49 protein-coding genes, 2 tRNA genes and 1 pseudogene (2 of these 52 only partly in view) are annotated in these 57,671 nt (G+C 50.3%); 19 read left to right on the top strand and 33 right to left on the bottom strand.

The genetic code is table 11. The features are described from left to right. The 4 genes and pseudogenes from fliP to rcsA all read left to right on the top strand — a co-directional run. Positions 1-536 carry the 3' portion of a flagellar type III secretion system pore protein FliP gene (gene fliP, locus ACJ9N4_RS02955; RefSeq protein ID WP_182271895.1) on the top strand. 202 nt of this gene lie to the left of the window's left edge, so the window shows 536 of its 738 coding nt (coding positions 203-738); its start codon lies off the left edge, out of view; its stop codon occupies positions 534-536. A 10-nt stretch (positions 537-546) separates the two neighbouring features. Further along, the gene (gene fliQ / locus ACJ9N4_RS02960; RefSeq protein WP_003859587.1) at positions 547-816 is read left to right on the top strand and encodes a flagellar biosynthesis protein FliQ; all 270 of its coding nucleotides are present in this window, start codon (positions 547-549) and stop codon (positions 814-816) included. A 7-nt stretch (positions 817-823) separates the two neighbouring features. After that, positions 824-1,616, top strand: a pseudogene (gene fliR / locus ACJ9N4_RS02965) (flagellar biosynthetic protein FliR); the annotation flags it as partial. Positions 1,617-1,905: 289 nt separating this feature from the next. Further along, positions 1,906-2,529, top strand: coding sequence for a transcriptional regulator RcsA (gene rcsA / locus ACJ9N4_RS02970; protein WP_182271897.1), 624 nt, complete (start codon positions 1,906-1,908; stop codon positions 2,527-2,529). 102 nt (positions 2,530-2,631) lie between these two features. On the opposite strand, the gene dsrB is transcribed toward rcsA, so the two are convergent. Beyond that, positions 2,632-2,820, bottom strand: a complete 189-nt coding sequence (dsrB, locus tag ACJ9N4_RS02975) for a protein DsrB (RefSeq protein ID WP_182271898.1) — start codon at positions 2,818-2,820, stop codon at positions 2,632-2,634. Between the two features lie 128 nt (positions 2,821-2,948). Between dsrB and yodD the strand changes: the two genes are divergently transcribed. Continuing rightward, positions 2,949-3,170 (top strand): YodD family peroxide/acid resistance protein, encoded by a 222-nt coding sequence (gene yodD, locus ACJ9N4_RS02980; protein ID WP_182271899.1) that lies wholly within the window; start codon positions 2,949-2,951, stop codon positions 3,168-3,170. Positions 3,171-3,377: 207 nt separating this feature from the next. Here yodD and dgcQ read toward each other — a convergent pair whose 3' ends face one another. From dgcQ to ACJ9N4_RS02995, 3 genes are all read right to left on the bottom strand, one after another. After that, positions 3,378-5,081 carry a cellulose biosynthesis regulator diguanylate cyclase DgcQ gene (dgcQ, locus tag ACJ9N4_RS02985; RefSeq protein ID WP_411500226.1) on the bottom strand — a complete coding sequence of 568 codons (1,704 nt, stop codon included), beginning with the start codon at positions 5,079-5,081 and terminating at the stop codon, positions 3,378-3,380. An 80-nt stretch (positions 5,082-5,161) separates the two neighbouring features. Further along, positions 5,162-5,344: a YodC family protein gene (locus ACJ9N4_RS02990; RefSeq protein WP_182919848.1), complete on the bottom strand. Its 183-nt coding sequence runs from the start codon at positions 5,342-5,344 to the stop codon at positions 5,162-5,164. Positions 5,345-5,423: 79 nt separating this feature from the next. Beyond that, positions 5,424-6,335 carry a DUF808 domain-containing protein gene (locus ACJ9N4_RS02995; protein ID WP_182271902.1) on the bottom strand — a complete coding sequence of 304 codons (912 nt, stop codon included), beginning with the start codon at positions 6,333-6,335 and terminating at the stop codon, positions 5,424-5,426. A 178-nt stretch (positions 6,336-6,513) separates the two neighbouring features. On the opposite strand from ACJ9N4_RS02995, the gene yedA reads away from it, so the two are divergent. Next, entirely contained in the window at positions 6,514-7,428 is a 915-nt protein-coding gene (gene yedA, locus ACJ9N4_RS03000; protein WP_182271903.1) for a drug/metabolite exporter YedA, read from the top strand. On the opposite strand, the gene ACJ9N4_RS03005 is transcribed toward yedA, so the two are convergent. The 4 genes from ACJ9N4_RS03005 to drpB form a co-directional block, all read right to left on the bottom strand. Continuing rightward, the gene (locus ACJ9N4_RS03005; RefSeq protein ID WP_182919847.1) at positions 7,388-7,891 is read right to left on the bottom strand and encodes a very short patch repair endonuclease; all 504 of its coding nucleotides are present in this window, start codon (positions 7,889-7,891) and stop codon (positions 7,388-7,390) included. The two genes, yedA and ACJ9N4_RS03005, sit on opposite strands and share 41 nt — an antisense overlap. Next, a complete protein-coding gene (locus ACJ9N4_RS03010; RefSeq protein WP_182271905.1) occupies positions 7,872-9,287 on the bottom strand; it encodes a DNA cytosine methyltransferase in 1,416 nt (471 codons plus the stop codon). The genes ACJ9N4_RS03005 and ACJ9N4_RS03010 overlap by 20 nt, the downstream gene beginning before the upstream one ends. Positions 9,288-9,348: 61 nt before the next feature. Next, positions 9,349-10,050, bottom strand: coding sequence for a phosphohydrolase (locus tag ACJ9N4_RS03015; RefSeq protein WP_182920019.1), 702 nt, complete (start codon positions 10,048-10,050; stop codon positions 9,349-9,351). Between the two features lie 51 nt (positions 10,051-10,101). After that, positions 10,102-10,371 (bottom strand): cell division protein DrpB, encoded by a 270-nt coding sequence (drpB, locus tag ACJ9N4_RS03020; RefSeq protein WP_182271906.1) that lies wholly within the window; start codon positions 10,369-10,371, stop codon positions 10,102-10,104. Positions 10,372-10,840: 469 nt separating this feature from the next. Between drpB and ompC the strand changes: the two genes are divergently transcribed. After that, on the top strand, positions 10,841-11,947 hold the full coding sequence (ompC, locus tag ACJ9N4_RS03025; RefSeq protein WP_411500227.1) for a porin OmpC: 1,107 nt from the start codon (positions 10,841-10,843) through the stop codon (positions 11,945-11,947). Between the two features lie 58 nt (positions 11,948-12,005). On the opposite strand, the gene ACJ9N4_RS03030 is transcribed toward ompC, so the two are convergent. Beyond that, positions 12,006-12,869 (bottom strand): N-acetylmuramic acid 6-phosphate etherase, encoded by an 864-nt coding sequence (locus ACJ9N4_RS03030; RefSeq protein WP_182271908.1) that lies wholly within the window; start codon positions 12,867-12,869, stop codon positions 12,006-12,008. A 163-nt stretch (positions 12,870-13,032) separates the two neighbouring features. Between ACJ9N4_RS03030 and ACJ9N4_RS03035 the strand changes: the two genes are divergently transcribed. Both ACJ9N4_RS03035 and dcuR read left to right on the top strand, forming a co-directional pair. After that, positions 13,033-14,649, top strand: a complete 1,617-nt coding sequence (locus ACJ9N4_RS03035; RefSeq protein ID WP_182271909.1) for a sensor histidine kinase — start codon at positions 13,033-13,035, stop codon at positions 14,647-14,649. Further along, on the top strand, positions 14,646-15,365 hold the full coding sequence (gene dcuR, locus ACJ9N4_RS03040) for a two-component system response regulator DcuR (RefSeq protein WP_182271910.1): 720 nt from the start codon (positions 14,646-14,648) through the stop codon (positions 15,363-15,365). The genes ACJ9N4_RS03035 and dcuR overlap by 4 nt, the downstream gene beginning before the upstream one ends. Here dcuR and ACJ9N4_RS03045 read toward each other — a convergent pair. Together ACJ9N4_RS03045 and ACJ9N4_RS03050 are read right to left on the bottom strand one after the other, a co-directional pair. Beyond that, entirely contained in the window at positions 15,346-16,308 is a 963-nt protein-coding gene (locus ACJ9N4_RS03045) for an FAD:protein FMN transferase (protein WP_182271911.1), read from the bottom strand. The genes dcuR and ACJ9N4_RS03045 overlap by 20 nt on opposite strands. A 93-nt stretch (positions 16,309-16,401) precedes the next feature. Next, positions 16,402-19,182 (bottom strand): flavocytochrome c, encoded by a 2,781-nt coding sequence (locus ACJ9N4_RS03050; RefSeq protein ID WP_196390178.1) that lies wholly within the window; start codon positions 19,180-19,182, stop codon positions 16,402-16,404. Between the two features lie 619 nt (positions 19,183-19,801). Here ACJ9N4_RS03050 and ACJ9N4_RS03055 point away from each other — a divergent pair. From ACJ9N4_RS03055 to ACJ9N4_RS03070, 4 genes are all read left to right on the top strand, one after another. Next, complete coding sequence (locus ACJ9N4_RS03055; RefSeq protein ID WP_196390179.1) at positions 19,802-21,310, top strand: anion permease; 1,509 nt, start codon at positions 19,802-19,804, stop codon at positions 21,308-21,310. 55 nt (positions 21,311-21,365) lie between these two features. Beyond that, the gene (fumA, locus tag ACJ9N4_RS03060) at positions 21,366-23,015 is read left to right on the top strand and encodes a class I fumarate hydratase FumA (RefSeq protein WP_182919844.1); all 1,650 of its coding nucleotides are present in this window, start codon (positions 21,366-21,368) and stop codon (positions 23,013-23,015) included. A 359-nt stretch (positions 23,016-23,374) separates the two neighbouring features. Beyond that, complete coding sequence (gene mtfA / locus ACJ9N4_RS03065; RefSeq protein WP_182919843.1) at positions 23,375-24,172, top strand: DgsA anti-repressor MtfA; 798 nt, start codon at positions 23,375-23,377, stop codon at positions 24,170-24,172. Positions 24,173-24,272: 100 nt separating this feature from the next. Further along, positions 24,273-24,348: transfer RNA gene (locus ACJ9N4_RS03070), tRNA-Asn, on the top strand. 106 nt (positions 24,349-24,454) lie between these two features. Here the strand turns inward: ACJ9N4_RS03070 and cbl are convergent. Next, entirely contained in the window at positions 24,455-25,405 is a 951-nt protein-coding gene (gene cbl / locus ACJ9N4_RS03075) for an HTH-type transcriptional regulator Cbl (RefSeq protein WP_196390180.1), read from the bottom strand. A gap of 96 nt (positions 25,406-25,501) precedes the next feature. Further along, on the bottom strand, positions 25,502-26,419 hold the full coding sequence (nac, locus tag ACJ9N4_RS03080; RefSeq protein WP_411500228.1) for a nitrogen assimilation transcriptional regulator NAC: 918 nt from the start codon (positions 26,417-26,419) through the stop codon (positions 25,502-25,504). Positions 26,420-26,738: 319 nt separating this feature from the next. Between nac and ACJ9N4_RS03085 the strand changes: the two genes are divergently transcribed. After that, positions 26,739-26,814: transfer RNA gene (locus tag ACJ9N4_RS03085), tRNA-Asn, on the top strand. Positions 26,815-26,977: 163 nt separating this feature from the next. Here ACJ9N4_RS03085 and ACJ9N4_RS03090 read toward each other — a convergent pair. Genes ACJ9N4_RS03090 through ACJ9N4_RS03105 form a run of 4 tightly spaced genes read right to left on the bottom strand, consistent with a single transcriptional unit; the run spans position 26,978 to position 31,987 of the window. Further along, a complete protein-coding gene (locus ACJ9N4_RS03090; protein ID WP_196390181.1) occupies positions 26,978-28,363 on the bottom strand; it encodes a DHA2 family efflux MFS transporter permease subunit in 1,386 nt (461 codons plus the stop codon). Between the two features lie 27 nt (positions 28,364-28,390). Further along, entirely contained in the window at positions 28,391-29,371 is a 981-nt protein-coding gene (locus ACJ9N4_RS03095; protein WP_182919840.1) for a hypothetical protein, read from the bottom strand. Continuing rightward, complete coding sequence (locus ACJ9N4_RS03100) at positions 29,368-30,510, bottom strand: hypothetical protein (RefSeq protein WP_182919839.1); 1,143 nt, start codon at positions 30,508-30,510, stop codon at positions 29,368-29,370. The genes ACJ9N4_RS03095 and ACJ9N4_RS03100 overlap by 4 nt, the downstream gene beginning before the upstream one ends. A gap of 49 nt (positions 30,511-30,559) precedes the next feature. Continuing rightward, positions 30,560-31,987, bottom strand: a complete 1,428-nt coding sequence (locus tag ACJ9N4_RS03105) for a bifunctional 2-methylcitrate dehydratase/aconitate hydratase (protein ID WP_182271919.1) — start codon at positions 31,985-31,987, stop codon at positions 30,560-30,562. Positions 31,988-32,555: 568 nt separating this feature from the next. Here ACJ9N4_RS03105 and ACJ9N4_RS03110 point away from each other — a divergent pair. Next, complete coding sequence (locus ACJ9N4_RS03110; RefSeq protein ID WP_411500229.1) at positions 32,556-33,443, top strand: LysR family transcriptional regulator; 888 nt, start codon at positions 32,556-32,558, stop codon at positions 33,441-33,443. Between the two features lie 235 nt (positions 33,444-33,678). On the opposite strand, the gene ACJ9N4_RS03115 is transcribed toward ACJ9N4_RS03110, so the two are convergent. From ACJ9N4_RS03115 to ldtA, 6 genes are all read right to left on the bottom strand, one after another. Further along, entirely contained in the window at positions 33,679-34,893 is a 1,215-nt protein-coding gene (locus ACJ9N4_RS03115) for an acyltransferase family protein (protein WP_182271921.1), read from the bottom strand. 180 nt (positions 34,894-35,073) lie between these two features. Further along, positions 35,074-35,907 (bottom strand): MBL fold metallo-hydrolase, encoded by an 834-nt coding sequence (locus tag ACJ9N4_RS03120; RefSeq protein ID WP_411500230.1) that lies wholly within the window; start codon positions 35,905-35,907, stop codon positions 35,074-35,076. A 10-nt stretch (positions 35,908-35,917) separates the two neighbouring features. Further along, positions 35,918-36,244 (bottom strand): hypothetical protein, encoded by a 327-nt coding sequence (locus ACJ9N4_RS03125; RefSeq protein WP_182919834.1) that lies wholly within the window; start codon positions 36,242-36,244, stop codon positions 35,918-35,920. A 53-nt stretch (positions 36,245-36,297) separates the two neighbouring features. Continuing rightward, the gene (locus ACJ9N4_RS03130) at positions 36,298-36,846 is read right to left on the bottom strand and encodes a peptidylprolyl isomerase (RefSeq protein WP_182271924.1); all 549 of its coding nucleotides are present in this window, start codon (positions 36,844-36,846) and stop codon (positions 36,298-36,300) included. 94 nt (positions 36,847-36,940) lie between these two features. Beyond that, on the bottom strand, positions 36,941-37,723 hold the full coding sequence (locus ACJ9N4_RS03135; protein ID WP_182271925.1) for an alpha/beta fold hydrolase: 783 nt from the start codon (positions 37,721-37,723) through the stop codon (positions 36,941-36,943). Positions 37,724-38,050: 327 nt separating this feature from the next. Further along, the gene (gene ldtA, locus ACJ9N4_RS03140; RefSeq protein WP_196390183.1) at positions 38,051-38,947 is read right to left on the bottom strand and encodes a L,D-transpeptidase; all 897 of its coding nucleotides are present in this window, start codon (positions 38,945-38,947) and stop codon (positions 38,051-38,053) included. 211 nt (positions 38,948-39,158) lie between these two features. Here ldtA and ACJ9N4_RS03145 point away from each other — a divergent pair, with 211 nt between their 5' ends. Continuing rightward, a complete protein-coding gene (locus ACJ9N4_RS03145) occupies positions 39,159-40,052 on the top strand; it encodes a LysR family transcriptional regulator (RefSeq protein WP_182919831.1) in 894 nt (297 codons plus the stop codon). Here ACJ9N4_RS03145 and ACJ9N4_RS03150 read toward each other — a convergent pair. Genes ACJ9N4_RS03150 through ACJ9N4_RS03175 form a run of 6 tightly spaced genes read right to left on the bottom strand, consistent with a single transcriptional unit; the run spans position 40,018 to position 46,610 of the window. Beyond that, positions 40,018-40,911, bottom strand: a complete 894-nt coding sequence (locus tag ACJ9N4_RS03150; protein WP_411500231.1) for a DUF6282 family protein — start codon at positions 40,909-40,911, stop codon at positions 40,018-40,020. The genes ACJ9N4_RS03145 and ACJ9N4_RS03150 overlap by 35 nt on opposite strands. Next, on the bottom strand, positions 40,908-41,576 hold the full coding sequence (locus ACJ9N4_RS03155) for an RraA family protein (protein ID WP_196390186.1): 669 nt from the start codon (positions 41,574-41,576) through the stop codon (positions 40,908-40,910). Before ACJ9N4_RS03155 ends, ACJ9N4_RS03150 begins: the two co-directional genes overlap by 4 nt. A 7-nt stretch (positions 41,577-41,583) precedes the next feature. Then, the gene (locus tag ACJ9N4_RS03160; RefSeq protein ID WP_411500232.1) at positions 41,584-43,746 is read right to left on the bottom strand and encodes an isocitrate/isopropylmalate family dehydrogenase; all 2,163 of its coding nucleotides are present in this window, start codon (positions 43,744-43,746) and stop codon (positions 41,584-41,586) included. Beyond that, complete coding sequence (locus ACJ9N4_RS03165) at positions 43,743-44,459, bottom strand: alpha/beta fold hydrolase (protein ID WP_182271931.1); 717 nt, start codon at positions 44,457-44,459, stop codon at positions 43,743-43,745. The genes ACJ9N4_RS03160 and ACJ9N4_RS03165 overlap by 4 nt, the downstream gene beginning before the upstream one ends. Next, entirely contained in the window at positions 44,456-45,397 is a 942-nt protein-coding gene (locus tag ACJ9N4_RS03170; RefSeq protein WP_182271932.1) for a 3-hydroxy-3-methylglutaryl-CoA lyase, read from the bottom strand. Before ACJ9N4_RS03170 ends, ACJ9N4_RS03165 begins: the two co-directional genes overlap by 4 nt. Beyond that, positions 45,390-46,610 carry a multidrug effflux MFS transporter gene (locus ACJ9N4_RS03175; protein WP_230857805.1) on the bottom strand — a complete coding sequence of 407 codons (1,221 nt, stop codon included), beginning with the start codon at positions 46,608-46,610 and terminating at the stop codon, positions 45,390-45,392. Before ACJ9N4_RS03175 ends, ACJ9N4_RS03170 begins: the two co-directional genes overlap by 8 nt. Positions 46,611-47,323: 713 nt before the next feature. Here ACJ9N4_RS03175 and shiA point away from each other — a divergent pair. From shiA to ACJ9N4_RS03190, 3 genes are all read left to right on the top strand, one after another. Beyond that, positions 47,324-48,637, top strand: a complete 1,314-nt coding sequence (gene shiA, locus ACJ9N4_RS03180) for a shikimate transporter (protein WP_182919827.1) — start codon at positions 47,324-47,326, stop codon at positions 48,635-48,637. Positions 48,638-48,713: 76 nt separating this feature from the next. Then, the gene (locus ACJ9N4_RS03185) at positions 48,714-50,168 is read left to right on the top strand and encodes an AMP nucleosidase (protein WP_182271934.1); all 1,455 of its coding nucleotides are present in this window, start codon (positions 48,714-48,716) and stop codon (positions 50,166-50,168) included. A 17-nt stretch (positions 50,169-50,185) separates the two neighbouring features. Continuing rightward, positions 50,186-51,958, top strand: a complete 1,773-nt coding sequence (locus tag ACJ9N4_RS03190; RefSeq protein ID WP_182919826.1) for an aminopeptidase P family protein — start codon at positions 50,186-50,188, stop codon at positions 51,956-51,958. 179 nt (positions 51,959-52,137) lie between these two features. Here ACJ9N4_RS03190 and ACJ9N4_RS03195 read toward each other — a convergent pair whose 3' ends face one another. From ACJ9N4_RS03195 to ACJ9N4_RS03210, 4 genes are all read right to left on the bottom strand, one after another. Further along, entirely contained in the window at positions 52,138-53,283 is a 1,146-nt protein-coding gene (locus ACJ9N4_RS03195) for an anaerobic sulfatase maturase (RefSeq protein WP_395123032.1), read from the bottom strand. A gap of 274 nt (positions 53,284-53,557) precedes the next feature. Beyond that, the gene (locus tag ACJ9N4_RS03200; RefSeq protein WP_182919825.1) at positions 53,558-55,168 is read right to left on the bottom strand and encodes a bifunctional metallophosphatase/5'-nucleotidase; all 1,611 of its coding nucleotides are present in this window, start codon (positions 55,166-55,168) and stop codon (positions 53,558-53,560) included. A gap of 136 nt (positions 55,169-55,304) precedes the next feature. Then, on the bottom strand, positions 55,305-56,186 hold the full coding sequence (locus tag ACJ9N4_RS03205) for a nucleoside-specific channel-forming protein Tsx (RefSeq protein WP_182271937.1): 882 nt from the start codon (positions 56,184-56,186) through the stop codon (positions 55,305-55,307). A gap of 174 nt (positions 56,187-56,360) precedes the next feature. After that, a protein-coding gene (locus ACJ9N4_RS03210; protein WP_232105481.1) for a bifunctional metallophosphatase/5'-nucleotidase crosses the window boundary here: on the bottom strand, positions 56,361-57,671 show its 3' portion. It continues 243 nt past the right edge of the window; 1,311 of the gene's 1,554 nt are visible here — the last part of the coding sequence; its start codon lies beyond the right edge, outside the window — the gene reads right to left on this strand; the stop codon is at positions 56,361-56,363.

The following is a 57,671-nucleotide window of genomic DNA, read 5'->3' on the forward strand; positions in this document are numbered from 1 at the left end:
TCATCGTGTTTGGCCTGCTGCGTAACGCGCTGGGCACGCCATCTGCCCCGCCGAACCAGGTGTTGCTGGGGCTCGCGCTGTTTCTGACCTTTTTCATTATGTCGCCGGTCATCGATAAGATTTACACCGACGCTTATCAGCCGTTCAGCGAAGATAAGATTTCCATGCAGGTCGCGCTGGAAAAAGGGGCCCAGCCTCTGCGCGAGTTTATGCTGCGCCAGACGCGAGAAGCGGATTTAGCCCTTTTTGCCCGTCTGTCTCACACCGGTGAGATGCAAGGCCCGGAAGCCGTGCCGATGCGCATTCTGCTGCCCGCGTATGTCACCAGTGAACTGAAAACCGCGTTCCAGATTGGCTTTACCATCTTTATTCCGTTCCTGATTATCGACCTGGTGATCGCCAGCGTCCTGATGGCACTCGGTATGATGATGGTTCCCCCCGCCACCATTGCTCTGCCCTTTAAGATCATGCTCTTTGTGCTGGTCGATGGCTGGCAACTGCTTGTCAGTTCGCTGGCGCAAAGTTTCTACAGTTGAGGAGCGCGCAATGACGCCAGAATCGGTCATGATGATGGGAACGGAGGCGATGAAAGTCGCCATTGCTGTTGCCGCGCCCCTGCTGCTTGTTGCGCTCGTGACCGGCCTTATCATCAGTATTTTGCAGGCCGCCACGCAGATTAACGAAATGACGCTGTCATTCATCCCGAAAATCATCGCCGTGTTCGTGGCGATTATCGTTGCCGGGCCGTGGATGCTAAACCTGTTGCTGGACTATATGCGCAACCTGTTTACCAACCTGCCGTATATCATCGGCTAATACGACGATGCTGCACATCACCAGCGACCAGTGGGTTCAGTGGCTTGGCGTCTATTTCTGGCCGATGCTGCGCATCCTGGCACTCATTTCAACCGCCCCCATTCTCAGCGAGAAATCGATACCCAAGCGGATCAAAGTGGGGCTGGGCATCATTATCACCATTATCGTTGCCCCTTCTCTGCCACCGGTTGATATCCCCATCTTCTCGGCGAATGCGGTGTGGGTAGCGTTGCAGCAGGTGATGATTGGCGTGGCCGTCGGGTTTACCATGCAGCTCGCGTTTGCCGCCATTCGTACTGCTGGTGAGCTTATCGGTCTGCAGATGGGGCTATCCTTTGCGACCTTCGTCGATCCTGGTAGCCACCTCAACATGCCCGTGCTGGCACGAATTATCGATCTGCTGGCCATGCTGCTGTTTCTCTCGTTCAACGGTCATCTGTGGCTGATCTCCATGCTGGTGGATACATTCCATACGCTGCCGATTGGTGAAAATCCGGTGAACAGCAATGCATTTCTGGCCCTCGTCCGTGCCGCCGGGCTTATTTTCCTCAACGGACTGATGCTGGCACTGCCTATCATTACCCTGCTGCTGACCGTTAACCTTGCACTGGGTTTACTAAACAGAATGGCCCCGCAGCTCTCGGTATTTGTCATTGGTTTCCCGGTGACTCTGACGGTCGGACTTTTATTAATGTCATTGCTGATGCCACTTATCGCCCCCTTCTGTGAACATTTATTCAGCGAGATATTCAACCTGTTAGCGGATATTGTCAGCGAACTCCCTCGCAAATAATAACCCGCATTGTTCTCAGTGTCTTTCTGAGGATATTCCTAAAATAAATCGCGAAAAACATCTTCCAGGATATATCTGACGCGGTTTAATTGTTTCTAACCACCTCACAATACTTAATATTTACTTTACTTTGAGATGATTCCTGGCAAATTATACGTAACTTTACGGGATAGTGAGTCCGCCTGAAAGTCTTTGTCATGCTCACAGGTTTATTAATTTTTTTCCATCCCGTATGGCTGTTTATGAGCTCTCAGGCAGATGGTGAATTATCGTTACGCATTGAGTGAGGGTATGCCATGTCAACGATCATTATGGATTTATGCAGCTACACCCGGCTAGGGTTAACCGGGTACCTGGCAAGCAGAGGGGTAAGAAAGAGAGACATCAACGATGCACACACCGTTGACGAACTTGCAGCCGCTTGTGATGACCTCAAGCCAGGCGTGGTGTTTATTAATGAGGACTGTTTCATTCACGATCCAGCCAACAGTCAGAAAATTAAGCAAATCATTAATCAACATCCCAAAACTCTGTTTATTGTTTTTATGGCGATAGCCAACATTCACTTTGATGAATATTTGTTGGTTCGTAAAAATTTATTGATCAGTTCTAAATCGATTAAACCAGAGTCTTTGGATGACATCCTGGGCGATTATTTGAATAAAGAAGTAAAGAATGTAGGCGCAGTTAACTTACCCACTTTATCATTAAGCAGGACTGAATCAAGTATGCTGCGAATGTGGATGGCCGGGCAAGGGACTATTCAAATTTCGGATCAGATGAATATTAAAGCAAAAACCGTTTCATCACATAAAGGTAATATTAAAAGGAAAATAAAAACGCATAATAAGCAAGTGATCTACCACGTTGTTCGCCTGACGGATAATGTGACGAATGGAATTTTCGTCAACATGCGTTAGCCTGCTTAAAACCTTTAGTCTGCTCCTCCTGATCTCTGGCCTGGCCAGAGATTTTTGCTATGCAGCAGATGTCGGGCGCGCAGATTGCCACCCGACGCCACGCTACTCTGCTTTTTCCACAAAGATACCATCCGCATGCCCCAGTTCATTAAAGAACCAGATGCCGAGCGGGTAGTCTTCCAGTGATACCAGATACATTGTGCCTTCACTAAACTCTTCAATTGCCAGCACTATCCCCGGACGGCGAGCGCCACCGTCCGTTTTGACGGTTACCCGATCGTTGACCTTCATACGTTTCTCCTGCGGTTTTGAGCCAGTGTAGAACAAATCTCATTAACTGACATCGCCACAGGGCGCGAATGATGTTTTTGTGTGCAGTCTATACTTAAAGGTGGACACGGTTGAACGAGGTACCCGTAATGAAGACCGATAAAGCGTACAGCGACACCATCAGAAACGAGGTGGATGTCGATGCCCTACTGGCCGCCATCAATGAAATCAGTGAGTCCGAAGTTCGCCGCTCGGACGATCATTCCGACCGGGTCATTGTGAACGGGAGGGATTATCACACTTACCGTGAACTGGCCGAGGCCTTCGAGCTTGATATTCATGACTTTAGCGTGTCTGAAGCAAATCGTTAGGGCGAAAAAAATCCCGGTCATGGGGATGGCCGGGATGAAACTTGCTTATGCAAGAAGCACTTGAAATTCGTTACACCAGGAATCCTGATGTGCTGTAAACAGTATCCTCAACGATTTTGCATGACAAGAAAATATTTGCGTTATGAATACATTTTCTGATGTACGGCATCTTTTGTTATACCTTCACCACAGGAAACAGGAGTTGGATCACTCCTTGTCACGATCGCGCCAGACAACCCGGTTTCGTCCATACTGTTTTGCCTGATACAACCGGGTGTCAGCAATGGACTGCAGCTGTTCGAAGTTGTAATTCCCCTTTTCATGCGCACAGCTCACGCCAAAGGATGCGCTAATGCGTATGGTGGTATTTTTTTTCACCAGAATTTCTTTACTGTCGATCCTTGAGCGAATGCGCTCCGCGACTGCTGACGCTTCCGGCAGTGCAATCCCTGGCAGTACCACACAAAACTCCTCCCCACCAACACGCCCGGCAACATCGCTGGTACGTAACCCGGTGGCGATGAGCCCTGCAGCATGAGACAGTACCTTATCCCCCGCCTGATGCCCAAACAGGTCATTGATGTTTTTGAAGTGATCGAGATCGATCTGAATCACGGAGAACGGCAGTGACTGCTGTTGACATGTTTCCGCCAGTTGTTTTGCCCGCTCAAACAGTGCCCCACGGTTATTCAGACGGGTGAGCGGATCATGCCAGGCCTGCCACTGCAGTGAGTTCTGCAGCGTGTACATATTTCTCACCATCCGGCGGATAACCAGCCAGGAGATCAACAGCATGGCGGTAAAGAGTGCCCACAGGAGCGCCAGCACAATGCTGATACTGCCGAAATCACCGCGCACGCCTTCATCCAGGGTATGAACGCGCAACACCACGCCATTAAAATGATCCAGTCGCTCCCAACTGACAAAACGGCTCCCCAGACGGAGACCGCCTTCGGTATCACTTGCAATAGCCGAGGCAATTTGCGCCCTTTCAACGTCGTCAAAAAGGTTTATCTTGCTGGCAGAGGCTTCAGAGGACGCAATCAGGTTCAACCGGGTGTCGTAAAGCTGGTACTCACCTTCCGTATGGTCTGCCACCGCATCCTTTAGCAAGCGCTTCATGGTTGCGACAGAGAAATCCAGCGCGACAACGCCATACCAGTAATTATTGAAATAGACCGGGACACTGGCGGTGATCGTCGGAGCATCTGCTGGTGCTGTTGACGTCGTTGAGGAGAAAAACCAGCGTACCGCCCGTGCACGGTTGGCACGACCGGATTGCTGGGTAAACCAGGGACGCGTGACAAAATGATAATAGCGGGAAATGATCTCGTCATCATTCACGGGCGTATTGGTAGCGACCCAGAGCCCGGCACGCGAAATATACATCGCGCGCTCTTCTTTCTGAGTGGATGACGAGGCCAGACGCAGTAAATACCCGACTTCCAGCGCCGCGGAGATTTCATGGCTAATATGCTCATCATCGCGGTTTAGTAACGTGGTTTTACTGACAAATTCATCCGAGACGCCATTAACAGGCAGCGTGCGATCTTTATCGACAATCAGTTGCCAGGAGGGGGTGTTGCGCACCGTTTTAAAGCGCGCGACGGCCATTTGCAGGACATCAAACCCCAGGGGCGTCTGAAGCGCTTCGCCCATACTTTTACGGAAAAAAAGGAGTTTATCGACGCTAAATTGCAGCTGTCGGTCCAGCGCGCTGGCAACCGTTTCCAGGTGATTACGCTGACTTGAGACATACGCCCCTTCCAGCACCACGACTTCGCGCCAGGTCAGAAGAGTAGAAAAAATGAGCACAACAAGAAAGCAGATGTTAACAATCAGGCCGGGGTTGCTACGATTATGCAGCCATTGCAGAAAAGATCGTTTTACAAAATAGGTGTCGCGCTGCACACACACTCCCTGATGACTACTCTCATACCCGGTACGGTATTGTTCTGTAAAAACGCCCGACAAAGCCGGGCGTTACGTGATTAAGCCTTGTCGTGCTTTTGTCGCCCGTTACCCGGCCGAAGTTCTTCTTCACGAAAAGCTTCGCGCTTGATGCTGTAACCATCATGCCACCGACATTCCACCATTCCGCTGGAATACCCGGTGACAATCATGCGAGGGCCACCTTTCTTAGGCTCAACTTCATCACTGACCAAAAAGACCATACCTGCCTCCTGTATCAGGGTGAAACTGTTTCAATTTAGACGAGAAATGGCCTTTTTGCATCCTGTAACAAGTAACAAATTAGTGCGACGTCCCACGCATTTTTTCAACCAGCGTCACGACTGCAACCACGATACCACCAATGATAAAGCCCAGCACCAGATTCAACAGCGTTGGCAGGATAGCCGCCACCAGCGTCCCCTGAGACGCAGCGACATGTTCAATGGCATGGTGTAGCGGTGCGATACCGTGCACCACAATGCCGCCCCCAACCAGAAACATCGCCAGCGTGCCGACCACCGACAAACTCTTCATTAGCCAGGGAGCCAGCACCAGCAGGCTTTTGCCAATACCTTTTGCCACGGTGCTTGATTTTTCTTCCAGCCAGTAGCCGATATCATCCAGTTTGACGATCAACCCCACCAGGCCGTAGACGCCCACCGTGACCAGAAGGGCTATCCCCGAAAGGATAAGCACCTGGTTCAACAGCGGAGAATCCGCAACAATCCCGAGCGTTATCGCCACAATCTCCGCCGAAAGGATGAAATCGGTGCGGATGGCACCTTTGATCTTGTCGCGCTCAAACGTTTTGAGATCCTGTGTAGCCAGTGCTTCAAGGCGTTGCTGGCGCATCTCAGGGGTATCATGCTCTTTACGTGACGCGAGCGAATGAAGGATCTTCTCAGCCCCTTCAAAGCACAGAAACGCCCCACCCACCATCAACAAAGGCGTGATAGCCCAGGGGATAAAGGCGCTTATCAGCAGCGCCAGCGGTACCAGGATCACCTTATTAATGAATGACCCTTTTGCCACGCCCCAGACCACCGGCAGTTCACGGTTGGCCCGAACCCCACTCACCTGCTGGGCGTTCAGCGATAAATCATCTCCCAGTACACCGGCGGTCTTTTTTGCCGCCAGTTTGCCCATCACCGAAATGTCGTCCAGTAAGGTGGCGATATCATCCAGCAATGTTAACAAGCTACTTCCTGCCAAAATCTCTATCCTTCTTTTTTTAGTAATGAAGTGAATAGTATGGAGCAAAAGCGTAAAGCCTGAAACAGGCACCTTACGTCAACAAAAAATTCACACTTACCTCACAATTAAAGAACTCGCCAGCCTGGCCGTTTTGGCGTTTACTGTTAGCGACCTTTTCATTTCGTCGTGAGGGACTATGCGTTTCCGGCAACTATTACCGCTCATTGGTGCTCTTTTTTCGCTGTATATCATCTGGGGTTCCACCTATTTTGTCATTCGTATCGGCGTGGAAAGCTGGCCACCGCTGATGATGGCGGGCATTCGTTTTCTTTCGGCAGGCATACTGCTGATGTCCTTCTTACTGCTGCGGGGACATAAACTGCCTGCACTGCGCCCGCTGCTTAACGCAGCCCTGATTGGCCTGCTGCTGCTGGCCGTGGGGAATGGGGCGGTTACCGTCGCGGAGCACCAGAATGTTCCTTCAGGGATCGCCGCAGTGGTGGTCGCAACCGTGCCGCTGTTTACGCTTTGCTTCAGCCGTCTTTTCGGCATCCGCACCCGTAAGCTGGAGTGGCTAGGCATTGGGATTGGTCTTGCCGGGATTATCCTGCTCAACAGCGGCGGCAACCTGAGCGGAAATCCGTGGGGCGCGCTGTTGATCATGATTGGCTCCATGAGCTGGGCGTTTGGTTCCGTGTACGGTTCGCGCATTGAGTTACCGTCCGGCATGATGGCTGGCGCAATTGAGATGCTCGCCGCAGGAATTGTGTTGTCGATTGCCTCCATGCTGACGGGCGAAAAGCTGACGGCAGTGCCGGATCTGTCGGGCTTCCTGGCCGTAGGTTACCTGGCGCTGTTTGGCTCCATCATTGCCATTAGTGCCTATATGTTCCTGATCCGTAACGTCTCCCCTGCCGTCGCCACCAGCTACGCGTATGTCAACCCGGTAGTGGCCGTACTGCTGGGAAGCGGATTCGGTGGCGAAACGCTCTCTCCCATTGAATGGCTGGCATTAGGCGTGATTGTTTTTGCCGTGGTGTTGGTCACGCTGGGGAAATATTTGCTGCCGGCTAAACCGGTGGTGGTTCCGTGTGAGGTGGAGAAACCCTAAGCGGATGGATCCCCTGGGTGTCGATCTGCGCGGCCTGCCCGCCGCCGCAGATCCACTCTTCCAGCCGCTCAGTCAGTTCCACATCATTCAGCTTCAGCTTGCCGCGCAGCGCACACTCCCAGACAATCAGCACCCGCCAGCCTTGTGCAACAAGCGTTGCAATATCACGTTTGTCTCGCGCCACATTCTTACCTATTTTGTCCAGCCAGAAATCGGTGCGGGTCGCAGGGACTTTAAACAGGTAACAGTCATGATGATGCCAGAAGCAGCCGTGGGTAAAGATGATGCACTGATACGCATCGACCACGAAGTCGGGACGCCCGGCAAGCGCGGCATCCTGCACGCGAAAATCAAAACCAGCCAGCTCCAGTAACCCGGCTAGCCGTTTTTCTATTGCGGTATCACGCGTGCCGATGGCACGCATATTTTTACTGCGAGTCGCCTTATTGTGTACATCCGTCATTGACGGCCTCACTCTGGCGCAGCGCAACAGCCTGTTTGATGCGTGGGGCCAGTAGTTTTGCCACTGCGGCAAATGCGGGAACCACCACGGAATTACCAAACTGACGGTACGCCTGAGTGTCCGACACCGGTATACGGAAGCTGTAACCCTGCGGCGTTTCAAACCCCATCAGGCGCGCGCATTCACGTGGCGTTAAGCGACGCGGACGATGACGCTGGTTCTGCGGGTCGTCGAAGTCTTTCTCGCCCAGGGCTTTATCCCACCCTCTGTCGATAAGAATTTCCGCGCCGTCTTTATAGTAGCGGGCGGACAGTGTGCGGGTCACGCTGTGCGGATCGTTCGGGTTAACCATACCAAAACCAAAACCATTGCCCTTTGCCTGGTGTTTTTTGGCATAGCGATAGAGGTATTTCCACAGCACCGGGGTCAGGATAAATTTGGCATCGATGGCGGGCTCCAGCAGATCAGCCACGGTCGGACGACGCGCCGGATACAACGACGGGATATCCCGCAGGGTAAAATCCCCCTTCAGATTGAGATCGCGACGGAAGCCCACCAGCACAATACGTTCGCGGTGTTGAGGCAGGAAAAATTTGCCATCGATGATTTTCGGGTCATCTGCGCCCATATCCTGCGAGTCGGCCACGTCGTAGCCCAGCTCATCGAGCGTTTGCATGATAATACGGAAGGTTTTCCCACCGTCATGGCTCTTTAAATTCTTGACGTTTTCCAGCACAAAAATGGCCGGACGACGGGCATCAATAATACGGGCAACGTCAAAAAACAGCGTTCCCTGCGTATCGCAGGCAAAACCGTGGGCGCGTCCGAGGGCATTTTTTTTCGATACCCCGGCAAGCGAGAAAGGCTGGCACGGAAAACCAGCCAGAAGGACATCGTGTGCAGGAATAGTATCGCGAATATGGGCGGCAGCCTCTGCATCGGTCACACCGCTTTTGTGGCTCAGGGTCACATCGCGGATATCGGCATTGAAATGATGCGCGTCAGGGTCACAATACCAGTTGGCTTTATAGGTACGAACCGCATGTTTATTCCACTCGCTGGTAAATACGCACTGCCCACCAATGGCTTCAAACCCGTGCCGGATCCCGCCGATACCGGCAAAGAGATCGATAAAACGGAAGGCATAGTTCGGATGTGCCGCTGACGGGCGCGGAAGCAGGTTTTGCAGGTAACGGAACTCGCTCTCGCTCAGGCGATGCCCTGCCCGCTCGCTGGTAAGCAGTCTCTTGAGAATTGCCGGGCTCCAGTGGCTCTCACCGTGTGCTGCCAGCTGGTTTGCCAAAGATTTAGCATCATAGATATCCAGCAACTGGTGCAGTAGCGCCTGTACCGTTGCCGTTGATTTCTCAGCCTGCTCAGACGCGGGCTTAGTCACTGATCGATTTTCCTGCATTCTTTTAACCAGGCAATAAAGACGGGGAACAGATTACCACAGTTCAGTCACTCAAACTGCGGCGAAAGCGGTGCTGAACCTGGCTATCTAACCCCAGGCAGTCACCCTGTAATTCGGCACTCAGTTTTGCCATAAACTGGATCAGAAAATCGGCGTTATGCCGCGCGAGTTCGCGCCCCACTTCCGTTTTCATTGTCTCTGGCAAGCGCAGTAGCTTGGTCTGAAAATGGTCGAGCGCGAAGGTTCTGTCGTCCAGCGGGCGAGCATCAGCGAACGGATCTTCTGCATCAAAAAGCGCCACACCCAGCGCCCCCGATACGGCAAAAACACGTGCAAGACCGATAGCGCCTAATGCCTCCAGCCGGTCAGCATCCTGCACAATTTTGGCCTCAGGGCTTTGCGGCGTAATGCCTGCGCTAAAGCTGTGCGCCTCAATGGCATGCTCCACGGCAGCATAGTGCTCTGAGGGAAAATCAGGGAAATCGCGTCTTAAAATATTACGCGTCTCGCGCGCCGCCAGCTGTGATGACTGGCTACGATCGGGATGGTTTTTCGGCAGGCTGACAATGTCATGGAAATAACATGCCGTCAGCACGACCAGCGGCTCAGCCATCTGGTTAGCCATGATGTTCTGCGCCGTCATCCAGACACGGCGAAAGTGCGAAATATCATGCGCGGCGTCGTCGGTAGTGTGGTTTTCATCAAGCCAGCGCTCAAAGCGGTGTTGCCACTGTGCAATTTCCATCATCACGTCCTGTCGCTTAAACCACTACAATAGCAATTTTCCCTGCGGCTATCACGGGTTGTCCTGCCGTGGGCGCGTGTACCAGGCAATCCCGCCCAGAATCAGGCCTACGGTGCTCAGTACTAAAAAGCCAAACAGTGCCCCAAGCCACTTACCGCTGGTCGATCCCAGAGACCCGTCAACAATGGTATCGGACAGTGAAGGAATTTTACTCACTACCCATATATAGCGAACCATCGCCCAGACAAAGTATCCGCAAAAAGCGTAAAACACCCACAGAGCCAGTTTGCCTCCCAGGCTACGATCGTTTTTTCGTTCCATCTTCAATCCTTACTCCACGGCAACCACGTTACCGTTTTCACATATTCGTTCAAATTTTGTGATGATAGTCACATTTTGGCATTAAACGTCGGGCTCCGCGACGCTTTCTGCTCGCAAGTTTGCGTTAAGTTGATCTCTGGCAAATTTGCAGACTGGCACATTCCCGGCGTAATGCTGTTGAAAATGATGTTCTCTTCTGACTACACGTCACATGAAATATAATTCCTGCAAATTAAAACTACGGAATAATATTCAAAATAAATACTTAATAATAATTAACCCCTATATATTCGGGAAAGAAATTCACAAGAAAAATAAATAGACAAATAGAAACATTTTGTAATTATTTTACTATTTTAATTACATTTATTTTTGAACCTAAATAATATCCCATAGAATAGTATCTGGCCTGTAGTTACGGAGAGTCACTACATATATTCATATAAATTATCTTTAAAGGGAATATATAATGAAAAGAAAAGTTCTGGCAATTATTGTACCTGCTTTATTAATGGCTGGTGCTGCAAATGCGGCTGAAGTGTACAACAACAACGGCAATAAATTAGACCTGTACGGTAAAGTGGATGGTCTGCACTATTTCTCTGATGACACCGGTTCTGACGGCGACATGAGCTATGTACGTTTGGGCTTCAAAGGCGAAACCCAGATTAACGCTCAGCTGACCGGTTATGGTCAGTGGGAATATAATATTCAGGCAAATAATACTGAAGGCAGTGACAAACAATCGTGGACACGTCTTGGTTTTGCGGGTCTGAAATTTGGTGAATACGGTTCATTTGACTACGGTCGTAATTACGGTGTTGTATACGACGTAGAAGGCTGGACCGATATGCTGCCTGAGTTCGGCGGCGACTCCTATACCCATACCGATAACTTTATGACTGGCCGTGCAAACGGTGTTGCAACTTACCGTAACAATGGTTTCTTCGGTATGGCCGATGGCCTGAATTTTGCCCTTCAGTACCAGGGTAATAATGAAAGTGCATCAAACGATCAGGAAGGCACCAACAACGGCCGTGATATTCGTAAACAAAACGGTGACGGCTGGGGTATTTCAACCTCCTACGACTTCGGAATGGGCTTCACCGCTGGTGCAGCATATTCCTCTTCCGACCGTACCAACGATCAGGTCACTAAAACGACGGCTGGCGGTGACAAAGCGGATGCCTGGACCCTGGGCATGAAATATGATGCCAACAGCGTCTATCTGGCCGCAATGTATGCAGAAACCCGCAACATGACGCCATACGGTGACTTCGGTGTAGCAAACAAAACCCAGAACTTTGAAGTCACTGCACAGTACCAGTTCGACTTCGGTCTGCGTCCTGCCGTCTCTTTCCTGATGTCTAAAGGTAAAGACCTGAATTCCAGCTACGGTAACGACAAAGATTTAGTGAAATATGCAGACGTTGGCGCAACGTATTACTTCAATAAGAATATGTCCACCTATGTTGATTACAAAATCAACCTGCTGGATGAAGACGATAACTTCTACAGCGCAAACGGTATCAGCACTGATGATATCGTGGCGGTAGGTCTGGTTTATCAGTTCTAATCCCCATAAAGACTAAAGCCCGCATACAGCGGGCTTTTTCTGTCTCTGGCACACACCCTTACGGTGCTTCCTGCAATGCCACCCGAATAAATCCATTATTCTGCGCCAGCAACTCATGCGCTTTCCACGCATCCAGCCCGGTCAGTACCATCAGCACCGCTGTTTTACAGTTGTTGTTACAGCTTTCCAGCGCCGCTTTCGCAACGGCGCGGGTGCATCCCCCGGCTTCCATTACAATCGCAATTTGCCGTTCAACCCATTTGGTATTGCTTGCTTCCAGATCCACACGCAGGTTGCTGTAAACACGCCCGGTGCGAATTGCCAGCCCGGTAGCGACCATGCTGAGGATCATTTTTTGCGCAATCCCCGCTTTGGTATTGATATACCCGGCAACGGCATCAGCCCCCAGTTCAGGCGCAATGACCATGCTTGCCAGCTGCGCCGCCTCGCTTTGTGCATCATCGGTAATAACGGCGACAGTCGACCCCAGCGACCACGCATGCCGCATGGCTCCCCAGACCCAGGGGGTTTTTCCACTGACGGTGACCGCCAGCATCATGTCGTGCTCGCCAAACCCGATAGCCTGCAGGTCAGCGACACCACGCTCGTAGCTTCCGGCATCATCACCTGCCGTAATGGCAATCACCGGGGATTTTCCCGGCGCATATTCATCTGCCGCCTGTTTTGCCGCGCGGCCGGACGGGCCAGCGCCAACGATCACCAAACGCCCGCCATGACTCAGGGTTGCCGCTGCGTTATCGACCACGCGGGCAATCGTCGTTAAGCAGGGAGTCATGGCCGTAGAGATTTGTGCATCATCCTGGTGAATGACTTTCAGCATGTCCAGCGTGGACAATCTATCGATATTCATCGTGCTGGCGTGCCGTCTTTCCTTGACCGAACCGGTAAGCATAATGCTCATAAACAGCCTCCTTATTATGAGTACCCACACACTATAAAGTGTTTTATATGGATGACCTGCGAGGAGGGTCACGAAAAGTAGAGCAACCGCATGCTTTTACATAGCTTTAAGAAATGCGCGGCATCGGTGATAATTACCCTTTCTCCTTTATCACGGAGTGGTAATGAGCGATTTGCAGCCGTTTCCTGAGACGCGCAGACGTCCCATGAAACTAAACACCCTGGTCACACTCATGGTATGCGCCATTATCGGCTCTGTCCTGCTGGTGGTTTTTGCCCTTTATTCAGTGCAAATCACGCGGGCCACGCGAGATGATGTTAAAGATACCGCGCTGGGGATTGCCCGCACCTTTGCCGACAGCCCTGACGTGAAGCGTGGTCTGATGCAGGCCCCACAGGCCGATATTATCCAGCCCCTCGCTCAGGCCGTGACGCAACGTAACGACCTGCTGTTCACCGTGGTCACCGACATGCGCGGTATTCGTTACGCTCACCCGAACGAAGCGCTGTTAGGCCTGCATTTTATTGGCGACGATCTGACACCCGCTCTGGAAGGAAAGGAGAATGTCTCCGTTAACCGGGGCGCACTAGCCGAGGCCTTGCGCGTGTTCACACCGGTCTACGACGCCCAGCACGAGCAAATTGGCGTTGTCGTGGTGGGGATCTCCCTCAATAAAGTTGAAGATCAAATTACGCGCGGGCGGTTGAACGCCGTCTGGACCATTCTGTTCAGTATCCTGATGAGTTCGCTGGCGATCTGGGGTCTTGTCCGCGTACTGAAACGGATCCTGTTTGGTCTGGAGCCGTACGAAATCTCCGCGCTATTTGAGCAACGTCAGGCGATGCTACAGTCGCTCCGGGAAGGTGTCCTGGCGGTAGATATTCATGGCCGCGTCACGATGGTCAACCACGCTGGCAGAGAAATGTTACTCCTGTTACCGGGCCAACAAACCGAAAATACCAGCGAACCGCTGCTGACAAGCCTGCGGGAAGTGTCGAAAACCGGTATTGCCCGCCAGGACCAGGAGATCAGCTGCAACGGGCGGTTATTACTTTGTAATATGGTGCCGGTAAAAAGCCGGAATCGGGTGATTGGGGCCATCTGCACCTTCCGCGATAAAACGGAAATCAGCCAGCTGATGCAGCGTATTGATGGCATGGTCAACTACGTCGATGCCCTGCGCTCCCACACCCATGAGTTTATGAATAAGCTGCATGTGATCCTGGGGCTGCTGCATATGAAGCGCTATGACAAGCTGGAAGAGTACATTATCCAGACGGCGCATAATTACCAGACTGACATTGGAGCCATTCAGCATAAGATTAAATCTCCGGTGATTGCTGGCTTTTTGCTGGGTAAAATCAACCGGGCAAAAGAGGCCGGAATTACCCTCACGCTGTCCGACGAATGTCTGCTCCCCGACACGGCCAACGAAGAGCAGGTCGCGGTACTCATTACCGTGCTGGGGAATCTGATCGAAAATGCACTGGACGCTATGCAGGATCAAACGGAAGGTGAAATCAGCCTGCTGCTGCACTATCAAAGCGGCTGGCTCAGCTGTGAAGTCAGCGATGATGGCCCAGGCATCGATCCGGTAGCACTGGAGGATATTTTTACGAAGGGCTTCTCAACAAAAGGTGAAAACCGGGGCGTTGGGTTGTTCCTTGCCCGCCAGCAGATCCAGAATCTCGGTGGGGACATCAGCGTCGAGTCTGAACCGGGTGTATTTACTCAATTTTTTGTTCACATCCCCTGGGATAGCGAGAGGAATATCGCGTGATAAATGTTTTAATTGTCGATGATGACGCAATGGTAGCTGACCTCAACCGTCTGTACGTCAACCGTGTTGAAGGCTTTAGCTGCTGCGGTGTCGCCTCTACGCTCAACCAGGCCGAGGCAGTCATTAATAACCCGAGCCAGCCTGTCGATCTGGTGCTGCTGGATGTTTATATGCAACAGGATAACGGGCTGGATCTGTTGCCCATCATCCGTGCGTCAGGCCGCCCGATCGATGTGATTATGATCTCATCGGCATCCGATGCCGCAACGATCCAGACCTCCATGCATTACGGCGTGGTGGATTATCTGATTAAACCGTTCCAGTTCCCGCGTTTCGAAGAGGCATTGAGCGGCTGGAAGGCAAAACGTAACCTGATGGGTTCACACCAGTATTATGAGCAGGCAGATGTGGACAGACTGCTGCACGGCGGTGCGCCGGAGCTGGCGGACAGTAAAAAACTGCCGAAAGGGTTAACCCCGCAGACGCTGCGCACCATCTGTCAGTGGATTGACGCGCACCCGGAGATGGAGTTTTCCACGGATGACCTGGCGAGCGCGGTGAATATCTCGCGCGTTTCCTGTCGCAAGTATTTGATCTGGCTGGCTCAAATCAACATCCTGTTCACCAGCATTCACTATGGTGCCACCGGGCGTCCGGTATATCGTTACCGGCTCCAGCCCGAGCAGACAGGGCTGCTTAAACAGTACTGCCAGTAACCCGATAGCTGCTGTCCAGTAAGGTAAAACGGAAGTGGTGCGCTGAAGAGAACACCACTTCTTTCGTTTTGGTCACAAAGATAGCCTCAATATCAGGGCGCGCACGCAGGGCAGCACACCCTTTCTCCACGCCCATTCCGTACATCAGCGTGGTCCAGATATCGCCATCAATGGAATCTTTTGAAACGACGGTTACGCTGTCCAGTTCATTGTCCAGCGGGTAGCCAGTACGTGGGTTGAGAATGTGGTGATAGCGTTTGCCGTTTTGCTCAAAGTAGCGCTCATACGTTCCTGATGTCACAACGGACATGTTCTCAACCGTCATCGTGCCAATCAGTTCATCACCGGCGAACGGTTTTTTAAGCCCCACGCTCCAGCCCCCGTCCGGCGAACCTAACGTCTGGATATTACCGCCCAGGTTAATCAACCCCAGTTCAGCCCCCGCTTTACGCAGATAATCCCGCACCCGGTCGGCAATATAACCTTTGGCAATCGCCCCCAGATCAATCTCCATCCCTGGCCTGGTCAGAAAAACGCTGCTGTTTGCATCATCGAGCACAACATCACCCGGATGGGTAACTGCAAGCAGCGAGGCAATTTCATCGGCTGGCGGTACGCTATCTCCCCGAAAGCCGATTTTCCAGCGTTTCACCAGCGGACCAATGGCAAGGTTAAAGGCGCTGTCCTGGAGCAGGCTGGCGGCTTTTGCGCAGCGTATAAGTTCAAATACCGGGCGACTGACCGCGACCGGATGCTGCCCGGCTGCATGGTTGATATCCATCACCTGCGAATGCGCACGGTTGACGGTGAGCACATCTTCGTACTGTTTGATCAGGCGAAATACGCGAGAAGCGAGCGCTTCATCATGGGAAAAGAGTTTCAGAAGAATGGGCGAGCCCATCAGGACAGCGGAATAACTGTAAACGCGGTTGTCATCGGGCATGGCATGCTTCCTCAGATGTAGCCCCGGCAAGCAGCGAGCCGCCGGGGAAATTGCCGGATAACGCGCGTTAATCCGGCCTGAAAAACAGGTGCCTTATGCCATTTTTGCGCGCATCGCCGCCTGATGTCCGGCAAGCGTACCAAAAATAATGATATCTGCCACCGCATTACCACCGATACGGTTACCGCCGTGGATCCCGCCGACAACCTCACCCGCAGCAAACGCCCCCGGCAGCACGTTATGGCTGTTATCCAGCACGCAGGTTTCGGTGTTGATGGTCACGCCGCCCATTGTGTGGTGTACACCCGGTGCAATCTGAATGGCGTAGAACGGCCCTTCGTTGATTGGTGCACGCAGTGCAGTAGTACGGCCAAAGTCATCATCGTGCTGCTTTTCAACAAAACCGTTGTAACGTTCCAGCGTGGCCAGGAAAGCGTGGTAATCCATTCCCAGTTCTTCAGCCAACGCTTTAGGTGAGCTGGCGCTGGTGACAAACCCTTTCGCGATGTACTCATCCGCCGCTTTGTTTTTCGCACGAACATGCTCATCAAAGACGATATAGGCGTATTTTTCAGGCAGTGCGATGATCTGCGCTGAGACTTTATCGCGGGTTTCCATCTCGTTAAAGAAACGGTTCCCTTTCTGGTTAACCAGAATCGCCCCGCCGCCGCGAATGGATTCGGAAATCAGATACGAGGTTTTCTGTTCGACAGTTGGGTGGATCTGGATCTCGCCCATGTCGACCGTACCGGCCCCGATACGTTCCAGCAATGCGATACCGCCACCGGTCGCCCCTTTGTGGTTGGTGGTCACAAACCCTTCCAGGTCCGGACGGTATTTCACAACCATCTGACTATTGGCACTGAAGCCCCCCGTTGCCACCACCACGCTTTTGGTCGCCACGACGATCGTTTCGTTATCTTCGGTGGTCAGACGTACACCGGTTACTTCGCCGTTTTCGAAGATGATGTCGTTAACGGAGGTATCGAGCATCACGTCGATGTTACGCTTGTTGACGTTACGTACCAGGCCGCTAATCAGATAACCGCCGACGGCAGAACCATCTTTTGGACGGTGGGTACGGTCAATGCTCATTCCCCCGGTGGTGGTAATATCATTCAGCATGATGCCGCGTGTCGCCAGCCACTCGATAGCCTCTGGCGCGTTTTCTACGAAGCGGTGCAGCAGCGCCGGGTTGTTCTTGTTTCCACCGCCTTTCAGGCTCTCCTGGTAGAACAACTCTTTGCTGTCCTGAATGCCTTTCACCCGCTGGAAGCGGGTTTCTGCGGCGTTCATGCCCGCAGACGCTTTAATGGTGTTGCCGCCAATGGAGGGCATTTTCTCAACAATCAGCACGCTCGCGCCTTCGTCGTGTGCCTGGATTGCCGCCGCCAGACCAGCACCGCCGCTACCCACCACCACAACGTCAACGCTTTTGGTTTCGTTCGGGTCAGCCCCTTCTTCCGCCGCCAGCGCTTTGCTGGATTTCAGCATCGCTTTCGACACCGCTTTTTTCACCGCTTCGCTCTGGCTGGTTGCACCCGTGATGGCATCCACATGCGGGGTATTGGCATCCAGAATGCGGGTGCGGATCTCTTCAAAGCTGGTGACAAACTCCACGTCTTCACCCGGACCGGAGGCCAGTTCAATATCGGCGATGCGGTCGGTTTCCAGGCTGACGTTAATGACAAGCTCATTGGCGTCGTCCTGCACTTTCTCAACGAACATACCCGGTTTGAATCTGGATTCACCCATGCTCATGTCGCGGATCATCGCTTCCACCAGCGAGAAACGCCACAGCGGTTCTGGAATGCTTAACGCTTCGCGCTGGGTACTGTCCATGAACAGCTCAAGCGTTTCACCGGCAGCAATGCGGTCAGTCCAGTCCGGGTACGCGATGGTTGCGCGGCCAACGGCAATCAGGTCGTAGCCATGTTCCAGCGCGTCATTAACATCGGCGGCATTCACCACACCGCCCACGCCCATCACGGGGATCTGTGCCAGCGTTTCAGAGCGCATCGCGCAGTATTTTTCGATAAGCGAGGTGGGATCTTGCGTGTCGACGATAGATGGGCGCAGGGTCGCACCTACAGAAAAGTGCAGATAATCCACGCCACGCGCGGCCAGTTTTTCCAGCAGGTACATGGTGTCGTCAAAACGAATGCCAGGAACTTCCAGCTCTTCAGGGGAGAAGCGGTAGCCAATAATAAAAGCATCATCCGCGTACTGACGCACCATTTTGTGAGTGATATCCAGCACCGCCAGCGGGAATCTGGCGCGGTTGTCACGGCTGCCGCCCCACTCGTCGTCGCGCTGGTTAGAGTTCGGAGAGTAGAACTGCTGAATCAGGTATGTGTTTGCCCCGTGGATTTCAACACCGTCAAAACCAGCCTGGATGGCACGACGTACGGCTTCACCAAACTTGCCAACCATCCCTTCCACTTCTTCGGTGGTCAGCGCAACCGGCGTCGCGGCACCGTCACGCGGCGCAGCAACTGCGCTTGGGCCAACAGGTGTACGGCCACCGATCAGTTTCGGGTCGACCATGCGACCACCGTGGTAGATCTGCAGAAGGGCTTTAGAACCTTTGGACTTGATGGCATCGGCGATTTTCGCCAGCCCGGCGATTTTTTCGTCGTTATCAATACCAATCGCCCCCGGGAAAGCGAGACCCAGGTCGTCGACAAAACAGCACTCAACAATGATGGTACCAATGCTGCCTGAACGTGCCCGATAGTACTCCACCAGCTCGCTGGTGACCGTACCATCATAGTAACCCGTACAGGTTGTCATCGGTGCCATTAACAAACGGTTTTTCAGTTCCGTGCCATTCGGTAATGTGAAGGGGCTTAAAATACGTTCGTTAGTGCTCATAATAGAAACTCCAAACTTTAAAAAATTAAGAATTCGTTGTCGGACCAGTTTTATTTCGTTTTTTATGCCGATTTCATAATATTAATATAATGATTTTTTTAGTTTCTAAAGCTATTACGTTAGTTAATAAACTATTTAATCCCTTCGATAACATTAATAACACATTGGTGTTAGAGATATAAATTACTCCGTTCACAATAATTTAAACATTGTTAACTTTTTGCTTACGTTGCCGCTCTGTGTGAATTCTAATAAATATAAATAAAACAATAAGATAACCAAGCTCACTCTTATCAAATGTTATCAAAAATCAACAATTAAAAAATAAAAACACACAATACCCACATACACCTGAGTGGTTATTAATAAACGATTAAAAATACTTCTGCGATTCTATTTTTTTGATCGTAATCAAAAATCAAGGCATCCAAAAGCGCAATATATAAATATCATCATTTTTTAATTTACCGCAGACCTTAATGCGATAAATCACTATTAGCGAAATCACAAAAACGCACTTTAAATAACTAAAAAAACCAAAGAAACTAAAGAAACTAAAGAAAGCGAATTTGTATTTTCACGATATAACCGAATTCCTGACAACTTAAGACGCGAAACTATGAATACAAAAACTGCTGTAACGCCTCCTGTGGCGAGTAAAGCACCCGACGGAAAGGCAAAACGTCTGCTGATGATGGCGCTGCCGATTATCGTCGCCGTACTGCTGCTGTTTGTTCCCGTTCCGGAAGGGCTGCCTCCTTATGCATGGCACTACTTCGCTATCTTCGTCGGCGTGATCGTCGGCTTGATCTTCGAACCGCTGCCAGGCGCAGTGATTGGCCTGACCGGTGTGGTCGCGATTGCACTCTGTAGCCAGTGGGTGTTGTTCAGCCCGGACCAACTGGCCGACCCAAAATTCAAGCTGGCGGGTGCCTCCTTTAAATGGGCGGTAAGCGGTTTTGGTAACTCAACCGTGTGGCTGATTTTTGGTGCCTTTATGTTCGCCGCAGGCTATGACAAAACCCGCTTTGGTCGCCGTCTGGCGCTGATTCTGGTGAAGTATCTGGGCCGTCGCAGCCTGACGCTCGGTTATGCCATCACCTTCGCGGATCTGCTGCTGGCACCGTTTACGCCGTCTAACACCGCACGTAGCGGCGGTACTATCTACCCAATTATCGCTAACCTGCCACCGCTGTACGGTTCAAAACCTAACGACCCGAGCGCGCGTAAAATTGGTTCGTATCTGATGTGGGTAGCGATCACCGCAGCCTGTATCACCAGCTCAATGTTCCTCTCCGCGCTCGCACCAAACCTGCTGGCACTGGCGCTGGTGAAAAGCACCGTGGGGATTAACATCTCCTGGGGTACCTGGTTTATCGCCTTCCTGCCGCTGGGTGTGCTGTTGATTCTGGTCATGCCGCTGCTGGCCTACTGGTTCTACCCACCAGAAGTGAAAGTGAACGATGAAGTGCCGCTGTGGGCGAGCCGTGAGCTGGAAAAACTGGGCAAACTGTCCCGCAATGAAATCCTGCTGCTGGTGTTTGTATGCTGCGCGCTGCTGATGTGGATCTTCGCCGCAGCGTGGATTGAACCGGCAATGGCTGCGCTGTTAATCGTAGGTTTAATGCTCTGGACTGGCGTGCTGGAGTGGAATGATATCACTGGTAACAAAGCGGCCTGGAATACCTTCGTCTGGTTCGCCACTCTGGTTGCTCTGGCAGATGGTCTCTCTTCCACCGGCTTTATTAGCTGGCTGGGTAAAGAAGGTGGCCTGCTGATGAGCGGTATCTCTCCGGGCGTTGCGACTATCGTACTGCTGCTGGCGTTTTACCTGCTGCATTATCTGTTTGCCAGCACCACCGCGCACACTACGGCGCTGCTGCCAGCGATGCTGACCATCGCCTCCACCATTCCGGGCATGAATATGGAAGTGTTCGTCCTGCTGATGGTGACGTCTCTGGGTATCATGGGGATCATCACTCCGTACGGTACTGGTCCAAGCCCGATTTACTACGGTAGTGGCTACCTGCCAACCAAAGACTACTGGCGTCTGGGCACCATCTTCGGTGCCATCTTCCTGGCGGCCCTGCTGCTGATTGGTTACCCGTGGATGTCCATGATGTTCTGATTCCTGACCGCCGGATTAAACCTCCGGCGGTTTTATTTTTATGGAGCAATACGCTATGTCGAATAAACCGTTTGTTTACCAGAACCCCTTCCCGCTCGCGCACGACGATACCGAATACTATCTGCTGACCAAAGAGCACGTCTCAGTTGTCGGATTCGACGGTCAGGAAGTGCTGAAAGTGGAGCCAGAAGCACTGACCCTGCTGGCACAACAAGCCTTCCACGATGCTGCGTTTATGCTGCGCCCTTCACACCAGAAGCAGGTTGCAGCCATTCTTCATGACCCTGAAGCCAGTGAGAACGACAAATACGTGGCTCTGCAGTTCCTGCGTAATTCCGAAATTGCCGCCAAAGGCGTATTGCCGACCTGTCAGGACACCGGCACAGCCATCATCATGGGTAAAAAAGGCCAGCGCGTCTGGACCGGTGGCGGTGACGAGGCAGCCCTGAGTCAGGGCGTTTACAACACCTACACCGAAGACAACCTGCGCTACTCCCAGAATGCGGCGCTGGATATGTATAAAGAGGTCAACACCGGCACTAACCTGCCTGCGCAAATTGACCTCTACAGCGTTGATGGCGACGAATACAAATTCCTGTGCATGGCAAAAGGCGGCGGCTCTGCCAACAAAACCTATCTCTACCAGGAAACCAAAGCGCTGATCACCCCTGCGAAGCTGAAAAATTATCTGGTTGAGAAAATGCGCACCCTCGGTACTGCAGCGTGCCCGCCGTACCATATCGCCTTCGTGATTGGCGGTACGTCAGCAGAAAGCACCCTGAAAACCGTGAAGCTCGCCTCCACCCGTTACTACGACGGTCTGCCAACGGAAGGGAACGAGCACGGCCAGGCGTTCCGCGATGTTCAGCTCGAACAGGAACTGTTGCAGGAAGCGCAAAATCTGGGGCTTGGCGCGCAGTTTGGCGGCAAATACTTTGCCCACGATATCCGCGTTATTCGTCTGCCGCGTCACGGTGCATCTTGCCCGGTCGGAATGGGTGTATCCTGCTCCGCAGACCGCAACATCAAGGCTAAGATCAACCGCGACGGCATCTGGATTGAGAAGCTGGAGCACAACCCAGGCCAGTACATTCCTGAATCCCTGCGTCAACAGGGCGAAGGCGATGTGGTGAGCATTCATCTCGACAAACCGATGAATGAGATCCTGGCGCAGCTTTCTGCTCACCCGGTGTCTACGCGCCTGTCGCTGAACGGTACCATCATCGTGGCGCGCGATATCGCCCACGCGAAGCTGAAAGAGCTGCTCGATAACGGCGAAGAACTGCCGCAGTACGTAAAAGATCATCCAATCTACTACGCTGGCCCGGCCAAAACACCGGAAGGTTATGCCTCTGGCTCGTTAGGCCCAACCACCGCAGGCCGTATGGACTCGTATGTGGACTTACTGCAATCCCACGGTGCGAGCATGATCATGCTGGCAAAAGGTAACCGCAGCCAGCAGGTGACCGATGCCTGCCATAAACACGGCGGTTTCTACCTCGGTAGCATTGGCGGCCCGGCGGCGGTACTGGCGCAAAACAGCATCAAGCGCCTTGAGTGTGTGGCTTACCCTGAGCTGGGTATGGAGGCTATCTGGAAAATCGAGGTGGAGAACTTCCCGGCGTTTATCCTGGTGGATGATAAAGGTAACGACTTCTTCCAGCAGATCCAGAACAAACAGTGCGCAGGCTGTTCACAGCGCTAAAGACCCGAAGCCAGGCCATGCCTGGCTTTTATGCCTTCACCATAAAAACCCCCTGATTTTCAGAAAATTAATGTTTCCTGTTGACTGCAGGAATGACATAAATCTTTTTACTCGCCAGCCAGAAAGAGCATTCAGTAGCAGGTTGTGTTTCAGCGTCACGACTGAGTTCACAAAATGAATGACAGAGTTGCAAAGCGCTATTCACTCTGCGGCCTAAATGATAACTTACCTGAAGAAAAGATGCCTGGCTCGCCCAGGCATCGCGCCATTTTGATGGTTGCCATCATGATGAGGCGTTGGCATTTTAACAGACCCTGACCTTTCAATTTTGTTCTGGTAACGAGTTTGCGAGCAAAGCGATGATTAAGTGGCCCTGGAAATCGAATGAAGCTGGTCCGAGCATGGCGCTGCCGTGGGATGAAGCGCTGGCGATCCCTGTACTGGCTAATCTCCAGCCGGATGAGCAGTCAAAGCTGATTCAGCTGGCAGATCGTTTTTTGCAGCAAAAGCGCCTGGTCCCACTACAGGGTTTCGAACTGGATCCCCTTAAAAATACGCGTATCGCCCTGCTTTTCTGTTTACCTGTACTGGAACTGGGTATTGAGTGGCTGGATGGTTTCCACGAAGTGCTTATCTACCCTGCCCCGTTCGTGGTGGATGATGAATGGCAGGACGATATCGGCCTGGTGCATAACCAGCGGGTGGTGCAGTCCGGGCAAAGCTGGCAGCAAGGGCCGATTATCCTGAACTGGCTGGATATTCAGGATTCGTTCGATGCTTCGGGATTCAACCTGATTGTGCATGAAGTGGCGCATAAACTGGATACCCGCAACGGCGATCGTGCCAGTGGTGTACCGCTAATCCCACTTCGTGAAGTCGCGGGATGGGAGCACGATCTGCATGCTGCAATGGATAACATCCAGGATGAGATAGACCTGGTGGGTGAAAGTGCGGCCAGTATTGATGCTTACGCTGCAACCGATCCCGCAGAGTGTTTTGCCGTACTGTCAGAATATTTCTTCAGCGCTCCCGAGCTTTTTGCCCCACGCTTCCCGGCACTGTGGCAACGTTTTTGCCATTTCTATCAGCAAGATCCTCTGCAGCGTTTACGTAAAAATGGCGAACCCGGCGATAACGTATCCGTCCAGGTTCATTAAAACAGCAGTTTGCAGTTTAATTAATCAATTGAATCAGCGTGTTAATTTTAGTGTTGACACAAATTAGCGAGGCCATTAACATGCGCCTCGTTCACACGATTCCTCTGTAGTTCAGTCGGTAGAACGGCGGACTGTTAATCCGTATGTCACTGGTTCGAGTCCAGTCAGAGGAGCCAAATTTAAGAAGCCTGCTTAAGGAAACTTAAGCAGGCTTCTTGCTTTTCTGCGTTCTGAAAAATTGCCCGGCAGCGCTGAGCTTACCGGGCTGACAGAACCCCTCACCTAAATCTGGTAATCAATTGCGGCTTCTTCTGGCTCCATGACCTGGCGTTTAATCTCATCCACCGACAGCCCGGCATTGCACAACTCAATAAACCGCCACACGTAGTTGCGCTGCAACTGGCCCCGCTTGAGGCCCAGCCATACGGTATTAGCATCAAACAGGTGGCGGGTATCAAGACGCACCAGGTCCCCCACGTCATGCTCGCCACCGGACTGTTCCGCTACCAGGCCAATCCCCAGCCCTAACCCAACATATGTTTTGATGACGTCCGAATCCTGGGCGCTCAGCACCACATCCGGCGTTATCCCTTTGCGGTTGAAGGCCTCGTCAATGCGCGAACGTCCGGTAATACCCTGCCGGTAGGTAATCAGCGGCCATTTGCCGATCTCTTCCAGCGTCAGCGGTGAAACCTGATGAAGTGGATGATCGACGGGAAGTAATAAACTGTGGTGCCAGCGGAACCACGGGAATGCCACCAGCAGCGGATCGTTGCTCAGCCGCTCGCTGGCGATCCCGATATCTGCCCCACCGTTTTGCAACAGCACGTCAATTTCCTGCGGGGTGCCCTGAATCAACTCCAGACGCACATCCGGGAAGAGCTCACGAAACGCTTTAATCACTGGCGGCAGGCTGTAACGTGCCTGCGTGTGGGTCGTGGCGATGGTCAGTACGCCTGAAGCATCATTGGTAAAGAGATCCGCCAGGCGGCGCACATTACTGGCCTCGTTGAGGATCCTCTCCGCGATGGTCAGCAATGCCTTGCCAGGCTCCGTCATGCCAAGCAGGCGCTTACCACGGCGGATAAAAATCTCAATACCAAGCTCTTCTTCCAGCTCGCGGATATGGCGACTGACGCCCGACTGGGAGGTATAAAGCATATTGGCGACTTCAGTCAGGTTGTAATCCCGTCTGGCCGCCTCACGGATAATTTTAAGCTGCTGGAAATTCACGATTCACTCCGGCACATCTGACATAACACTATTGTTAAAGTCAGTTGAGCTGCAGAACAAATAATAAAAACCAGCATCTTATGCTTTTATGGAATATCAGCTCACGAGCTGCAGTTCACGATTTTCCAGCGATGGCTTGCTCACCAGAGACATCAAAATTTCTTTTACCGCCTGCGCCTGCGGTGACAACGAACCGCGGGCTGACATGTTCAGCGACAGCGGTAAGCTCATGGATGGTGTCGTGATCCGCGCCATCCAGCCATTTGCCGCACTGCACAGTGCACGCGCGGCAGATTCCGGCAGAACCGTGACGCCCATCCCGCTGGCAATAGCCGCGGTCAGCGTTGAGATAGAGTCAATTTCGCCAATGATTTTTGCCGTCAGACGTCGCAGCGAGAACGCTTCGTCCACGCGCACACGCACGGCGCTGTAATCACGCGGCAGGAAGAGATTCATCTCTGCAACGGCAGTTAAATCAACGTTCTGCCCCGGGCAGTCACGCGTCCCTACCAGGTAAAGATCTTCTTTCAGCAGCGGCTGGCTGGTGATCCCGGCAACCGGAGAACGGTCATAAAGCACGGCCATATCCAGCTGACCATTAAGCAGCTTGTCATTCAGTACAGACCCGCTGTTCTCGTGCAGATAAACCAGCACATCCGGCAGTTCGGCACGCACGGCCTGCAACAACGGCATGGTAATAGAGGAGGCCGCCGTTCCCGGAGCCAGCCCGATGGAAACATGTCCGCTCAGCGTATGACCCACACTGTTCACCGCCAGCTGAGCCTGTTCGCACTGGCGCAGAATGGTACGAGCATGGGTATAGAGAATTTTGCCTGCTTCTGTTGGGGTCACGCCGCGTTTTGTGCGGATAAGCAATTGCTGATCCATCTCACCTTCCAGAGTCGCCACTTGCTGGCTCAGCGCAGGCTGCGCGATATGCAGCACTTCCGCCGCTTGCGTCAGGCTGCCAATATCGACGATTTTTACGAAGTATTTCAGTCGTCTTAAGTTCATTTTGCCCCCTGTTCGAAATGCTGTGCCGGTACTGGCTGTCGTTGTTGAACAGGTTTTGCAATATGAATGCCAGTTTTTCGAAGAGGTCTGATTTGTTGCTAACAGCCTGAAAATAAGGAAACCTAATCATTGATGTTGGTTTTATTACTGAAACAGCAGTTTATGATCTGCCCCATAAGGGGTATACCCGCACCATAACGGTGCATTTCGTTGTCAAAAACGTCACTTTGCTGATTTTGTCAGCAAACGATCAAAAGGCATTGATCCACCCTTTGACAAGCACCGCTGACGTCGATAATATGCGCTCCGTTCACACGATTCCTCTGTAGTTCAGTCGGTAGAACGGCGGACTGTTAATCCGTATGTCACTGGTTCGAGTCCAGTCAGAGGAGCCAAATTTAGAAAAGCCTGCTTTTAAAGCAGGCTTTTTGCTTTTCTGCGTTTCATCTCCATCGCATCTGACATAGCAATCTGCCCGCACGCATATTGAGACCAACGTGTCAGCAGCCGAACGACATTGACCAGCTGTTGACATAAAGCACAGATCCCCTCAATCACTTACCGGTGCAGACGTAACGTACTGGCAAGAGACGATATAGCCGATATAGCACAGGCCACGCCAAACACATAGACGGCAAACTGAGCGCCCGCGTGCCCTGTTAATCCATTCAACAATGCAATTATCATCGCAACCAACGCAGCACCAATAGATTGCCCTGCAGTTCTGGCGGTTGACAGTACTCCCGAGGCCGTTACCGTTCGGTTTGCCGCGACATTTGAAAACATTTCCTTGTTGTTTGGCGGAAGGAAGAAACCATAACCAATGCCGCAAACCGCCACGCGCCACAGAAAATCCCCCACCGTCGCGGCTTCCGGCAACAAAGCCAGTGAGCCTAAGCCAAGGCAAAAGACCATCACACCAACCGTGGATATCTGGGTCGGATTGAAACGGTTTGATAGCCTGCCCGCAAGCGGGGCGCAGAACGCCACGGCAACTGGCCACGGTGTAAAGATGTATGCGGATTCCAGTACGGAGTAGTGATAAGTATGCTGCAACACAAAGGGTAAGCCGACCAGTGCCATCCCCTGCGCGACAAACATGGAAACAGAAGAGAGCACCGCAAAGCTGTATTGCCTGGAACGAAATATATCAAGCGGCAATAATGGGTTCCTGGAACTCCTCTGGGCTTTTAAAAAGATGGCAAACAGCACGACAGACGCAACAGCGCAAAATATCAGCGTGCTATTCTCCCAGCGTCCAATTTGATCAACAGCAATAACCATCAAGCCTAATGCTGCCGCTGAGCTAATCGCCCCTCCCCAATCGAAACCCTTCTCTTTTTCGGTATCTTCCCCCAGGGAGATAAGCGAGAACACAACAGCAAGTCCTCCCAACGGGATATTGATATAGAACAGCCAGGGCCAGGACAGGTAAGAGATGATCAAACCACCCAACGCAGGACCAATGGCCGTGCCTACCGCGAATACCAGTGCATTCAGTCCAAATATCGTTCCCAGCGCATTGGGTGGAAAGATCACCCGATACAGACCTAATCCAACGCTTATCATCACCGCATAACTCACCCCCTGGAGTACGCGCATGGCAACCAGTACGCCAAAGGTCGGCGAAAGGCTACAGCCCAGCGAAGACAGAGTGAACAACACCATCCCGGCCGTGTAGAAACGTCGCTCCCCTATCCTTGTTCCCAGCGATGCGCAAATCAGCATCGTCGCAGCGCTGGCAACCTGATAGCCGTTGGTAATCCAGATACTGGAGGCCGAATCTACCTGTAATGCACTGGCAATAGAGGGCAAAGCAATATTGACAATGGAACTGTCCAACGACGCCATCAGAACGCCTATCAAAATAGCCGCAGCAGCCAAATAGCGCCTTGGCGTCTCAAACCCTTGTTCTAAGGTACTGCTAACGCTTACCAACGACATATACTCAAATCCTGTACTGGAATGAAATTACGCGCAAAGACTTTCGCTCTCAACGCCAGCTCCTTCGAGGTAAGCCAGCATGCCCAACATAAGTACCTCTTCAGGTCGGGCGATCACGGGAGAACGTGGTGCTTTCCAGTCCTGTTTACTCCCGTTTATACGGATACTCCTGAGGAAACAGTAGGTCGTGAGAACATAAAACCGATTACGCATACTCTCGCCCATCAGCGGAATCAGGCCTGAAATCCCCCCTATTTCCGGGATTTCACTCAGAATATTGCCGTAGTCTTGTTTCGCCAGAACAAACATAAGTTCATCTGACATCGGTACTATTTTGACTGCATCTTCAACCTCGGCTGCCAGTTCATGCCAAAACGAAAATGCAAACCGGGAAAAACCGAAAAGCGGATCGAGACCACGGACAGAAAAATCAGGGTCAATAAAGCTGGTCTGAGAACGTTCTTCGTTGTAGAGCACGTTACCAAAATGAAAGTTGAAATGCGCCTTTTCAACCGAACGAAATGCTTCGCTCCTGGCCATTTCCAGCGATTTTTCAAAGACCTCTCTGGCAGAGATATTGAAGCGAGTGCCATTGAGCAAAACCGATTTATTAAAGAGATCGTGCGCAAAACGCGTACCTTCCCACTCCTCCATCAATCGGGCTGGCATATCGTTCGCCAACGCAGAATGGCTATCGATTTCAAGGCTGATGGCCTTTTGTATATTTTCCAGCGCAGACTGAACAATTCTCCGCCGCTCTGCCAGCGATCGCCGCTCATCAAACACGATGTTGGATAACGGGAGTGAGTTTTTCTTTTCAAGAACATAGAATTGCCGACCGGCGGCCAGCCCGTCGTGCAAAACCGGAACCATAAGTTCAGGATAGATTTCGTATAATGCTTGTATCTGCTCGACTTCAGCTTTTAGTTTTCCATTAAAAGCTTCAGACCTCGCGGTCTTCACGACAAAACCAGAGCTCAAAAAATCAACGGTATGTGAACTTGTCATTTCTCAATCCCCAAAAAAGTGGCAACGGGTAGTCCCTGCGCAATATTGCGTGCTACGTCCCGAACAACAGCCGTATAACCGACCGTATTGTTAACAAATGACTGGATGATGACTTCACTCAGATTTTGGTTTGCCAGATACGCAGGGCGGAGAATTAGCAAATGATTCGGGTCAGAGAGAATTGTTGAGCACCGGCGTTCATAGGCATAAGCCCGTCCCCCCAGAGGTGTCCTGGAGCCCATGACAATATGAGGATGCGCTTTGCTTACACGCTCAATAGCCTCTTCAATGAGACTGATGCTTAACGCGCCATTATCTTTAACGATAAAGCGGTTTATCTGATATCCTGGCGCATGAACTGGGGCACGTAGCGATACGGTATTTACCAGCGGTGCCCACGGCATTACTTTTTTCTGGCTCATCGCAATTTGGGAAAAACCAGGACGGAGATTGTCACGCGCATCCTGCATTCGTCCCTCAAACGATCGAGTACCAAGCACGCCATTGGGCGTGTCAGGATGCACAATATCGGTTTCAACCGCCACAATATGAGAAGTGTTGCAATTAATGGCGCTGAGTGCGCCGCTCACAACACGCAATGAAGCATGCATACCATTGGTCTGGCAGGATCCCAAACAGTACATGCCGGATTGAACGACCTGGCGTTGTATCGTGCTAATATCGTCGCGGGTCAGATCTCCCAGACAACCGTAGATACTTGGCAGGCTATCTGCCTCAGCAACACCCAACACAACGTCGGCCAGCTCCAGCATATTTCTGGCCACAGGGCTGTTCAGATCCATATCCTGTTTGCTGGTCGCGATAAACCCAATATCAAAACGCCCTTCGACCAGCGGTCCCCCTTTAGCTAAATCGCCAAAGAAGAAATGAATTTCACGACCGTCAACTAGCAGGGTTTCACTGTTGATAATGCTGACCCGGGATTGTATACCGGGATGTGCCATAGCCAGACGAGCCACAATGCCGTCAATCGGACGCAGCTCTGGATAATGTTTATCGACAGAAGGTGGATTCGTTACAACGGTCTGAATCGCGAAACCATCCTGCTGCGGATCGTTCTGAATCAACAGGTTTGCACCAATCTCAGCACCACAGCCAACCAGTATTGCCTTTTTCACTTCAATCACCTTTAACCCTATGAATTTACGCAAATATGTTGAGAAGAACTTAATCCCATGAAAACATTTTCAGGAAGTCAATGACGGGCATATCATCCAGCTTCGCCCCTGACGTCAGGGTCTCGGCCAGACTATCCGCCCTATCACGCAGCGGGCTGTCAGAAAGATTTAGATGGAATTTCGTCAGAAGTGCGTCGAAACATTCTTCACGACGACGGACATGACCGAGCGGATATTCGATAAGTGCCGATATTTCTTCCGCCATCCCATGACACTTGATATAGAGCGCATTCGGGATCGCGCGTTTCTCCGGGTCGTAGTAGCTTTCGGTAAAAGAGGGACGTTCAGTGCAGGTAATTTTCTGGCGTAACGCCTCCAGTCGGGGATCTGAAGCAAGCGGTTCATGAAAATCCTTAATGGTCAGATTTCCGGTTTGAAGCCCCACAGCAATCATGTACTGGAGACAGTGATCGCGATCGGCAGAATTATTCAGTGCACCAGATTTATCAATAATTTGAATCGCTGGACGTGTGGTTTCCACACGAACATATTCGATACTCTCAGGGGAATAACCTTCATCTATTATCCGCTTACGAAGGCAAATAGCCGCCTCAACTGCGGTCTGGGCATGATATTCAGCAGGATTGGGAACTTTGAACAGGATATTCTGGATGACAAAATCTGATAAATTACGCGTCAGATTGAACGGTTGTCCTCTCAGTACCGCATCATCAAATCCCCAGCGACTGGCTGTGAGTGCCGTTGGATATCCCATCTCACCAGTTTGCGCAAACAGCGCAAACTGCAGGCCACGTGCCGTTGCATCTCCAGCAGCCCATGATTTACGTGTCCCCGCATTTGGCGCATGTCGATAGGTTCTAAGAGAATGGCCATCGATAATCACATTGGACAGTGCGCTGAGCGCTTGATCCTTTGATAACCCCAGAATCTGGGCAGCAGCGATTGCAGAGGCCACCTTGACCAACACGACGTGATCAATGCCCAGCGCATTAAAACAGTTAGACAGGCACAGTACACCATGAATTTCATAAGCACGAATCATCATGTTCAGTACGGCAGCCATATTGACAGCCGACTGATGACTATCGGAGAGACTACGCCACGCCGCAGCAGCCAGAATAGCCCCCAGGTTATCGGATGGATGCCCCCATTCTTGCGCAAGCCATGTATCGTTAAACTCAAGCCAGCGGATCATTGAGCCGATCTGAAACGCCGCTTCGATCGGCCCCAGGCGTAGTGCGGTGCCCACTACAGGTACACCCTGGCTGTTTTTACTGAATTGCACACTGCGCATCAGCCTGGAACAATCAGAATCAGTAGAGGCAGCAATCGCACACCCTATCGAATCCAGCAGACAAAAACGCGCCAGGCGGAGCGTCTCATTATCAAAGGTTGCTTGCTCATAAGCATAGTCAACCAGCTCGATCATTATTTTATCAAACTCAGCGTGCGCCATATTTTATCCCATATACGAAAAGAATTTTTCACTAATACGAATAATGAAGGCCAGGGAAGGCATAAATTTGCATATAAATAATTAGATAACCAGTTGATCTACAAGTGCAAAGTAAAAATCCAGGCCTCACACATAAAATCGTAATTTGCATGGCAATAAAAAACCAGCGAATAAAATCGAGGTATACATCGAAAAGATTGATACCCCGCCGTATTATGGTGTGAGTAGTCGATACAATAGGATTTTAAAGCGCGCAGGATATTAAAAAGAAATATGTGGATTAATGCCAAACCGTCTCTGTAAAAACGTTCCGACAACATTCATTGCAAGCCAACAAGGAGGGAGACACTGTGGAACTCTGCACAATCTCATCAGTAAGCAATTGATAAACATATCATTATTTATACTGGATTTTTGGGTGACGACAGGAATAAGTGATTAAATTTCAACCACCCCTCCCAATTTTTGTTCGTTCAACACTTTGGATTAGAAACATAGTGACAAACTCATTGCCATAAATTATAAACATTATCGAAACAATGAGTTAACTTTCAGCATGAGGTCTCAAATGAAGATAAGTGAACTTCTTGCCTTCGTGACAGTCGTGGAGACAGGGAATATAACCCAAGCCGCAGAGCGCCTGAATCGAGTGCAATCCAGCATCTCCCACCGAATACGGAGCCTGGAGGATAACCTTGATGTCATCCTTTTAGACAGAAGAACAGACGGGTGCTCACCTACTGCGCAAGGCCAGATACTTTATGAGTATGCGCTAAAAATTCTTAACCTCGCGGATGATTGCAAAAACAACATCTCCTACTCTAAAAACAGTCAGTTGACCATTAGGGTTGGGATAATTGAATGCTTACCTCCCTATATTATTAGTTCATTGATCGATTTAGGCCAGGATCTAGGCTGGAATATCGACATTTCTATAGGAAATACAATAAGTTTACTCAGCGCCTTCGATAAAAATGAGTTCGATGCGGTAATCATCGGTGCCGGTTTTTCCAATGCACAACATGCGCGAACCCTATTACTCTCCAGTGAATTGGTGATTATTACTGAGAAAAGTCATCCTCGTATAACCGATATATCCAGTCTGGATGGCGAGGTTTTTTTGCTTAGTAGCAAAAAATGTGCAACTTCAACGCGCAATTTCAATGTGCTCTTCGATGAAGGAAATATCACACCAAAACGCGTGGTTGAATGTGGATCCTATCCTGTGCTGTTTTCAAGCATTGCCGCTGGTAAAGGAGTGTCGCTCGTATTGCGTTGCTCGATCAGTAGTGAAGTAAAGAGCAAGATAAAAATTCATCAGCTATCCGGCCAGTTCAATGATTTCAAAATAGAGCTTTTATCCCGAACAGACTGTGCCTATCTGGATAGCGCCAAATTTACAGATATGGTGGCTTCCGTCTTTCAGGACCCACGGCTGCGCGATGTCGGCTACTAGCATACTTGTACAGGCATTACACGGTATCCTTTCATCAGGAGCACTATTGATAAAATTCACTAAACGGAGATACCGTGTCGTTTATGGAGGAGCCGATAAAAGGTTTCAGGTTTCTTACTGATTAAGCAGTAAAGAGTGGGAGAGCATCTACTTAACGCATGCCCTCCCACCGGATGAACGGAAGCCACCTCGTGCTTTGATGAGGCAATGCCCTGGTAGCAGTGCATTTCCGGTGTTACGAAGATTCGCGAATGCTGATCAACTTTTTCGTTCTGAACTTCACCAGAATGATTTTCATCATCGGTACTTCAAAGTACTTGTACACAAATGACGCGCAGGCAATTGACAGAATCAGCGTAACCGCAATAAGCCCTCCTCCTTCCACCAGATCAAACTTCCTTCCCGCCGTCAAATTCAAAAAATAGAAGAGCACTAAAAAATGTACCATATAGAATGCATAGGAGATCTCACCTAACCAAACCGATGTATTATGGTTAAATACCGTCTTTCTGGTTTTTAAATCATCACCCGCAAGAGAAGTAATTAACAAACAAACTGGAATGATAAATACAACACTCATACTGAACTGGAATGGGATATACATAGATCCGATATATGTTGCAACAAGTAAGGCAAGCGAGGTAATTTTCGGCAGCATGATTTCCCGTCCATTGATCAGCAATCGCGCAGCAAACATACCGGCCAGAAACTCAAAAATTCGTGCTGGTGGGAAAATATATGACATCCAGAAGTGATGCTGGGAAATGGGAAAAGCCCCCATCATTTTATTCGGTTCAACCCAGCTATAAATGGACATTTGGACCAGGAAGGAGGCTGCAGTGACAGCAATTAATCCCAGAAAATCATACTTTTCAGGTATGGCTTTCATTATTCTAAAAAGGAATGGGAAAGAGAGATAAAACATCGCTTCAATGCATAAAGACCAACTGGGTCTGTTGCCCACAAAGAAGTATCGCACATCGTCAAACCAGGTATTCAACAACAGTAGATTTGATGACCATAATTTATACTGATAAATACTAATTGCACCAATTATAAATGCAATGGCCCAGGTCAGACAATGAGTGGGGTAGATTTTAGCAAAACGCCGCAGGTAAAAATCCCCGACAGTATCGCTATCTTTGGCTGACCACACCATAATAAATCCGCTTAGTATAAAGAAATATGAAACCCCTAACCATCCGGCCTTACTAACCATAACCGTATAAATATGCTGAATGGTTGGGTCTGCAAATGGAGCAAGATCGCTGGGCAGGGATGAATGAAATAAAAAGACTAAAAAAGCGGCCCAAAATCGACTTCCGGTGATCGAAGGCAATTTGGGTCGCAACGATAACTCTCCTGTAGTCATTGGGTTCCTCCCCGATATTTTATTAGCTTCGCCGTGAATAGCATCATCATTGACTTTTCTGGTTATTACAAAATTCATTACACACCCCTATAGATAGTATTTTTATCGACAATTTATTTCCAAACTAATATTAGACTACAGGTATGAAACATTAATAACGGCAAAGCAATATCTTCCCGGATCAATAGAAACCAGGCTGTTAAAAAACTAACGCACGGAGAACTTATTTATATTCTGCAATCACCACTTTGTTCATTGCTAAATATCGACAATTCCGTATCCTGACTGGCGTTTTTCTATATAGCTAAATCCTTGCTCCCCCAAATGCATTCCACCAACAAGGATCCTGTCTGAGCTAACGATATCAAGGATCCTGACTCGTGTCTCTGCTGCCAATTGTGGATCCGAATCGAAGGCTATCGATACATCTGGTTTTAATAATTGGATATGGGGAAAATGGACAATATCGCCCCAAATTAACAAATTTCCATTACTACCCTCGATTCTGTATCCCGTATGACCAGGTGTATGGCCTTTTAATGGAATCGAAAAGATACCAGGTAAAATTTCACCTTCACTAATTAAACGAATTTTATTCTGATACTTTTTGAATATACTCCGCGCTAAAAGGAAATTACCTTTAACACGATCGCTGACAGACTCAAAATTTTCATCATCTTCTATGTAATTAAATTCATCAGCGCTGATCAGCAATTCCGCAAAAGGAAAAACGGCCTCTCCTTGTGAGTTTATCAACCCACCAATATGGTCAGGGTGGGTATGTGTGAGCAGCACTGCATCAATATCATCAGGTTTGATCCCAAGTTCAGCAAGATTGTTAACCAGGTTACCTCCCCAGCCCTTAATACCACCGGCACCACTATCGATCAGGATGTTCTTCCCTTTCCGTCGGACCAGAAAAGTATTAATATGAACCGCATTATGCTCACGTATGCAGGCATTGTCCTGAATTTGTCTACACTCAGACTCGTCTACATTTGCAAGCAGTCCAAAATCAACCTGGAGATAGCCATCGCTTACCGCGGTGACAGAGACATCACCAAGATTCTTCAATGGAAATTTTTCACTCATGATTTATCCTTCAATTTTTAGCACTAATACTATCAGCGTCGTAAAGAAAACAGCGAATTCTCGCCACAACGCCCATTTTTTCTTTAATTAAGATATCAACCTGATGCAAAAACTCATCCATTACAGGTTTGCTACGAAAAACTTCCTGTCTGAGTTTCGCCTCAAAATAAACAGGTGTCCCAAAACCTATCTCCGTAGTTAAATAGCTAATGTGGATATTATTTTCTTTTGCTTTCAGAATTTCCATGGCCAGATTAGCTAAAGAAGTTGAGAACTCAGCAAAAGCACTGGAAGCTATCCGGTGACTTGCAGATGTATAAATAGCAATGCTGGGCATTTGATGTCAGCTCCTGTGAATAAATATCATTACGTAATTAAACCACCCCAACCTTAAATTAGGCGCATTCTTTTTATAACATCAGGATTAACAACCGTACCGATCCCGGCATCACCACGACGGAGTTGGTCAATCAATTCCATACCTTTTATGACTTTTCCGAATGCAGTATAATTTTGATCCAAAAAATGGGTTCTGGTTGAGGTGATAAAAAATTGATGGCAGGCACTATGCGGATTTCTCGATCTCGCCATTCCGAGAGTACCGCGTTCAAACGGTAGGTTATTAAATTCCGCAGCCAGCTTAGGTAATGATTTGTGATCAAACTCCGTATTCCTTACCGGGTCACCCGTTTGCGCCATGAACCCCTCAATAACCCGGGAGAATGGTATACCCTCATAAAATGATGACTGCACCAATGTTTTTATTCTTGCTACATGATTAGGTGCAACGTCTGAAAATAATTGCAGCGTTACGGTTCCGCTATTCAGTTCCATCTCAATGATTTCACCTTGAACATCTAACCATCTCAACGCAGCAGGAAGCACTACGGCACCAGTGCATAAACCCAGGCATCCACCGATAAACAACCGACGATTCATATAATTGACTCCATTCCCACAACAGGGATTTCCACCCGCTGCTATATTTATTCATTAACAGCGCTCATGCACTCCTTATCGATTCTGATGACCGTCAATGTGTATTAACCTTCTCGATAAACGAAATAATTTCGTCGGTGAGCGCATCAGGTTGTTCGAAATTTGGTAAATGAGAAGCACCAGGAATGACATGTAATTCTGCATTGCGCTTTTGCGCCAGACGCTGCGCATAATCTTGTGGCGTCAGTTTGTCCTCTGCACCTCTGACCACAACGGCCCTGACACCGGGAATATGCATATTTGTCAAATCAGTATCGGCAATAGCTAAAGAACAGCCAGAGAAAGCTTCAACCGTTGTACGACGCAGCATCTGCCTTAGGCCATCAGCCTCGGGAGAGTCGATAAATTTCGGCGTAACCCAATTGCTGATAATGCCCCTTTCAAGATGCTCAAGACCATGCTGGAAAACATCTTCCGCCCGCGCACGCCATACCGAAGGTGGAGCGGCATTCACCAGTGAGGTATCGATAATAACCATACCCAGTACCCGTTCAGGCAATTTGAATCCGATCCATTGCGCTATCGTGCCACCTATCGAGACCCCGGCGACATAAAACGTATTGATTTTCAGGTGATCCAGCACAGAGATAACATCATCGGCCAGATCGGACATTGAAAACGGTAACGCATTGACCGCACTTAGCCCGTGCCCCCGAATATCCAGTCTGACAACACGATAGCGTTCGGTTAATCGCGGCATCTGCAAATCCCAGAGGTGCAAATCCGTTCCCAGGGAGTGAAGAAGTATCAATGTCGTCGCATTTTCAGCTCCCTGTACGTCGACATGCTGAGTTAATTTAAGTGGTCGGATAAACATTTAATGCTCCGTATTATTATTTTTACTTTTATCATAGGCTCCACATAATGTGATCCAGGCCCCCCCTCAGATACACCAGTGAAACACTAAAATGATGGATATAACGTCCTCCACATTCTTGTTAGTATTATTAGAGCAATTGTCATCCCTGCTCTAATGGATAATTTCGATATCTCTATCGAAATTGTTGATGCGTGAAAGGGTCTAATGAGCAGAGGCCGCACCCGCGCACGGCCCTATACAGGGGGATTTTTCGGTATAAACAACGCGTGGAATTTGCCAGTCTTTTACGTTAGCTACACTCTGGCGGAAAAACCGGCAATATCTTCAGAGCCCAATCTTCACCGGCATACCTGACCGACGTTCCAGCACGGCACCAGCGCCTTCGGCGGTGAGTTGCGCCCGTAATGCAGGCGAGATCGGCAGTGGCACTTTATTCGTCGATTCAAATTCAGCGCGGTTACGTGACAGCGGCTCATGCACTTCTACCCAATGGCTACCATCCGGTTCAGTGGTCGTTTTGACGGGACGATCGATAAACTGCACACGCGTGCCTACCGGCACGTTATCGAACAGGTATTTAATATCATTGTTGCGCAGGCGGATGCAGCCCTGGCTGACACGCAAGCCAATACCAAAGTTGGCATTAGTGCCATGAATAGCGTACAGCTTACCAATGTAGATCGCATACAACCCCATAGGGTTATCCTCACCCGGTGGCACGTAGGCCGGTAATGTTTTCCCCTCTTTTGCATACTCACGTCGGGTGTTCGGCGTTGGCGTCCAGCCTGGCGCTTCCTGCTTGCGCTCTACTCTCGTCACCCAGTTACGTGGCGTTTCGCGTCCTGCCTGACCAACACCAATTGGCAAAACATCCACGGTATTGCTCCCCTCCGGGTAGTAGTAGAGCCGCATTTCAGCCACGTTAATCACGATGCCCTGACGTGCGGTGTCCGGCAAAATCAGCTGCTGGGGAATGGTTAGCGAAGTACCGGCTTTCGGCAAAAAGGGATCCACGCCAGGATTGGCTTCCAGCATGTTGCTCAGCCCTTGCCCGTACTGCGCAGCATAATACTCCAGCGGTTGGGTATTTCCTTTCGGAACGACCACCGTTAACGGGGCACCGACAAGACGGCTACCCTCAGGTGGAAGCGGATACGTAACGGCCAGAGCACAAGGGGCGACGGCGGCAAGCACCAGAGCAAGCGTGGATAAACGGATCATAATTTCCCTGTTATAAAACATGGTAGTGATAGGCTAACTATAACCTCTGGTTGAAGATTTTGTGAGGAAAGCCATACGAACAGACCATCTCTTCGCTGGCACATCATGCAGAAAAACCCGCATCCAGTAATCTATTCATGTTAAAAACCAGCACAATATGCTAAAGAAATCGTGCCAGAATAGAGAGGCTTGAACAGGTCAGGAGGACACGATGCTGGAAAATATGAAAGCATTCAGAATGGTGGTGGAGTGCCAGGGGTTCCGCGCTGCGGCGATCGCCATGAAACTCTCACCCGCCATGATAAGCCGCAGAATTGAAAAGCTGGAATGTGAAGTTAATGCGCAGCTTATCAAACGCAATTCTCGGCGCATTTCCCTGACGTCGGCAGGAGAACAATTTTATCAGCGCTGTCAGCTGATTATCGATGAATATGAATCCTGCCTCAGGGATGTGAAAAGTCTCAGTAACGAGATCAGCGGTAGCCTCAAGGTGGGTATTCCCCACTCGATTAATAACCAGCACGTCATCCCGCATCTGAAATCATTTTTTGAGCGTTATCCGAATATAAAGCTGGATATTGTGACCGGAAATCACTGCATGGAGTTGTTCAGCCACGGCTTTGATCTGGCGCTTCAGTGTGGACCGTTACCCGACAGCAACCTTTACTACACGTTGATTGGCTACTGGCGAAAACACACTTGTCTTTCGCGAGGCTATGCGCTGCAGCATGGCATTCCGCAGCATCCTGACGAACTGCACAAGCACACCTGTCTTCTGCACTTTGATAATCACCGCCGCAGCTGGAAGTTTGTTATTGAGGACGAACCCGTTGAGATCCGTCCTCATTACGTCTCCAGAGTCAGTAACAGCCTCGATCTCTGCAGTATGGTGCATCACGGGTTGGGAATATGTTACCTCCCGGACTTCACGCTGAAAGCGGGGATTGAGTCAGGCGACATCATCACCGCGCTTGATGCCTTTATGCCTGCACCGCTGCCGATGTATGTGGTGCACATCAATCCTCACCCGTCCCCCAAAGAACAGGCGTTTATTGATTTTATCCGAACCCTCAACCTTGCGACCGCCCCGGCTCCAGCATCCTGAGCGGGTTCAGGCGGGTGACAGCATCTCTTCGCTCTGCGTCAATCCCGGCGGCCTGAAACCAGCGGTGACTGTCTTCCAGCCAGTCACCGATGTCAGGCTGTCCTGGCTGACCCAAATCGGAGCTATAGACCACGTTTTTCACTCCTGTCAGCACCTCATACAGATCGTCAAGTGGCTGATAGCCGAGGTAGACAGTCAACGCACATTGCTCAACATAAAGCCAGTCGTGTTCTCCCAGCGCCCGTAGCTCGCTGGCAGAGAACCCCGTCATGGGGTTCGCAGGCTGATTCAGCATAAGACGACAACCCCCTACCCGCTCGACGGCCTCAATAAGACGCAAGGTTTGATCTTTCGTGGCGTGCCCGGACGAGATCACAATGTCATGATGCCTGGCGAAATAGATTAATGCCTCTACCTCAGGGCGCAATTTACCGTCCTCATCCGCGATCGTGAGCGGTAGCCCGGCAAAATGTCGGGCATATTCGTTGCTGAAGGTTCGGGACAACGCACTCTTGTGCGCTGTGGGAATCACCGTTGGCAGATGCACCAGCAACCGGGGAGCACCGTCGAACTGATACTGACTCAACGCCTGGCGGACAACGTTGAGGTTGATCCCCCCGGCGGCTGCGTTCAGCACCACCGATCCAAACACCGGCAGTGCCATCTCCTGCATCGCGGCGGCCAGAGCGCTGACACTCCCCAGATGATTCTTTAACACCACGCCCCCCTGGTGCCGGGCGTACCGTTCTCCGGCCTCCGCTGCGGAATAACGCCGGTGATAGCTGTCCGGACGAGCATGATAGTGGACGTCAAGGAAACGCAACCGGGGGGCCCAGTAGTCAAAAAACTGACGGGTCATGCTTTCGCTTCCCAGGGAACATGGTAGCCAAGCTGTTGGCGGGCAACGTCAAGCGACGTGCCGCCATTAATGGCACCGATGATTTTCCGCTCCGTGTTCTCAACATTTTCAGCCCGGCGGATCACCTCTTCCAGATGTTCGCCAGGGATCACCAGAACACCGTTGTCATCCCCGAACACCCAGTCACCCGGGCAAACCGTCACGCCACCGATATCCAGCGCACACTGTACCGCACTGACCCGTGCCCGGTTTTTCCCGGAAACCATATAGATATTGCTGGAAAACAAGGAGTACCCCATCTGGCGGATATCCGCGATATCCCTGGCTGAGCCATAAATAACCGACCCGGCGATACCTTTTTGCAGCGCTTTGGTGGTCAGAATGTTGCCCCAGCTCGTGCAGTCTGTACGTCCGCCATTGTCCACGACAATGACCGCCCCAGCCGGTACCTCATCAATGTAATTTCCTGCATTCATAAACTGATTTTTCTCAGGCGTACAGGATTCATACTTGACGGTAAAAGCTGGCCCCGCAATTTTTTTACCACCCGCCTGCGGCTTAATACCGGCCAGCCCACCCGCAATATACAAACTGTCCAGCGCATCCGAGATGGCAGCCGTATCCAGCGCCAGCAGGCGCGTCTGAAGGGTATGTTGAGTTGTCATGGTTGTTTTATCCATTTTGCGTTGTCAGCGTTTTCAATACGCACCAGGCGGCGTATTCCGGGAGGTTCTGCGCCAGAAGTGCTCTGTTCATCGGGAAAGTCATCTGATGCGTTTTGCCATCCTGATGGCGAACCGACATCGTCATCTGCCCCAGGCGTTCACCGCTACTCAGAAGATCGGTCAGCGAGGGGGCGACCGTAACGTCAATTTGCACCGGAGATTCACCCCGCCGGGAGCGGCACTCTGCAGGCAAGTATGTAGAGAGTTCGGCATCTGACGTTTGCCAGCGTACGCTGCACGCGTCCTGCAAAATTTCGCCTGCCGTTTTATTACGTTTGCTGACCAGATAAGGGCGCAAGGCGAGATCCAGGCTTTGCCTTACCGGCAACGGTAAAGGGCTATGCTCAGGCGTCTCAATCTGCACAATCACATAAGGGCTTTTCCATAAAAAATGCACATCCCAGGCGGAAGACGTGACTAAGGCATTGACGATGGAACCCACTTCGCTTTCACTGATCCCAATAAGCGTCCAGCTGTGTTTTTTCCTTTCAGGCTCACGTGTCCCTTTGTCTGATAACGCATCATCCAGCATCGGCAAGGCCTGAGAAGGCGGCCCCGGCAGAACAACCAGCCGGCTTCCCGCGACGTGGGCGCAAAATCCAGGTGCTGTCCCGAAGGCGTTATCCAGTACGGTCGTCCCTTCAGGGAAACGCGCCTGAAGGCGGTTTGAAGGATCGTTTTTCACCCCAAACGCCCTGAGCTGTGTCTGAATGGTCTCCCACACCCCCTCGTCGTGAACAAGCGGTTTGCCGATGGCGTGTGCCACCGCTTCGCGGGTTTTATCGTCGGAAGTGGGACCAAGCCCACCACAAATAACAATCAGATCGTCCTGACCGATGCGTGAGGTAACGAGTGAGCTAATCTGCGAAAGATTATCTGCACAGGCCGCCTGAAATCTCACCTGATACCGTGATTTTTCAAGACGCTGGCTAATATGCTGCTGATTGCTGTTAACGTATTGCCCTGACAGGAGTTCATCGCCAATGGTGATAACGCTGGCGGTTTTACTAATGACTGGCTGGGTCAGTTCACGGAGGATCGCCTGCGCCATCTCGTCGGTCGTCGCCGTACCGCCTAAATCGTAGGTGGCAACCTTCCCGTCCCGAATAACGCGATCGACAACCTGCTGCAGTTTTTCCGCCTGCGGCCCAAAGCCCAGGTATTCCAGCATCAGAGCGATGGTGTAAAACATGGCGCACGGGTTGGCTTTCCCCTTCCCGGCCATCCCCGGCGCACTACCGTGTACGGGTTCAAAGTAAGCCACCTGACTACCGATATTGGCGCTGGGTGCCAGGCCAAGCCCTCCCATCACGCCTGCCGCCAGATCGGACAAAATATCACCGAACATATTTTCAGCGACAATCACACCAAACTCATGGGGCTTACGTACCAGCCAGAGGGCAATCGCATCCACATTGTGGATGTCCGCCGTGATATCCGGAAAACGGGCGGCTACCTGATGGAAAATCGTTGCCGCAAAATGGCCACTCTCACGCATCACATTCGGTTTATCCGCAAAAGTGACGCGGGTAAAATGGTGTTTGCGCGCATAGTCAAAGGCTGTCTGAAACAGGCGCTCCAGCCCATAGCGGGTTTGCAACCGCACGGACCAGGCCGCCTCTTCCGGGCCATACTTTTCAAGATTCGGGTGTTTAAGCCAGCCAGCAACCTCTGGCCCCACGCCTTTAAAATCCATCCCCGCGTACAACCCTTCGGTGTTTTCGCGGATCACGCAGCAGCGGAAGGGACGGCGATCGCCGGACACATATTTCACCGGGCGGATATTGGCATACAGCCCCAGCTTCTGACGCAGTTGAATCACCGGGGAAACATACTCAATCGCTTGCTGTTGCAGCGACAAAGGCAATGCCTGTTGAGCCTGTACTTTTCCCTTACTGGTGATTGCCCCCAGAAGCACCGCGTCCGCATGGGCAATCTGTTCCCAGGTTCGGGCAGGCACAGGGTTGCCTTCCCGCTCCCAGCACGTCCAGCCTATCTCGCCAAACGTCAGAGTAATGGGAAGCCCCATCGCGCTAATGACGGGTAACGCCGCTTCGCAGACTTCCTGACCAATGCCATCCCCCGGTAAAACCAGCACATTTTTTTTCATAAGGTTGCAATCCATTCGTTTAGCAGGCTGTTCATCGCGATGGGGTTATCATTCCACGGACGCATACCGGCTCCCGGAATACGTTTGTAAGTGTGCAGAGGACGGTGGCTATGGGTTTGGTTTTCCCATGAAGCCAGCTGGGATTTTTCACCCACAATCGCAAGGTATTTCCCGTCATAACGGGCGATGTCGGCACGGGCATCCATCTTCAGCAACAGTGAGAATCCCGTTAACATTCGCTGGATCGCGGACATTTTCCCGGCATCCGGCAGCGTAAATGTGGCCTCCGGGGCTGGCTGGCCTTCCGGTAAAACATAGTGATGCAGGACATCCACCGCGGGCCCAAGCTCACCTTTTTCGAGCATTGAAACCAGGCGCACCAGGCGTGTGGTTAATTTTTCGTCCGCAAAGCCTGGCGCACTGACGGTGACGACCCCGCTCACCCCACGCAAATGGGGTGCCAGCATCTGCGCTAATGTGCCCGCCATTGCAAACCCCACCAGCAGCCAGGGGCGTTGAGAGCGGGAGTTCAGCGTCTGACAAAGACTCTCTATTGCGCTCTGTGGATCATCACGTTCAATCAGGCTCAATGTGTCGATGACCGTAACCGAATATCCCTTTTGTTCCAGCAACGTCACCAGCGGGGCACAAAACGCACCACCGTCCCAGACGGGCATCACCGGTGCCAGAATGACTGCGTCCTGCGTTTTCATGCCGCCGTCTCCGTGATGACGCTATCGATGGCGCTGAATGTGTTCTCTCTGGCTTCCGACAGTTTCTCTTCAATCATTTTCCGGTGATCCACGCTCAGGTTTTTCACCCCCAGGATCATGTCGACCACGCTACGGTGCGAGGCGTTATAGCAGGCCTCAGACTCAAGCTGATGAACCTGGTTGAAGATCCATTCCGTTTGATAACGCTCTTGACCTTCATCGAAATTGCACAGCGACAGCCAGGTTTCCAGGGCCAGATTCCCCGCCCCTTTTCCCATACCGGTGAGTGAACTGTCGATAAAGGTCGCCCCGGCTTTAACAGCTTCAATGGAATTTGCCATTGCCAGACCCAGGTTATCGTGCGCGTGGAAACCCACCTCCAGACGGGTGGTACATTTAAGGATGTTCACCAGACGAGCCGTCTGTTCAGGCCGCAGGCTACCGTTAGAATCCGCAATATAGATAATATCGGCCCCGGCCTTCTCGCATTGCGCCGCAACCTCGACAAGCGTTTTCGCGTTAATTTGACTGGCACGGGTAAAGTTCATGCTGACGCTCAGGCCATTTTTTTTCGCGAACTCACATAGCGCCAGCGCGGGTTGTGGATTATCGGTTTTAATACAAATACGAAGCATCGCCACACCCAGCATTTTCATGCTGATGATATCTTCCTGGTCAATATTGTGTGGGTGCGCAATAACCACTAATTTGGCTTCAGGTACCGCATTGTGGATCTGCTGGATATAACTATCGCAAGACATTCCTGTCATCCCAATATCGGGAATAGGTTTAAATGAACCGTTCCGGTAACCAATTTCAATCCATTCCACACCGCTGTCTACCAGAGCCCGGACATGCTTAATGGCGTAATCTGTCGGGAAATGAAAGTTGTTCTGATAACCGCCATCCCGCAATGTGACATCTATATTATTAATCATTGATATTACTCTCTTTGTTGGAGACAAATTCCATAAATCCAGATTGACCAAAAACATAAACGAGGAAACCGAGCACGCAGACGCAGGCAATAATGAATGCCGTCATGCCAGGCGCATGAGCTGAAAGTTTCCCAATCAGGAAGGTTGCGATGGCTGCACTACCGAGCTGTAATGCGCCCATTACGCCAGAGGCGGTACCGGATGCCTGTGGGTGTGCAGCAATGGCCGAAGCCGTGCCCAATGGAAGCAGAAAACCGTTACCGAAGGTCAGAATTGAGATGGTGATAATACTGGTCAGCAGCGGTACAGGGCTCAGGTACATCTGCAGGGCAAAAATGATGCCGCCCACAACAAAAATGCGATATCCCTGGCGAATCGTTTCTTCAATACCCACGCTGCGGGAGCGTTTTTTGGCAGTAAGATTTCCGGCCACATAGCTCACGGAAAGTAAAATATAGGTGTAACCCACATAAACCGGCGAAAGCCCCAGTCTGCCAAGCATAAACGGTGACTCGACGATATAAGCAAAGTAGGCCGCATAGGCAAAACAAGGAATGGCTGCGTAAAAAAGAAATTGTTTATTTCGTAGCACGTTAACGGTACTTACGGCTGCCGCCAGTACGCTCAGCTTTTGCCTTTTTTCGACGGGTAATGTCTCGCGCAGTGCAGAGAAACACAGCACCAGAGTCATGATGATAAATAAGGTTAAAAAGATAAAACAGGCCCGCCAGCCGAAGTGTTGAGTCAAAATACCACCTATCATCGGGGCAATCGCCGGTGACATCCCCACGAACGGGAAGATCACCAGATACAGCTGTGCCGACGATTTTTTATCCATCATGTCATTGATGATGGCGCGGCTGATGGTAATACCGGCGCAGGAGCCAATCCCCTGGAAAAGACGCAAAATAAGCAATTCGTTGATATGCGTTGAGTAAATAACGCCAACCGTAGAAACCAGCCAGATCAATAGCCCTGCGATGAGCGTTTTCTTTCTGCCAAGACAGTCGCTTAGCGGGCCATAAACCAGTTGCGAAAATGCCACACCAAATAAAAACAGGGCGATGGCATCCTGTATTTGTGCCTCCGTAACTTTATAGAATAATTGCATTTCGCCAAGAGCGGGCAAAAATATATCAGTAGAAATTAACCCGCCAACAGAAAGGCACGCGATTAATACCACCAGGGGCATGGGCAAAGTTTTATTCATCATCGTTTTAACCATAAATCGGGGTTTCACAAATCTAGCGAAATAACATCACGATGAGAACAATGAATAGCTAAACAGACTGTTGCATATTAGTAAACGCACAACGCAACGCCTTGCCATACCTGACAAATTTGCGAACACCCGGTCATAAAGCAGACTGATTATTGAATACGGGATATTTACCTCTTCGTTTTAAGAGAGTAATGTTTCTGCGTCGACATGAGAGGTAATGTGTCGACAAGTGCTATTTTCATCATTATTTGATTACTCATATTGAATAATCAATTTATTAACTCCGGCATGGCTGGTTTTATTTTTTGATGAATCAGGAGGGGGATCTACGTCATTTTCCTGAATGCTCCAGTAAAATGACCGATGTTCTGTATTAACCGGATTTACCGTGAACGGTTTGCCCGGTGAGCGTCAAGAACTCTATGTGGGTTGTCATTGACCGCCAGTTTTCAGGGTAATCAGGCAAACCACAGGAGTGTGTAAGCTCTGACATGTTTGCCTCTGCCCGACGCAGAGGCTTTTTTTATCTGCCATCAACACTATCTCTTCTTATTCAGGTGTTTTCTAACACCATTGGGAAATAAAATCATTTTCCTCTCACCGTCTGCCGCGGTAGTCTCATTGTTCCCGTCAAATTTGACGGGAGTAAGGTGAGCAACCTTTCCCAATACCAATAATTAAAAATCAGTACAGACAGGACAACTATGGAATCCACTCTCATCTCCGCACGATCCAACGAGGAGACACCTTCGCTCAATCGCGCCCGCCGCGCAGCACTCGGCAGTTTCGCGGGAGCCGTCGTCGACTGGTATGATTTTCTGCTCTACGGCATCACCGCCGCACTGGTGTTTAACCGTGAATTCTTCCCCCAGATCGGCCCCGCAATGGGTACCCTTGCCGCGTTCGCAACGTTTGGTGTAGGTTTCCTTTTTCGTCCGCTGGGTGGCGTGATATTCGGCCACTTTGGTGACCGCCTTGGCCGCAAACGCATGCTGATGCTGACCGTCTGGATGATGGGTATTGCTACCGCACTCATCGGCGTTTTGCCCTCGTTTGCCTCCATTGGCTGGTGGGCACCGGTACTACTGGTAACGCTGCGCGCTATTCAGGGCTTCGCCGTGGGCGGGGAATGGGGTGGCGCGGCACTGTTATCTGTCGAAAGCGCGCCGAAAAACAAGAAAGCATTTTATAGCAGCGGCGTGCAGGTGGGTTACGGTGTTGGCCTGCTGCTCTCCACCGGCCTGGTGTCACTCATCAGCCAACTCACCACTGACGAACAGTTCCTGAGCTGGGGCTGGCGTATTCCGTTTATCTTCAGCGTTGTGCTGGTCATCGCCGCGCTGTGGATCCGCAACGGAATGGAAGAGTCCACAGAATTTGAACAGCAGCGGGAAAAGCCGGTCGCCAAAAAACGGCTTCCGGTGATGGACGCGCTGGTTCAACACCCTGGTGCGTTCCTGAAAATCATTGCCCTGCGCCTGTGTGAACTGCTGACGATGTATATCGTGACCGCCTTTGCCCTGAACTATTCAACGCAAAATCTCGGTCTGCCGCGTGAGTTATTTCTGAATATTGGGCTCCTGGTTGGCGGGATTAGCTGCCTGACCATCCCCTGCTTCGCCTGGCTTGCGGACAGATATGGACGTCGCCGTATTTACATCACCGGGGCCCTGATTGGCACGCTCAGCGCCTGGCCGTTCTTTATGGCGCTGGAGGCGCAATCGGTCTTCTGGATTGTCTTCTTTGCGATCATGCTGGCAAACATCGCGCACGATATGGTGGTGTGTGTGCAGCAACCGATGTTTACCGAACTGTTCGGCGCACGTTATCGCTACAGTGGGGCGGGCGTGGGATATCAGGTGGCAAGCGTGGTCGGCGGTGGGTTTACGCCGTTTATTGCCGCCGCGCTGGTCACGTTCTCGGGCGGCAACTGGCACAGCGTGGCGCTGTATCTGCTCGCAGGCTGCCTGCTGTCTGCCGCCACCGCGCTCTGGATGAAAGAGACAACTCACTCCTGATCTCCTCACTTTTGTTTCACAGGCGTGTGACATACTATCGGGTATAGCCGCACACCTGTGGAACAAGGAGACAGACATGAATAATAAGGGCTCCAGCCTGACCCCTGCTCAGGCACTGGAAAAACTTAATGCGCTGTATGAACAGTCCGTCAACGCATTACGCTGTGCTATCAGCGAGTATATCGAAACCGGAAAACTCCCCGACGATAAGGCCAGAAACCGTGGCCTTTTTGTTTACCCTTCACTCTCTGTGACCTGGGACGGCAGCGCCAGCAACACCCCGAAAACCCGTGCCTATGCGCGCTTTACCCACTCCGGCTGCTACAGCACTACGGTGACCCGCCCTGCACTGTTTCGTCCTTATCTCGAAGAACAGCTCACGCTGCTGTACCAGGATTACGGCGCGCACATTTCCGTTGAACCGTCACAGCATGAGATCCCGTATCCGTACGTGATTGACGGTTCAGCACTGACGCTCGACCGCTCCATGAGCGCGGGACTGACGCGCCACTTCCCGACCACCGAACTTTCGCAGATTGGTGATGAGACGGCTGACGGGGTTTATCACCCGGCAGAATTCTCCCCGTTGTCGCATTTCGATGCCCGCCGTGTGGATTTCTCCCTGGCACGTTTACGTCACTACACAGGCACGCCAGCCGAACATTTCCAGCCATTCGTGCTGTTCACCAACTACACCCGCTATGTTGACGAATTTGTCAGCTGGGGCTGTAGCCAAATCCTTGATCCGGACAGTCCTTATATTGCCCTCTCCTGCGCAGGCGGGATCTGGATCACTGCGGAAACGGAAGCCCCCGAGCAGGCCATTTCCGACCTCGCGTGGAAGAAACACCAGATGCCCGCCTGGCATCTGCTCACTGCCGATGGCCAGGGGATCACGCTGATTAACATCGGCGTTGGCCCGTCAAACGCCAAAACCATCTGCGACCATCTGGCGGTACTGCGCCCGGACGTCTGGCTGATGATTGGTCACTGTGGCGGCCTGCGTGAAAGCCAGCTGATTGGCGATTACGTGCTGGCCCACGCCTATCTGCGCGACGACCACGTACTGGATGCGGTACTTCCGCCAGATATCCCAATCCCGAGCATTGCGGAAGTGCAGCGTGCGCTGTACGACGCCACTAAAGAGGTAAGCGGCATGCAGGGTGTAGAGGTCAAACAGCGTCTGCGTACCGGAACCGTCGTCACCACCGATGACCGTAACTGGGAACTGCGCTACTCCGCCTCTGCGCTGCGTTTCAACCTGAGCCGCGCGGTCGCCATCGATATGGAAAGCGCCACTATCGCCGCGCAGGGTTATCGCTTCCGCGTGCCTTACGGTACGTTGCTGTGCGTTTCGGATAAACCGCTGCATGGCGAAATTAAGCTACCGGGTCAGGCCAATCGTTTCTACGAAGGCGCTATCTCCGAGCATCTGCAAATTGGTATTCGTGCCATTGATTTACTCCGGGCGGAGGGAGATAAGCTGCACTCCCGTAAGTTGCGTACCTTCAACGAGCCGCCATTCCGCTAATAATAAAAGGAAAAATAATGCACACCACATCACCGTTGTCCGCCCTGCGTCAGTGGCTGGAATCAAACCATCTTGACGGGATGATCGTCCCGCGCGCAGATGCCTGGCAGAGCGAGTACTGTGCACCGTACGACGAAAAACTGGCCTGGCTGACGGGCTTTGACGGTTCCGCCGGCCTGGCGCTGGTGTTGAAAGACAAAACCCTGCTTTTTGTCGATGGCCGCTACCAGGTTCAGGCGCGCGCTCAGGTCAATCTGGATGAGGTGGAGATCCACCATCTGCATAACGAACCGCTGGCCGGGTGGTTGCAAAACAACGTTGCAGCCGGTACGCGTATCGGTTTCGAAGCACTCCTGATGACCAATGCAGACTATACGCTGTTGACCGCGACGCCGTGCGAGCTGGTTCCTCTGAACCTGTCGCCGTTTGATCCATTATGGACTGACCGCCCTGCTGCACCCGCAGGGCTTATCCGCGAGATGCCGGTCGATATCAGCGGCGAAAGCAGTACCGACAAGCGTCAGCGCGTCGCCGCCGTGCTGGCTGAGTACGACGCTGATTACCTGGCCGTCACCCTGCCGGACAACATCGCCTGGCTGTTGAACGTACGCGGTTCTGACATCCCCTGTAGCCCGGTTCCGCTCTCCTTTGCTCTTCTCAGCCGTGACGGTAACGTGGAGTGGTTTGTTAACGACAACAAGCTCGGTACGTTACCCGATACCATGCGAAACGCGTTGAAACTTGCGCCACAGGATATGTTTATCGAACGCTGCCAGCAGCTTGCGCGAGGCAAACGCGTGCTGGTCGACGCCGATTCTGCCCCGGTAGCCCTGCGCTTTGCCATTGAGCCGCAAGGGGAAATTATCTGGCAAACCGACCCCATCACGCTGATGAAAGCCAGCAAAAACCCGGTAGAGCTGGCGGGATACCGTGAATGCCATCACCAGGACGGTGCGGCATGGGTCAATTTCCTTGCCTGGCTGAGCCGTGAAGTACCGCAGCGTGTGGCTGCAGGACAACCGTTGACGGAGCTGGAGGTTCAGGCGCAGCAACTCAGATTCCGCGAGCAGCAACCCGGTTTTATTGAGCAGAGCTTTGCGACCATTTCAGCATCATCAAGCAATGCTGCGATGTGCCACTACCACTCAAGCGAAGCAAGCAATAAAACCCTTGGTCATGACCATTTTTATCTCAATGATTCCGGTGGCCAGTACCATAACGGTACCACCGACGCCACGCGTACGCTGGCATGGGGTAAGGTCGATCCGCAGCAGCGTTTGCACTATACCGCCGTGCTGAGAGGCTTTTTGTCACTGATGACCCTGCAGTTCCCGTCCGGCAGTCAGGGGCATCAGCTGGATGCCTTTGCGCGTCGTCCGCTGTGGGAAATGGGGCTGGATTACGATCACGGTACGGGGCACGGTGTGGGGCATCAGTTGTTGATCCACGAGAACCCGCATCGGTTTGCCAAAAAGGTCAATCCGTGGCCTCTGGTGGCAGGCAATATCATGACCATCGAGCCGGGATACTACCAGGCGGAGAGTCATGGGATCCGTATTGAAAACCAGGTGGAAATTGTCGAATGCCGTCCGGGGTTCTGTAAGTTTGCGTCACTGACGCTGATCCCAATCGATTTGAGCCAGGTCGAGCTATCTCTTTTGAACGAGCAGGAAAAACAGTGGCTGGATGAGTATCACCTGCGGGTACGTGAAACATTGTCACCCCTGGTGGAGAGCGATGCCCGTCCGTGGCTGTTTGAGGCTACGGCACCGATTCATGTAAACCGGTAGGGATTGTGCTATCGGGTGGTGCCCTTTCCCACGGGAAAGAGTTATGGCCACCCTGCGGTGATGCCTGTCAGTTAAGCAGGGTATCCACCGCAATACCCCATTCACCATCTGTGAACGCGATAAGAGGGCCACTGCGCCCTCTTATCAATCCCCCGCAGTTCCACTGAAAGTTAAGCATGTCAGGCCAAATATTGGCGAATATCGGAAGGTGCATAGTTTTGTTCCCACAGTGCCCTCATCATCAACATATAGGGTTCAACATAAGTGAAAAAAGCTTGATAGCTTTCACAAAAATAATTGAGCTCCGGGACACCGCGTCGGGAAAGCACTATGCGATCTTTTGGGCAACCGCCGTGGCAGGCAAATTTCACTTTGCAACTTGCGCATTCTGCTACCAGTGGCAGCTTACTCTGCATAATCATTTGATTCGACACGCTTTCATGCAGCGTGGTTGTGATAGATTGATACTTATTACTTAGCGAGGATTGCGGATTAACAAAGCGATCGCACTGGCATAAATCATCATTTATTTTCGGCGAGAACACACTACCAGCGAATGATGCAAAGGCACAGTTCGATGCCGGTAACCCACACCACGCAGCGAAAGCGTGCTCAAAAATGGGAATTTTAATCGTTCCAATATCCAGGCGAATCCAGGTATAAAAAATCGTTTTCAAAAAAGTCCCCAATGCGGCGGGCGCAAGGCTTCGCGCATTCACACCACCCTGTGCAAGCGGTTCAAGTAAGGGGATAAACTGCATATGGTTGCTGCCAAGACTTTTCAGATAATGGTAGATCTGCAGTGGCTGCTGGCTACTTCTGGCGCTAATGACCGTTAGAGTATGAAATTCCACATCATGTTTTTGCAATAATCTCACAGCCTTCTCGACCGGGTGATTCATCGATTTCCCAGAAATCGTTTTGCGGAAATTATTGTACAGCGAAACATCGCCATCCACTGAAATACCAATCAGAAACTGATTTTTCCTGAAGAATTCACACCAGTCATCATCCAACAGAATGCCATTGGTAAGCAATGTGTTGAAAATATTTTTACCTTGTGCAAATTGCTGTTGTAGCGCAATAACTCGTTTAAAGAAATTAAGCCTGTCTGGCGTTAATTCAACGCCCTGCCAGGTAAAAATCACATCGTGTGATTCCTGAGCCTCAATTTTCTGACGAATAAATAGTTGAAGCATCGTATCATCCATGCAATATGCTTTGCATTCAGGGAGAAACTGTTCTTTATTGAGATAAAAGCAATCTGTACCATGTACATTACAGGATGAAGTAGAGATCTTCGCCATCATATGGCAACTTTTCATTATCGTTTTTCCTTTAGTCAGCGGCGCTATGGCAAAAAGAGGCTGCTGTATATTAGCGGGCGAATAAAACAAATTGAATGATAAAGCAAACACGCAATTTTATAATTAACAGAAGTAAACCTCATAGACAAAACCTTTACCTGTATGTTTCACATTAAATACTCATGAAATATTGCACCACAATTTAGTTCCCGAGTACATTATTTTATTTTCACAATGATCAGAAAAATGATGCAACCTCTAAAATAGATTGCATCATCAAAATTAACACTAATTATTTAACTGCTTCAACCCGCATTTCATTAATCTGTGCAGGAACGATTTTGTGCCCTGATTTCAGATAATCAATCACGACATCGGACATATTATTACCGGCGCGAACTTGTACATTCTTCCCTTTTTTAAATGCCAGGAAACCATCTCCCCCTAAAGCAAGGAATGTCGTCGTTGCAACATGATAAGTCTCCGTATCTGCAATCTCTTTGCCATTAATTGTGAAAGAAACCATGCGCTGCCCTACTGGTTTCTGCGGCATATAGTGCATTTCAGCCCCCTTTGACATTTGCAGTATGCCATTCGTGAGTGATGCTCCATGTTCCATGAGATTACGCAGATCCTTACCACTGAGATCCATCTCCGTTAACTCATTTTTGAAGGGAAACGTACTGACAATGTCACCAAAGGTAATAGGGCCAGCATTGATATCAGCACGTAAACTGCCGGAATTAATCAGCGCAATTTGTGCATTCGGCGCAGCGACAAGCATTGCATCCGTAAACAGGTTGCCAAGTTGTGAGGATTCACCGTAGGCACGGGTTAACGTGGAAGGCGATACACCCACTGGCTGACGCACGATATCCGCGAGTTTTTGATTCCATCCATCGATAACTTTCTGTGTTACTGGATCAGGTTTCCACTCATCGGCGTAAAGCGTTTTCAGCTCGAAGTTTTTCACTTCATGTGTATGGGTTGCAGGGTTAACGTCGAGTACCAATTTACCCACGTCGATACCACCACTGTCAGTAGAAAGGATTAACGTATTCCCCACCTTGATTGGTTCTGGTGTTCCTACGTGAGCGTGCCCGGTGATGAGAATATCAAGCCCTTTGACCTGACTTGCGGTCTGAATATCTTTATCCAGCGCACGTCTGACATCTGTATTACCAATACTGGACTGGCGTGCCGGAACACCTTCATGAATGAGTGCGACCGTGATGTCAACTTTACCCCGCAGCTCATCCAGATAGTGTTGCAGATATTTCACCTCATCGCGTGCCTCAATCCCCTGATCCTTGAGGGCTGCGGCTGATTTATCGAAGCGGTTGTTTTTATCATTATCGAGTCCCTGGAGCGAGAGCTCTGAAACCGTGTCATTAAACGCAAACACACCGTGTAACCCAATAACACCAATTTTTACGCCATCCTTTTCCAGAATGGTATACGGTTTGTTCCAGAACGGTATCTCACTGTCCTTATGGAACACATTCCCTAACAGAACAGGGAAATTTGCCTTACTTAACTGACGTAAGAGATTATCCCAACCATGGTCGAACTCATGGTTACCGATTGATACAGCATCAAAGGGCATCGTGTTCATAATATCAATTATTGCCTGACCTTTTGTCAGACTGCTGATATATGGCCCGGTAAAATAATCTCCGGCATCAAAATAAAACGTAGCTTTATTTTTGACTTTTTCTTGTTTTACTAATGTAGTTATATTAGCGAATCCACCAATCGCACGTTTCCCATCGGCGACATAGGGTAGTTTGTAAGTATCAACATGAGCATGGAGATCATTGGTATAAATAATCGTGACATCTTTGGCACAAACCCAAATCGGTAGCGTCAACAAAATACCCGCAGCAATTATTTTTATCTTCATAATCAATTCCTTTAAGTTAGATGAAATCTATCACATCCGTTTAAGGGCTCATCTGGAGGCATGACCCCTTTCAATGTTTGTAGTCTAATCAACTAATGCTCAAATAACCGATGACAAGCCACGCAATGTTATTTATTCAAAAAATGTAACCAACAGTTAGATAATAGGCCCACCCCGTTGAATCTATAGAGGTGATATCCCCGCTGCTGTCAAATGCTTTACTGCCTTCCTCAAATTGTCCGCCATGATAGAAATAACGAAGCGTCGCGCCGTAGTTCCAGTGAGCATAAACTAAGCTGAGCACATTGGTGGAAACTATCGAGTTGTTTGTGCGGGAGTAAAATTGTTGCTCACCACCCGATTGTTCCTTTAAGTCTGAACCAAAGTCAAAATTAGTGAAACCTACGTAACTTAGCTTCCCGCCAAATACTGTAGTAAGAGGAATCACATATTTTAATTTAAAGCGATATCCATCCCACTCGTTTTCGTTGGCAGCATTGTAATTGTTTCCCTGATATTTAGCATAGATGTTTGCAGATAACGACATCGGTAGCCCGGTCTCAATATCAGTCCCCAACCCCATATACCAGGTACTCTGACGCTGTCCTTCGTTAGTACCCGCATCATAGATGTAGTTGTTGGCAAAATACCATTCTTTAAATGGACCAAAGCTTAAGTCGAGCCCCGTTAATTTATCGATACTAAAACGTGGTTCGATTTCCATAAAAAATGGAGAGCCATTATCCCAAATACCTATATCGTTATCATTCCCTAAACCGAAAAACTTAGGCAAATCAGCATAACCGTAGAAATCAAACCAATCTACATGCGTCCATGCTCGATATTCCGGATATAAATCAGATCTTTTTAGCGGCCCAAAGCGAGTGGAGTTACTGCCTACGATATTAATACTTTGATGCCACCAGTCCGACAGATATTCATTACTTCCAGAGTCTGCAAGCGTTACCATAGGTAACAACATAAGCGCGCCTGATAAAAGATAATTTTGTTTTTTCATAAAAAAATCCCTTCCACTGAGGTTTGTCAAAAAAAATACTATTCCTGTACTAAAAAACCATACATCTTCGCCAATATAAAATGACTATTGCATTTTCAATATGTTATTACGATATGATTGAGGGAAGTACCAACCACTCAATCATATCTGAAAGCATCTACTAATTTATTAAATCTATTTAGCCGCGCTTACATCAACGACTCTCATTTCAAGATCAGGTTTTAATGGGCTATGAGCCTTGACATAATCGATGATTGACTCAGCAGAACTGGTGCTGCTGATAGTTTTGACATTCGTTCCTTTTAAGAACGCGTCAAATCCATCCCCCCCCGTAGCACAAAATGAGTGTGTCGCAACCCGATATGTTTTTGCTGGATCTACAGGTTGGTTATTAATAGTGAATTTAATAATTCGTTCACCCAGAGGTTTGTTACTGTCATATTCAACATGAACGCTTTTTGACACTTGCAAAACCCCATTGGTGAGATTAGTTGCGTGAATCATTAAATTGGTGAGTTCCTTCCCGGTGAGATCCATTTCAACCAGTTCGTTATTAAATGGGAAGGCAGTGATTACATCACCATATTTTAAATTTCCTTTCGGAAAATCAGCACGCAATCCACCGCTGTTTTGTAATCCCACGACCGCGTCTGGCGCTTTAGCCATCATTGCGTCGATAACTAAATTACCAACAGGTGACGATTCACCATAGGAACGAGTAAATGACGTCGTTGTTGACCCAATAATCTGGTCAGTAATACTTTTCAGCTTAGCATTCCATTCATCAATTTTAGCCTGAACTTTTGGATCAGGTTTATATTCGTCAGCAAATACAGTGATTAGCTTACCGTTATAGCCATCAATTTTTTTAGTCTTAGGGTTAAAATCCAATACTAATTTACCGATATCAGTACCATACGCATCTGTTGAAACAACGAGTGTGTCATTGACTTTAATTGGATCTGGCGTACCCACATGGGCATGCCCTGTGATTAACACATCAATACCCTTAAATTTCTTTGCGGTATCGATATCAGCTTGCAGCATTCTGGCGACATCTTTATTTCCGTAGCTTGATTGACGCGCCGGTGTACCTTCGTGGATAAGTAGCACGGTGATATCAACTTTACCTTTTAATGCATCAAGCCCTTTTTGAATGTAAGGCACTTCATCACGAGCCTCTGAGCCAGCGTAAGCCTTAGCGGCAATAGTGTCATAAAATGCAAATTTGCCATGCACCCCAATTACGCCAATTTTTATGCCGTCTTTTTCGACAATCGTCCAGGGTTTATTCCAGACAGGTTTATCACTGCCAGTATAAAAAACGTTGCCCAGTAAAACCGGGAAGTTCGCTTTTGATAACTGCTTAACCATATTATCAACACCGTGATCAAATTCGTGGTTCCCCACCGACACAGCATCAAAAGGCATGGCATTCATTATATCAATGATTGCCTCACCTTTGGTCAGAGTGCTTAGATATGG

Source organism: Enterobacter sp. LM3 (assembly GCF_046622475.1).
GTDB lineage: Bacteria > Pseudomonadota > Gammaproteobacteria > Enterobacterales > Enterobacteriaceae > Enterobacter > Enterobacter cloacae_P.

Excerpts from the sequence above, each read along its gene's own strand:
- nac (WP_411500228.1), bottom strand. The coding sequence starts at position 26,419 with ATGAACTTAAGACGACTGAAATACTTCGTAAAAATCGTCGATATTGGC.
- ACJ9N4_RS03095 (WP_182919840.1), bottom strand. The coding sequence starts at position 29,371 with ATGACAAGTTCACATACCGTTGATTTTTTGAGCTCTGGTTTTGTCGTG.
- fliQ (WP_003859587.1), top strand. The coding sequence starts at position 547 with ATGACGCCAGAATCGGTCATGATGATGGGAACGGAGGCGATGAAAGTC.
- ACJ9N4_RS03125 (WP_182919834.1), bottom strand. The coding sequence starts at position 36,244 with ATGCCCAGCATTGCTATTTATACATCTGCAAGTCACCGGATAGCTTCC.
- ACJ9N4_RS03030 (WP_182271908.1), bottom strand. The coding sequence starts at position 12,869 with ATGAGCATTATGCTTACCGGTTCGGTCAAGGAAAGACGGCACGCCAGC.
- ACJ9N4_RS03150 (WP_411500231.1), bottom strand. The coding sequence starts at position 40,911 with ATGACCCGTCAGTTTTTTGACTACTGGGCCCCCCGGTTGCGTTTCCTT.
- ACJ9N4_RS03045 (WP_182271911.1), bottom strand. The coding sequence starts at position 16,308 with ATGCCCGATGACAACCGCGTTTACAGTTATTCCGCTGTCCTGATGGGC.
- ACJ9N4_RS03155 (WP_196390186.1), bottom strand. The coding sequence starts at position 41,576 with ATGACAACTCAACATACCCTTCAGACGCGCCTGCTGGCGCTGGATACG.
- ACJ9N4_RS03165 (WP_182271931.1), bottom strand. The coding sequence starts at position 44,459 with ATGAAAACGCAGGACGCAGTCATTCTGGCACCGGTGATGCCCGTCTGG.
- ACJ9N4_RS03130 (WP_182271924.1), bottom strand. The coding sequence starts at position 36,846 with ATGAATCGTCGGTTGTTTATCGGTGGATGCCTGGGTTTATGCACTGGT.
- ACJ9N4_RS03185 (WP_182271934.1), top strand. The coding sequence starts at position 48,714 with ATGAATAATAAGGGCTCCAGCCTGACCCCTGCTCAGGCACTGGAAAAA.
- ACJ9N4_RS03115 (WP_182271921.1), bottom strand. The coding sequence starts at position 34,893 with ATGAATTTTGTAATAACCAGAAAAGTCAATGATGATGCTATTCACGGC.
- shiA (WP_182919827.1), top strand. The coding sequence starts at position 47,324 with ATGGAATCCACTCTCATCTCCGCACGATCCAACGAGGAGACACCTTCG.
- ACJ9N4_RS03055 (WP_196390179.1), top strand. The coding sequence starts at position 19,802 with ATGAATACAAAAACTGCTGTAACGCCTCCTGTGGCGAGTAAAGCACCC.
- ACJ9N4_RS03015 (WP_182920019.1), bottom strand. The coding sequence starts at position 10,050 with ATGGAAATTGCACAGTGGCAACACCGCTTTGAGCGCTGGCTTGATGAA.
- mtfA (WP_182919843.1), top strand. The coding sequence starts at position 23,375 with ATGATTAAGTGGCCCTGGAAATCGAATGAAGCTGGTCCGAGCATGGCG.
- ACJ9N4_RS03035 (WP_182271909.1), top strand. The coding sequence starts at position 13,033 with ATGAGCGATTTGCAGCCGTTTCCTGAGACGCGCAGACGTCCCATGAAA.
- ACJ9N4_RS03090 (WP_196390181.1), bottom strand. The coding sequence starts at position 28,363 with ATGTCGTTGGTAAGCGTTAGCAGTACCTTAGAACAAGGGTTTGAGACG.
- yodD (WP_182271899.1), top strand. The coding sequence starts at position 2,949 with ATGAAGACCGATAAAGCGTACAGCGACACCATCAGAAACGAGGTGGAT.
- ACJ9N4_RS03120 (WP_411500230.1), bottom strand. The coding sequence starts at position 35,907 with ATGAGTGAAAAATTTCCATTGAAGAATCTTGGTGATGTCTCTGTCACC.
- ACJ9N4_RS03195 (WP_395123032.1), bottom strand. The coding sequence starts at position 53,283 with ATGAAAAGTTGCCATATGATGGCGAAGATCTCTACTTCATCCTGTAAT.
- ACJ9N4_RS03160 (WP_411500232.1), bottom strand. The coding sequence starts at position 43,746 with ATGAAAAAAAATGTGCTGGTTTTACCGGGGGATGGCATTGGTCAGGAA.
- ACJ9N4_RS03175 (WP_230857805.1), bottom strand. The coding sequence starts at position 46,610 with ATGATGAATAAAACTTTGCCCATGCCCCTGGTGGTATTAATCGCGTGC.
- fumA (WP_182919844.1), top strand. The coding sequence starts at position 21,366 with ATGTCGAATAAACCGTTTGTTTACCAGAACCCCTTCCCGCTCGCGCAC.
- ompC (WP_411500227.1), top strand. The coding sequence starts at position 10,841 with ATGAAAAGAAAAGTTCTGGCAATTATTGTACCTGCTTTATTAATGGCT.
- ACJ9N4_RS03190 (WP_182919826.1), top strand. The coding sequence starts at position 50,186 with ATGCACACCACATCACCGTTGTCCGCCCTGCGTCAGTGGCTGGAATCA.
- ACJ9N4_RS03050 (WP_196390178.1), bottom strand. The coding sequence starts at position 19,182 with ATGAGCACTAACGAACGTATTTTAAGCCCCTTCACATTACCGAATGGC.
- ACJ9N4_RS02990 (WP_182919848.1), bottom strand. The coding sequence starts at position 5,344 with ATGGTCTTTTTGGTCAGTGATGAAGTTGAGCCTAAGAAAGGTGGCCCT.
- drpB (WP_182271906.1), bottom strand. The coding sequence starts at position 10,371 with ATGGAACGAAAAAACGATCGTAGCCTGGGAGGCAAACTGGCTCTGTGG.
- dsrB (WP_182271898.1), bottom strand. The coding sequence starts at position 2,820 with ATGAAGGTCAACGATCGGGTAACCGTCAAAACGGACGGTGGCGCTCGC.
- ACJ9N4_RS03110 (WP_411500229.1), top strand. The coding sequence starts at position 32,556 with ATGAAGATAAGTGAACTTCTTGCCTTCGTGACAGTCGTGGAGACAGGG.
- ldtA (WP_196390183.1), bottom strand. The coding sequence starts at position 38,947 with ATGATCCGTTTATCCACGCTTGCTCTGGTGCTTGCCGCCGTCGCCCCT.
- ACJ9N4_RS03205 (WP_182271937.1), bottom strand. The coding sequence starts at position 56,186 with ATGAAAAAACAAAATTATCTTTTATCAGGCGCGCTTATGTTGTTACCT.
- ACJ9N4_RS03145 (WP_182919831.1), top strand. The coding sequence starts at position 39,159 with ATGCTGGAAAATATGAAAGCATTCAGAATGGTGGTGGAGTGCCAGGGG.
- yedA (WP_182271903.1), top strand. The coding sequence starts at position 6,514 with ATGCGTTTCCGGCAACTATTACCGCTCATTGGTGCTCTTTTTTCGCTG.
- rcsA (WP_182271897.1), top strand. The coding sequence starts at position 1,906 with ATGTCAACGATCATTATGGATTTATGCAGCTACACCCGGCTAGGGTTA.
- ACJ9N4_RS03105 (WP_182271919.1), bottom strand. The coding sequence starts at position 31,987 with ATGGCGCACGCTGAGTTTGATAAAATAATGATCGAGCTGGTTGACTAT.
- ACJ9N4_RS03170 (WP_182271932.1), bottom strand. The coding sequence starts at position 45,397 with ATGATTAATAATATAGATGTCACATTGCGGGATGGCGGTTATCAGAAC.
- ACJ9N4_RS03200 (WP_182919825.1), bottom strand. The coding sequence starts at position 55,168 with ATGAAGATAAAAATAATTGCTGCGGGTATTTTGTTGACGCTACCGATT.
- ACJ9N4_RS03005 (WP_182919847.1), bottom strand. The coding sequence starts at position 7,891 with ATGACGGATGTACACAATAAGGCGACTCGCAGTAAAAATATGCGTGCC.
- ACJ9N4_RS03135 (WP_182271925.1), bottom strand. The coding sequence starts at position 37,723 with ATGTTTATCCGACCACTTAAATTAACTCAGCATGTCGACGTACAGGGA.